Source organism: Lysobacter soli (genome assembly GCF_003382285.1).
GTDB classification, from domain to species: Bacteria; Pseudomonadota; Gammaproteobacteria; order Xanthomonadales; family Xanthomonadaceae; genus Lysobacter_J; species Lysobacter_J soli.
The window spans coordinates 1-56,937 of sequence record NZ_QTJR01000001.1; the positions used below are offsets into that span (position 1 = coordinate 1).

Consider the following 56,937-nt stretch of genomic DNA (forward strand, 5'->3'; position numbering starts at 1 on the left):
CGCACTCTTCGTCATTCCAGCGAAAGCTGGAATCCATTTTGATTTTGAGTGTGCGTTGTGACTTCGAAGTTGAAGCAGCAGCGCAGCGCTGTATCGCAACGGTTGGTCGCCGCTACCGCTTCGTTGCCCCTCACCCCAACCCCTCTCCCGATGGGAGAGGGGCTCAGAGCGACGACGTCACGCTCGATTGAATCCGTCATCCCGGCGAAAGCCGGGATCCAGGCTGTCACGCCATCGCCGCACTCTTCGTCATTCCAGCGAAAGCTGGAATCCATTTTGATTTTGAGTGTGCGTTGTGACTTCGAAGTTGAAGCAACAGCGCAGCGCTGTATCGCAACGGTTGGTCGCCGTGGCCGCTTCGTTGCCCCTCACCCCAACCCCTCTCCCGTTGGGAGAGGGGCTGAAAGCGGCGTCACGCTCACTGAATCCGTCATCCCGGCGAAAGCCGGGATCCAGGCTGTCACGCCATCGCCGCATTCTTCGCCATTCCAGCGAAGCTGGAATCCATTTTGATCTTTGAATTCACGTTCGGAGTTCGCGTTAAAAGCAACACCGCAGCACTGTGCCGCAACGGTTGGTCGCCGATACCGCTTCGTTGCCCCTCACCCCAACCCCTCTCCCGATGGGAGAGGGGCTCCAAGCCCGCGCAGGAATTCAGCGCTTCGCGACCTTCTTCCCTTCCGCGTCGCCGCCGCCGGCGATCGGGAAGTACTGCGTGCTCGCGCACAGCTCCACGCCGTTCGCGCTCGCGGCCGGCAGGTCGGTGCCCTTCAGGCCGATGAGTTTGAGCGTCTCGCCCGTCGCGTCCTCGACCTTCGCCAGCGCGATGAAACCGGTGCGGTTGCCGCCGCACAAGGCGTTGGCCGGCGACTGCGTCGGCGGGGTTTCCTCTAGCACGCGGCGCAGTTCGATCGGCTGCGAGGCATCGACGATCATCGCCTGCGCGTAGGTGGCGCCGGCCGAATACTGGTCGCCGCCGGACACCAGCGCGACGCGTTCGGTGGTGAAGCTCGCGCCGTTCTCGCCCTTGATGAGCGTGTCTTCCAGCGACAGCTTGCCGGTGACGGCGGTCGCCACCGGGTTGCCCGGGTCGAATTCGCCCAGCGCGACCGGCTTGATCATCGGCGGCGCCGCGCGCTCGACCGGCTTGGCGTTGACGTCGGGCTGCGGGTTGGCGGCCGGCGGCGGTGCGGTGATCGCTTCCGGCGGCGCGGTGTTGACCGGCGTCTGCGGCTCGCAGGCCGACAGGCCCGCCACCAGCAATGCGGCCGCCACGCGCGGGGCCATCCACGTCAAACCGGGGTTCGTCATCGCCTTGCTCACTGATTCAAGCTCCTTGCGGGTCGTGGACGCGGCGGGGGAAGTCCGTGCCGGCTAGGCGGCGTCGTCCACGAGCGGTTGCAATTGCGGGTCGAGGGCGACGCGCCCGTCGAACACGAAGCAGCGGCCATCGTAATGTCGGCCGCCGACCTGCTCAAAGTACCCCAGGATGCCGCCGTCGAGCTGCAACACGTTGCGCATTCCGTCGGCCTGCATCCACAAGGCGGCCTTCTCGCAGCGGATGCCGCCGGTGCAGAAGCTCACGACAGTGGCATCGCGCAGTGCGTCGCGATGGGGCTGCAATGCCTGCGGCAGGTCGGTGAAATTGTCGATGGGCAGGGTTAGCGCGCCCGTGAAGGTTCCGTAGCCGAACTCCTCGCGGTTGCGCGTGTCGAGCATCACCACCGGCTTGCCGGCATCGTCGAAACCCTGGTCGAGCCAGCGCGCCAGCGTGTGCGGTTCGACCATCGGTGCGCGGCCGTCGGAGAGCGGCGACGCGTTGTCGCGACGGAAGCTGATGATCTCCGGCTTCACCTTCGTCTTGAGCCGGCCGAACGGCTGGGCCCGGCTGTGGCTGAACTTCACCAGCAGGTCGGCGAAGCGCGCATCCTCGCGCAGGGCGTCGAGGAAGCCGTGGATCGCGTCGTCCTCGCCCGCCAGGAACAGGTTGATGCCCTCGCCCGCGACCAGGATGGTGCCGCGCAGTCCGGCGGCGTCCGCCCGCTCGTGAAGGACCTTCGCGAGGTCGTCGGGCTGGTCGATGGAAACGAAGTGATAGGCGGCAATGTTGAGCATGCGCCTATTGTAAGCCGCAGTAATTACCTGAGCTTCGCGCCGTAACTGATTGATCAGTATTGCCCGGAAGACGGCGTCCGGCGCAGCCAATGCGCCGCGAGCATCAGCCACACCGCGATCGCCGCGATCACCACCTTCTGGCTGAGCCCGCGCGGCAGGTCCCGCCAGAGCGCATGCAGCCACAGCGCGACGAAGCAGAACACCGCCAACCCGAAAGCCAGCGCGAACTGCTGTCGCCAGCGCGGATCGCGCCGGAAGGCCCAGCTCTGCCACAGCATCCCCAGCGTGGTGCCGAGGAACGCGAGCGGCGCGGAGATCGCGTGGATCTTCGCCGCCATCGTCATCGCGGCCGGGCCGCCGCGGTCGGTCTCGGCCCACGCGGTGACGGCCACGCCGATCGCGCCGACCAGGAACAGGCACAGCGCGGCCGCGCTGCGTCGCTCGCGCCCCGCGGCCCCGTAGTAGCCGGCGCCGATCAGCGCCAGACTCATCGCCAGGCCGACATAGGCCAGCTGCAGCCACAACCCGAGCGGACCCAGCAGGTAGAAGCTCAGCGTCGCGCGGACGAAATCCAGGTCCGTGCGCAGGAACTGCATCGCAATGGCGACGAGCGCGAACACCGCCACGCCGCCCAGCGCCCACGTCCCGATCGTCCGCGTACGGGCGGAGGCGATCCGCTGCTGCGCGACGGCCGGGACGTCGGACATCACCGCGCCCCCATGTAATCCAGCTTGCCGACCGGCACGCCGTTGTGGCGCAGCAGCGCGTAGGCGGTGGTCACGTGGAAGAAGAACTGCGGCAGGCCGTACTGGAGCAGGTAGTTGCGGCCGTCGAAGCGGCGCTCCTTCGGCGTGCCCGGGCGCAGGACGATCTCGCGCTCGCCGGCGCCTTCGAACAGCAGCGCGTCGAGGCCCTCGACGAAGGCCAGCGTCTTCGCGATGCGCTGGCGCAGCTCGGCGAAGGTGCGTTCCTCGTCCGGGATGGCCGGCACTTCGACGTCGGCCAGCCGCGCGCTCACGCTCTTGGCGAAATCGCAGGCGATCTGCACCTGGCGCGCGAGCGGGAACATGTCGGGGAACAGGCGCGTGTGCAGCAGCACCTCGGGGTCGTAACCCTGTGCCTTCGCGTGCGCCTCGCCCTTGGCGAGCACGCCGTCGAGCGCGCCGAGCATGTGGCGGAATACGGGCACGCTTGCGTCGTGCAGGGACAGGGTCATGCCGATCTCCAGATGAGGAATGCGGCGATGGTACACGGCGATCCGGAGGTTCCGCGTCGATCCGCATCGACCCGCGTCGATCCGCAGACCTCAGGTGGGCGCCAGATCCGTGCGACCCTGCGCCAGCGCGCCGTACAGCGATTCGACACGGCGCATGAGGGTGTCCGAACTCCAGCGTCGCGCGTCGTCCGGGCCGGCCGCGGACAGCCGCGCGCGCAGCTCCGGCGAACGCAGCACCTGCGCCGCCCGCGCGGCGAAGGCGGCGACGTCCTCCGGCGCGATCATCGCGCTGTGCGTGTCGCGCAGCACCGTCGCCGTCCCCATCACGGCGGTGGAGACGATCGGCACGCCCAGCGCCATCGCCTCGATCAGTACAAGGCCCTGCGTTTCGGTCGGCGAAGCGAACACGAACGCATCCCCGGCCTTGTAGGCGTCCAGCAGCGTCGTGCGGCGGTCGAGATTGCCGAAGAACCGCACGTTCGCCCCGATGCCGAGCTCGCTTGCCAGCCGGCGCAGGCGAGCCTCGTCCGGCCCTTCGCCTGCGATGAGGAACAGCAGTTCGGGGAAGTCGTCCACCAGCCGCTTCACCACGCGCAGCAGGAAGGCGATGTTCTTCTCCAGCGACAAACGGCTGACCGTGACCAGCGTCTGGCGATCCGGCGCGATGCCGTGCTTCTCGCGGAACCTCGCGCCGTCGCCGCCGGTGAATTCGGCCATGTCGATGCCCGTCGGCAGCACGGTGTGCGGCGTGGTGATGCCGTACCGCTGCAGCACGTCGACCATCTGCGCGCTCGGAACGATGAGGTGATCCACGCCATGGCACAGCTTGCGCGACGCCGCGCGCGCGACGAAGCGACCCACCGGCGTCGGCAGCCACGGCAGGTAATGGCCGACGTATTCCTCGAAGTAGGTGTGGTAGGTCTCGACCGTCGGCACGCCGAGTTCGCGCGAGAGCTGCACGCCCATCGCATGCGCGCGGAACGGCGTGTGGATGTGGATGACGTCCCACTCGCGGGCCGCCAGTCTTTCGCGCATCGCGCGCGCGGCATCCGCGCGCATCAGTCTGTCTTCGGGATCGAAGAAGATCACCCGCGAGGGCACGCGCAGCACCTCGAACTCGCCCTGCCCGTCGTGCTGGTCCTGCCCGCTGCCGTCGCCGTAGTCGGGCGCGACGATCGTCACCGCGTGGCCCATCCGCGCCAACGAGCGGGCGAAGGTGCGGATCGAGGTGGACACGCCGTTCACGCGCGGGAAGTACACGTCCGACAGCATCAGCAGGTTCATCGCGTGCATCCGTCCGGCGCCGGCCGCCGGTTTGCACGATTGCAGCGGAGGTTTGTTACAGCCGTGTCACACCGGGCCGTCCCATCGCTGCGGCCCGGCGCCCTGGTCGCCCAGCCAGTCGCCCGGGTTCGCCAGCCGGCACCGGTCCAGCGACAGGCAGCCGCAGCCGATGCAGTCGTCCAGCGTGTCGCGCATGCGGATCAGCTCGGCGATGCGCGTATCGAGCTCTTCCCGCCACGCGCTCGACAGCCGGGTCCAGTCGCGGCGCGTCGGCGTGCGCGCTTCGGGCAGGCTCGCCAGCGCATCCCGGATCGTCGCAAGCGGCATGCCCACGCGCTGTGCGGCGCGGATGATCGCGATCCGACGCAGCGTATCGCGCGAGTACCGCCGCTGGTTGCCTTCGCTGCGCTGGCTGTGGATCAGGCCCTTCGCTTCGTAGAAATGCAGCGCCGACACCGCCACGCCGCTGCGCCGGGCGACTTCGCCGACGCTGAGTTCCTCGCTGCCCATCGGCTTGACCTCAACTTAAGTTGAGGTTCTATCCTCACGCCCGTCACTGTTTCGAGTCAACCCGAGTATGGATACCCGCACCGCGCGCGACGGCTACGTCGCACGCTCCGCGCCTGCGCCGACGATGCAGGCGGTCGTGTTCGACGACTACGGCCCGCCCGATGTCCTGCGGCTCGCCGATCTCCCGCTTCCCGAACCCGCCCGCGGCGAAATCCGCGTGCGCGTACGCGCGGCTGGCGTGCAACCGGCCGACTGCGCGACGCGCAACGGCTGGTTCGCCCAGCGTGGCATCGGAATCGCGCCATTTCCGCGGCAACTGGGCAACGAATTCGCGGGCGTAGTCGACGCAGTCGGCGATGGCGTGACGTCGCTGCTCGTCGGCGACGAAGTGCTCGGCTGGACGACTGCGAACGCCTACGCGGAAGCGGTCGTCGTACCGGTCGGGCAAGTGGTGCTCAAGCCGGTGATGATGTCCTGGGCCGTGGCGGGTGCGTTGTCGGCGTCGGGCCAGACGGCCCACACGGCGGTCGAAGCGTTGTCGATCCGCCGCGGCGACACGGTGCTCGTCCACGGTGCGGCCGGCGGCGTCGGCACGATGGCCGTGCAGCTGGCGCGCCTGCGCGGCGCGCACGTCATCGGCACCGCCAGTCGCGAAAACCACGAGTACCTGCGCGCGCTCGGCGCCGAGCCCGTGCTTTACGGGCCCGGCCTGGCCGAACGCGTGCGCGCCATCGCACCACACGGCGTGCACGCGGCGCTCGATGGCAGCGGGCGCGGCGCCCTGGATGCGTCGATCGAGCTCGGCATCGATCCCACACGAATCGGCACGCTGGTGGATTTCGAGGACGTGCAGCGCCTGGGCGTGCAGGCGATCCGCAGCGAGCGCAACCGCGAACGCCTGCAGGCGCTGGTCGACCTGCACGATGCCGGCCGATTGCGGGTGCACGTGCGCGACATCTATCCCCTCGCCTACGCCGCCGTGGCGCACCGCGACGTGGAGAACGGCCACGGACGTGGCAAGGTTGTGCTCATGGTGTACGAGACGAAAGGATTCGCGCTGTGATGGAAGGACGTCGGGATGGCGAAGTCGATTCGCGTTCGAACGAGATCGGCGATTCGCCCTCGCCCCAACCCCTCTCCCGCCCGCGGGAGAGGGGCTCCTATCCGGGTGCCGAGACGGAAAGCCTGTTCGATCGGAAGTACCGCGCCACCACCATCGGCGCGGTGGTGCTCGTCGCGCTGTACGCCTTCGAGGCGCTTGCCGTCGCCACGGCGATGCCGACGGTCGCGCAGGCGCTGGACGGCTTGCCCCTGTATGCGCTCGCGTTCGGCGGCACGCTCGCCTCGTCGGTGATCGGCATGGTCGCGTGCGGCCCGTGGGCGGACCGCCGCGGGCCTGCGCCGCCCCTGCGGCACGGCATCGTGTGGTTCTCGATCGGACTGCTGATCGCCGGCTTCGCGTCGTCGATGGAAGTCCTGCTGCTGGGCCGCATCGTGCAGGGCTTCGGCGGCGGCCTGATGTCGGTGGCGTTGTACGTCGCGGTGGGTCGCGTGTATCCGCCGGCGATGCACCCGCGCATCTTCTCGTCGTTCGCCGCGGCCTGGGTCGTGCCGGCGGTGATCGGGCCGACCATCGCCGGCGCGCTGGTCGAACACCTCGGATGGCGGTGGGTGTTCCTGTCGGTGCCGTTGCTCGCGATGGCTGCCGCCGCCTGCGTGCTGCCGGCGCTGCGCAACCTGCGGGAAGGCGAACACGCGCACGACGACGGAGGTCTGTCGCCGCACCGCCTCGCCTGGGCGGTCGGCGCGGCGGCGAGCGCGCTCGCGCTGCATTACGCAGGCCAGCGCCACGGCGCCGCGGGCGCCGGGATGCTCGCGATCTCCGCCATCGCGCTGGTCGTATGCGCGTGGCACCTGCTGCCGCGCGGCACGCTGCGCGCCGCGCGCGGTCTGCCGACGGTGGTGATGATGCGCGGCATCGCATCGGGCGCGTTCTTCGGGACGGAAGTGTTCATCCCGTTGTTGCTGTCGCGAGAACGCGGGCTGTCGCCGACGATGGCCGGCGCGGCGCTCACGCTGGGCGCGCTGGGCTGGTCGCTGGGCTCGTGGTGCCGCAGCCGGCCATCGCAGCCGTTCGCGCCGTCGCAGCTGCTGCGTTACGGAATGTCGTTGATCGTGGCCGGCATCGCGGGCGTGGCGTGCGCGGTGTCGCCCTCGGTGCCGGTCAGCATCGGCATCGTCGGCTGGATCGCCGCCGGCTTCGGCATGGGACTGCTGTTTCCCACGCTTTCGGTGCTGATCCTGGAACTGTCGCCGCCCAATCGTCAGGGCGTGAATTCCTCCGCACTGCATCTGTGCGATGCGTTGTTCACCGCGACGGTGCTCGCCGTCGGCGGCTCGGTCTTCGCGGCGTTGCTGACGCGTGCGCCGTCGATGGCGTATCTGGTCGGCTTCGCGATTTCCGCCGCCCTCGCGCTGCTCGGCGCGCTGCTGGCCTCGCGCGTGCGTCCGGTGGCCTAGCCTGCTTCGGCCGAACGCACCCAGCGTAAGCCCACGAAGATGCCCGTGATCGCGGCGCCGATGGCCAGCGCCGTGCCCGTCGCATTCTGCGGGCCGTACGCGAGGATCAACCAGACGACGATGCCCGTCGCCGCCAGCGACACGGCCATGCGCCAGGACGTCACGCTATCGAGCGCAAGTTCCAGCACGAATTCCAGCACTTCACCGACCAGCGACATCCCGGCATCCCTGCCGCGAACGCGGCGTCGACTTCCCCAGCCGGCAGCCTAGCCCGCCGGGCCGCGCATCGCCATTACCTCGCGACGCGGCGGTGCGCCGAACAGGCGGCGGTATTCGCGACTGAACTGCGACGGACTTTCGTAGCCGACGCGATGGCTCGCAGCCGCCGCCTCGATGCCGTCGACCAGCATCAGGCGACGCGCTTCCTGCAGGCGCAGCTGCTTCTGGTACTGCAGCGGCGTCATCGCGGTGGCGGCCTTGAAACGCTCGTGCAGCGACGACGCGCTCATGTGCGCGGCAGCGGCGAGCTGCTCGATGCGCAGCGGCTCGTGGTAACGCTGCTTGATCAGGTCGATGGCGCGCGCGACGCGCTGCGACGGGCCTTCCACGTCGCACAACTCGCGAAGGCGCCCGCCGAGTTCGCCGGTGAGCACGCGGTAATGGATCTCGCGCGTCGCCAGCGGTGCGAGGATCCCCGCTTCTTCGGGCGTATCGATCAGGCGCACCAGGCGCAGCACGGCATCGAGCAGCGTCGGACTCGTTCGACCGACGAACACCGCACGGCCGCCGCGACGCGACGCGCGTTCGGCCGGCAGTTGCTGCAGCAGTTCGTTGACCAGCGCGGTGTCGATGTCGATGCGCAGGCACAGGTAGGGCGAGTTCGGCGTGGCGTCGAGGATCTGCCCGGTGATGGGCAGCGACATCGACACCACGAGGTAATTCAGCGCGTCGTAGTGGAAGACGTCCTCGCCCAGCAGCGCCCGCTTGCTGCCCTGCACGACCACGCACAGGCTCGGGTGGTAGACGCCGGGCAACGGCAGCGAGGGTTCGCTGGCCTGGATCAGCGAAAGGCCCGGCACGATGGAATCATGCAGACCATCGCCGGGGATGTTTCGGGCAATCCGGTCGGCGAGCTCGGCCTGCTGGGCCTCCATGCCGTGCGGCGCTGCGATGACGTTGGAGCCTTGCGTGTTCATGGTCTACGCCTCCAATGGGCACGAAGCGATTATGCGCCGCCCGCCGAGTCCGCCAAGGACGCCGCGCACACCCCCGGAGGATCGGGCAAGGATCGCAGAGCATCGGGCTAACGTCGTCACGGGGGTCGGGCGCAGCATGTGTCCCACGCTTCCCCCACCTCGCAGGAGCCTCGCATGAACGTTCCCTTCCCCCGTCGCACCCTCGGCCGACAGGGCCTGGTCGTCTCCGCCATCGGTCTGGGCTGCATGGGCATGTCGGATTTCTACGGTCCCAGCGACGAGGCCGACAACCTCGCCGTGCTCAACCACGCGCTCGACATCGGCGTGAACTTCCTCGACACCGCCGACATGTACGGCGTCGGCCGCAACGAGGAACTGCTCGCCAAGGTGCTGAGTACGCGTCGCGACGAGGTCGTGCTCGCGACGAAGTTCGGCAACGTGCGCGCGCCCAACGGCGATTTCCTCGGCATCGACGGCTCGCCCGAATACGTGGCCGCCGCGTGCGATGCCAGCCTGAAGCGCCTGGGCGTGGACCACATCGACCTGTACTACCAGCACCGCGTCGATCCGAAGGTGCCGATCGAGGAGACCGTCGGCGCGATGGCGCGACTGGTCGAAGCCGGCAAGGTGCGTCATCTCGGCCTGTCGGAGGCCTCCGGCGCGACCGTGCGCCGCGCCGCCGCCGTGCATCCCATCGCGGCGTTGCAGAGCGAATACTCGCTGTGGACGCGCGATGTCGAACGCGATTCGCTCGCCGCCTGCCGCGAACTGGGCATCGGCTTCGTCGCCTACAGCCCGCTGGGCCGCGGCTTCCTCACCGGCGCGATCCAGAACACCAGCGAGCTGTCCGACACCGACTGGCGTCGCCAGAACCCCCGCTTCCAGGACGGCAACATCGACCAGAACCAGCGCCTGGTGCAGGCCGTGACCGAACTGGCAAGCGAACGCGGTTGCACGCCCGCGCAGCTGGCTCTGGCGTGGCTGCTGCACCGCGGGCCCGACATCGTGCCGATTCCCGGCACGCGCCGCATTTCGCGACTGGACGAGAACGCCGGTGCGGCCCGCATCGACCTGACCATCGCCGAGCAGCAGCGCCTGGATGAAGTGCTCGCGACGCACGAAGTCGCCGGCACGCGCTATCCGGCCGCCGGCATGTCCTCGGTCAACGCCTGATCCTCCGCCGGCGCGCAGGCGTCGGCGTCCTTCGAAACGCCCTGACGCGGCCGGTGCATACGGCCGCGACGGGCCCTTGCATCCCGACATCCGGAGAACACCATGTCCAATCAGACCCCTTCCCTCTCCCTCGACATCGCCGGCAAGGTCGTCGCCATCACCGGCGCGAGCAGCGGCATCGGCGAAGCGACCGCGCTGCGGCTGGCGCAGCACGGCGCGATCCTCGCACTTGGCGCGCGTCGTACCGACCGGCTCGAAGCCATCGCCACGCGCATCCGCAACGAAGGCGGCGACGTGTTCGTGCAGGCGCTCGACGTCACGCGGCGCGACGACGTGGAGGCGTTCGTCAATGCGACGATCGCGCGCTTCGGCCGCGTCGACGTGCTGGTCAACAACGCGGGCGTGATGCCGCTCTCGCGCATGGCCGATCTCAAGGTCGACGAATGGGACCGCATGGTCGACGTCAACGTGAAGGGCGTGCTGTACGGCATCGGCGCCGTGCTGCCGTCGATGAACGAGCGCGGCGCCGGGCAGATCATCAACGTCTCGTCCGTCGCCGGCCGCCAGGTGTTCGCCACGGCCGCCGTCTACTGCGCCACGAAGTTCGCCGTGCACGCGCTGTCGGAGGGTCTGCGCCAGGAATCGCCGTTCCTGCGCGTGACGACCATCGCGCCGGGCGCGGTCGAATCGGAACTCACCAGCACGATTTCCGATCCGGCGATGAAGCGCGAAGTGGACGAGGTGTTCCGCAAGGACATGCTGCCGGCGGATGCAATCGCGCGCGCCATCGCCTTCGCGATCGGCCAGCCGGCCGACGTTGACGTCAACGAACTGGTGGTTCGCCCGACGGCGCAGGCCTACTGATCGCCCTTCTGGTACGTCCCGATGAACTCCGCCTGCCCGAGCACATGGCCTTCCATGGCGTCGAGCAGGCGGAGCTTGTCGACGTCGCCGAGATCCGGCAATTCGATGTCCAGTGCGTAGAGCTTGAAGAAATAGCGATGCCGGCCGATCGGCGGACACGGACCGCCGTAGCCGGCGCGCTGCCAGCCGTTCTGGCCCGCCTTGGTGCCGAACGGCAGGCGGTCGGTCTGGATGTTTTCCGCTAGGCCCGTCGAGTTCGCCGGCAGGTTGTAGAGCACCCAATGCACGAATACGCGCTTGGGCGCCGCGGGATCGGGCGCGTCGGGATCCTCGACGATCAGCGCCAGGCTGCGCGTGCCCTCCGGCGCGCCGGACCAGCGCAGTTCCGGCGAAACGTCGTCACCTTCGCAGGTGAAGCGCGAGGGAATCGCTGCGTTGTGTTCGAAGGCGGGCGAACTGATCTGGAAAGCCATCCGCGACTCCTTGCCCGGTTCACGTCGCCCGGTTCACGACATCGACGCGATTGTTCGGCATCGCGCGCATGCATGCCGTCAAGGACGGCTAACGTTTTGACGTCACCGCACGGCGCAGGTTGTTGCGCGCGGACGCGTCCAGGCGCTGGTGGAAGAACGGCGTGAGGTAGATGCGCTCGCGCCCGAGCAACGATTTCAGGAAGCGCTTGCGGTTGATCTTGAACAACCACCCCGGCACGACGGCGCGGTATTCGGCTGCGATGCCGCGATCGTAGGCATCGAACACCGTCGGCTCCGCGCCGAGGATCGCCATGTCGCAGTCGAGGAACAGCGCGGCCTCCTCGTCCACGTCGTTCGGCTCCAGCACGCCATGCCGCGCGGTGAGTTCGATCAGCTGCGTCACGCGCGGCACGTCGATGTGGCGATCGGGCATGAAGCGCGCGATGTGTTCTTCGGCCAGCTGCGCCGAGCGCGTTTCGTTGTCCTTGCGGCCGGCTTCGTAGATCGCGTCGTGGTAGAGCACGGCGAGCGCGACTTCCGCCGGCTGCGTCCAGCCCGGCCCGTGCGATGCCTCGACGTAATGGCGCAGCACTTCGCGGACGTGCTCGAAGTTGTGGTACGCGCGTGGCGGCGTCGCATACGCGCTTTCGAGCGCGATGCGCTGGGGTTCGGGGAGATCGAAGGGAAGGTTCAGCGACATGGGCGGGCGGCGAGCTGACGTGGGTGCATTGTCGCGCTGTAAGCAGCCTGCGTCTTGCGTCATCAACATTTCGCGGAAGCCCGTCACCTGCACGCGGCCGTCGTGGTGGGAATGCGGGGCATCGCGGTCGTACACACATCGCATGCCCCGACCCTCACCCCAACCCCTCTCCCGGAGGGAGCCGGGCTCAAGCACTCAGGCCCGCGCGCGCCCCGCATCCACATGCAGACGCACCCACTGCGCGTAGCGGTCCATCCAGTCCTGCAGGAACTTGCGGCTGCCTTCGTTGGCGACGTTGCCCGAATCGTCGAAGAAGCCTTCCTTCACGTGGATGTACGCCTCTGGCTGGCCCATCGTCGGCGCGTCCAGGTAGGCCAGGATGTTGCGCAGGTGCTGCTGCGACATCGCGGTGCCCGCCGCGCCGATGGAGCCGCCGATCACGCCCGCCGGCTTGCCCTGCCACGCACTGTCGCCGTACGGGCGCGAGGCGTGGTCGATCGCGTTCTTCAGCACGCCTGGCACCGAGCGGTTGTATTCCGGCGTGACGAAGAGGACGCCGTCGGCCTCGCGGACTTCCTGCTTGAGCCGCTTCACCGGCGCGGCCTGATGGCTGTCGTCGTCCTGGTTGTACAGGGGGAGGTCGTCGATCCGGCACTCGTGGAAGGTGAAGGACGACGGCGCCATCTTCGTCAGCGCGTTGGCGAGCTGGCGGTTGATCGATTCCTGCCGGAGGCTGCCGATCAGCAGCCCGATGCGGTACTGGCTCATGGAACGCTCCCGTGTCGGAAAGCGTCCACTTTCGCGCCGCCCGCGATAACACGCGGTGATGGCGCGTCGCCCTGCGCTCAGGCCTTGCGCAGGAAGATCGTCTTCAGGACGAGGCCCTTGATCTTGTCGGAGTTGCCTTCGATGTGTTCGGCATCGTCCTCGACCAGGCGGATGTTGCGGATCACCGTGCCCTGCTTGAGCGGGATGGAGGCCCCCTTGACCTTCAGGTCCTTGATCACCACCACCGTGTCGCCGTTGGCCAGCGTGTTGCCGTTGCTGTCGCGCACGACCACGCTCGAGGAGGTCTCGCCCTCGCCTTCCACCGGCCATTCGAAGCCGCAATCGGCACAGACGAAGTTCGCACCGTCCACGTAGGTGTTGGTCAGGGTGCACTGCGGACAGGCGGGCGAAACGGGCATGGCACGGCTCCTGCTTGGGGCCGCGCATTCTACGCGACCGTGACGCCGATCCGCGGCGCAGCGCGGGTCAAGGCGCAGGTTTCTCGGGGAGCGATTCGCGCTCGCGCGCGCGTTCGAGTTCGCGGATTTCGGACACGTCGCGCTCGAGGAAATAGTTGAGGAAGGTGCGGATCACCGCGACCGCGGCGAGGCGTCCGATGCCGTCCCAGTCGGGCGTGATGGAGGATTCGATGATGTCCGCCGCCAGCTGGAACGTCAGGCCCGCCACAAGCCAGTGCGAGTAGCGCATCCACAGGTGGCGCCGCTCGTGCCGGTCGATCTCGCCCCGCGCCATCAGCAGCGCGATGCCGTCCTTCACCGCGATGAGCGTGCCCAGCACGATCGTGCCCAGCGCGATGAAGTCGATCGCCAGGATGGTCGGTTCGGATACGGCGATCAGCCAGCGCTCCATACGCCCTCCCCGCCGCGCATCGCGGCCGTGTCAACTCATCGCGTTCGATTCAGCCGCGCACCACCAGCCGGAAACCGACGTGGCAGGTCGAGGTATCCACCGGCTGCGCCATACGCGCCGCCGGGCGATAACGACGGCAATAGTTCGGCGCGCACAGGTGCGATCCGCCCTTCATCACGCGACGCGGGATACGCGCGGGATCGCGCGGGTCCAGGCTCGCGTCACGCTCGGCGCCGCGTGGATTCTCGAGCGTGCAGCACGAATGCTGCTGGATGCGGCCGTGGTCCTGGTACCAGTCGGCGGTCCATTCCCACACGTTGCCGATCATGTCGTACAGGCCATAACCATTGGGCTCGAACGAGCCGACCGGCGCGGTCCACGCGTAGCCATCTTCGGGCTTCAGCTCCCACGGGAACTCGCCCTGCCACGTGTTCGCCATGTGCTTGCCGTCGGGCACCAGTTCGTCGCCCCACGCGTATTCGGTGCCATCGCGCCCGCCTTTTGCGGCGAATTCCCATTCGGCTTCCGTCGGCAGGTCCTTGCCGATCCACTTTGCGTACGCGAGCGCGTCTGCGTAGGCGACATGCACGACGGGGTGGTCCTCCAGTCCATCGAGCGAACTGTCCGGACCGCGCGGATGCCGCCAGTCGGCGCCGGGAATGTACTGCCACCAGTGGTAGTGATTGCGCAGGTCCACGCGCCCCGGCGGCGGCACGAAGACGACCGATGCCGGCACCAGCATCGCCGGATCAGCATCGGGATAATCCGCCGCATCGGCCGGCTTCTCAGCCTGCGTGACATGCCCCGTCGCCGCGACGAAGCGCGCGAAATCGCGATTTGTCACCGCATGACGATCGATCCGGAAGGCATCGACGCGCACCTTGTGCGCCGGCTTTTCTTCCGGGTAGTGATCGTTCGAGCCCATCGTGAACGAGCCGCCTTCGATGCGGACCATGTCATCGTGCCGGCGGTCGGCACGCGTAGGGTTTTCGACCGTCTCGCTCAAGCATTGCCTCCGTTGGGGGTCTCGTCGCCGTCGGCGAACACGCGGTTCCAGTCGCGTTGCATGCTCACCACGCCGATGCCCAGTTCAGCGGCCCGGTCGAGCCCGTCGCGCAGCGCGCTCAGCCTGAAATCGCGATCGTAGGCGAACTCGCGCGTGGCATCGTCGTGGTGCAGGAGCCACGCCATGCGCGGCCCCGTGCCACCGAGCGTATACCGGATCATCGGCAGGTCGCCATCGGAATTTCCGAACGCGAACACGGGCCGGCGACCGATGTGCAACGCGATGTTGACCACCTTCTCATCCCGGTCGTCGAAGCTGCCCAGTTCGGGCAGTTTCCGCAGCACCATGCCGTCGGCGCCGTCTTCGAGTTTCATCCTCGTGCTGGAACCGACGACCTGCTCCGGCGGAATGCCGTACAGCTGCTGCGCGACCACCCGCACGAACTCGATGCCGCCGCCGGTGACGATGTACGTCTTGAATCCATTCGCGCGCAGATGATCGAGCAGCTCGCGCTGCGGCGCGTAGGTGTTGCGCAGGAACGGTCGGCGCAGCTTCGGATGCTCGGCCTGCCGCAGCCAGCGCCACGCGTTGGCGTGGAACTCCTCGACCGTCATGCCCGCATGCGTCGCGAACGCCGGCTCGAACACATCCTTCTTCGGCAGCGACATCAACGTCTTCACGTCGCCGTCGATCATCGCCTTGAACGCGGGCTTTTCCAGCAGCGACGGATCCTGCTGCGCCAGCCGCTTCACCTCGGCCAGCGCGAAGAACACCTGCACCTGCAGCGGATACTCGCACCACAACGTGCCGTCGTTGTCGAACGCGGCAATGCGTTCGGCGGGCGCGACGAAATCCGGGCCACCTTGCGCACACACGCGCGCGACGAAGTCGAGGATCCCCGACTTCGCCGCGCCGTCGTTCCAGGAAGGCAACGGGTCCATGCGTGGCATCCCTGCGTCAGCCGGACTTGCTGCTGATCTCCGTCATCTTCTGCTCGGCCTGCTCCAGGTTGAAGCTGCCGGGCGTCTGCGCGGGCGGGAACTCCTTGAACGTCGCGAGGAACTGGGCCGCCGCGGCCTGGGCGCCGTAGATCCAGAACGCATTGTGGAGCATCCAGTCCCAGTACGTGTTGGACGTGATGTCGGCACGCTCGTAAGGATCCATGCGCAGGTTGAACATCTTGGGCAGGCGAAGCTCGGTGAACGGCTCGGCCCAGATCTGCAGCGTGCCCTGGCAGCGCTGTTCCATGAAGACGATCTTCCAGTTCTGCCAGCGTATGCCGAGCACGTCGCCATCGTCGCTGAAGTAGAAGAACCACTTGCGGGGTGATTTCTCTTCCTCGCCCGTCAGGTAGGGCAGCAGGTTGTAGCCGTCGATGTGATTCTTGTACTTGCGACCGTTGACGGTGGTTCCCTTCTTCAGCCGATCGATGCAATCGGTGTCGCCGGCGGCGGCGAGCAGCGTCGGCAGCCAGTCGTGATGCTGGATGATCTCGTTGCTCACCGCGCCCGCGGGAATGCGGCCCGGCCAGCGGATCAGTTCCGGAATGCGGAACGCGCCTTCCCAGTTGCTGTTCTTCTCGCTGCGGAACGGCGTCATGCCCGCGTCCGGCCAGCTGTTCATGTGCGGGCCGTTGTCGGTCGAATAGATCACGATGGTGTCTTCGGCCAGTCCGAGTTCATCTAGCAGATCGAGCATCTGCCCGACGTTCTTGTCGTGGTCGATCATCGTGTCGTGGTACGGCGACTGGTGCTCGCCGGCCTGCCCCATGCTCTCGGGCTTGGTGTGCGTGATGAAATGCATGTGCGTGGTGTTGAGCCACACGAAGAACGGCTTGCCGGCCTTGTCCTGGCGCTTGATGAAATCGCTGGCCGCCTCGACGAACTCGTCATCGCAGGTTTCCATGCGTTTGCGGTTCAGCGGACCGGTGTCCTGGATCTTCTGCTTGCCGACGCGGCCCCAGCGGGGGTGCGTGGTCGCATCGTCCTTGTCCGTCGCCCAACTGTGGATCACGCCGCGCGGGCCGAACTGCTCGCGATACCGCGGGTCCTTCGGATAGCCGTACATCTCCGGCTCTTCCTCGGCGTTGAGGTGATAGAGGTTCCCGAAGAACTCATCGAAGCCGTGCAAGGTGGGCAGGTGCTTGTTCAGATCGCCCAGATGGTTCTTGCCGAACTGACCCGTCGCGTAGCCGCGATCCTTCAGCAGCGAAGCGATGGTCACCACCGAATCGACCATGCCCTGCGGCGCGCCGGGAATGCCTACCTTCGACAGCCCCGTGCGATGCACGCTCTGCCCCGTGATGAACGAGGAGCGGCCCGCGGTGCAGCTCTGCTCGCCATACGAATCGGTGAAGCGCATGCCTTCGTGCGCGATGCGGTCGATGTTGGGCGTGTGGTAGCCCATCAGGCCGTGCGTGTAGCAGCTCAGGTTCGCAATGCCGATGTCGTCGCCCCAGATCACCAGGATGTTCGGCTGTTTCCCGCCCCCGCCGCCCCCGCCTTTGCGCGCGGACGCCTTCTGCGGTGCGCTCCCGCTGCTTGCGGCGCCCTTGTCGGACCGCTGCGAAGGCGGTGCGGATTTGGCCACCTTGGCCGGACGGGCGGCTTTTTTCGCCTGAGCCATGACGCGTCTCCTTGTGGTGTGGGGGAAGCAGAACGAACAGCGGGATCAGCCGCGCGCCACGTCGAACACCATCGTGACGATGGCGTACAACCCGATCAGCAGCAGCGCGCATGCGGTGAGCAGCGTGTAGGAAACCGGATAGCCGCTTTCGCCATGCACCAGCCCGTGCTGGACCATGGCGTTGCGTTGCGCACGCAAGGTGCGCATGAAGTTGATGTGGTAGACGATGCCGACGATGAGCAGCAACACGCCGAGCATCACCAGCGCCATGCCGAAATTGCTTGGCGCGGCCGTGCTGATGTTCAAGACGCCCGACTCGCGCCCCCTGCTGAATACCTGGAAGATCGTGAAACCGAAGCCGATGAGCGACAGCGCGGTGCGGATCACCGACATCAGCGTGCGCTCGGCGCTGAGGCGCGTGCGCTGGAACGACATGCCGGTGCGGCGCATCGACATCTCGGTGCGATTGGTCGACAGATCGGTGCGGTATTCGGACAGATCCGTCCGGTGTTCCGAAAGACCCGTGCGGTGCGTCGAGAGCTTCGTGCGATGCTGCGAGAGCTCGACCGATGCGACGTCCGCATCGAGCAGCCCCACGTCGGGAATCGCCGGCAGCTGCGTATCCTCGAATCGCTTCGGCCGCGCCGGGGTTTCATCGTGCTGCGAGCTCATCGGCGTCTCCGTTCAGGCCGTGCGATGCGCACGCGCATGCCACCAGCGCACCAGCCGGTTGATCGGCCCGCGCAGCAGCAGGTAAGGAAGGAAGCACAGCACGACGATCACGTTGATCGCTTCCAGCACGTGGAAGGTGCCGAGCACGCGATACTGGTAGATGATCTCCATCACCAGCCCGAGGATCAGGATGCGCGTGGTCGCCTTCACGCCCTCGTGGAGCGACGCACGGCGCGCCGCCGGGTCGTTGACGATCTTCCAGAAATACGGACGCCGGCCCGTCTTCGCATCGCGTGTACCGTCGCGCAGCGCCATCAGCAGCGCCATGCCCGGTTGCAGGAAGAAGCGGAACGACATCGGGCCATGCGTGCGGCCGATCAGGTCGTCGTAGAAACGCACCACGTCGTGCACGAACGCTTCCAAGCCCTGCCCCTCCTGCATGACTGCACGGGAACAACCGGCAAATCGGACAGCTCGACTCGCGATGGCGGCGGGGAAAAACACGCCACCGGCGCGGCGCACCGGAACGCTTTTCTCGCAGTCGCCTCCGTCAGACTCGCCGTGAAGTGCAGCGTCCCCGGCGGCAGGCCATCGGATCATCGTGTCGATGCGGTGAAAGGGTCGTGACGGCGGAATGAACGATGCTGCGTCCTTGTGTGAAGAACGCTCGCGAACGGTTTGCGGCGCCGGGTTTTCGACGCCGCAGGCGTATCACCTGTTGCTGACAGCGGTCGCGTCAGGCAATCACTTCACCACGATGAGCTTGCCGCGCATGAGCGTCGCGTGGCCCGGGAAGCTGCAATAGAAGGCGTAGTCGCCGCCGGCTTTCAGGCGCGAACCGGCAAACGTGGTCTTGGTGCTCTGGCCGCCGCCGATGAGCGCGGTGGCCGCGATCACGCGCGGATCGTTCTTCGGCACGTATCCCGCCGCTGCGCCGGCCTTCAGTCCGTCGCGCGCGATGGCGTCGTACAGCACGGTCTGCGAGACCACCACGTTGTGCCCCATCGCAGCCACCGGCATCTTCCCGGTATGGGTGAGTTCGATGGTGATAGCCGGGCACGACGCCGACACAGTCGCGGTCTTGATGTCGTACTGCATCGCATCGTTGGCCTTGATCTTCACCGTGCAGTTGTCGGCGGCGAAAGCGTGCGACGAAACACCGGCGAGCGCGAGGCCGGCCAGCAGCAGAGCGGTTTTCATGTCATCCCCTTGAGCATGCGCAGGATTGCGTCAGGGGAAAGTCTAGGAAGCAACCTGCCCTGCGCTCTTGATCCGGATCAAGCCGTGCTGCGCGGCCTGCTTGCGACCGTCCTGCGTGCCGGTCGCTTCTGCGGTGCCTTCACGGCCGTCTTCTTCGTCGCCTTCTTCGCCGGTGCCTTCTTCGACGCCTTCGGAGGCTGCTTCGCGAACTCGCGCAGCGCATCCTTTCCGATCCATCGCGCGCTCGCCTCGTCGGAGGCCGCAAGCCGCTTCGCCACGAGGGTCGCTTCCGCGCGCCAGTCGGCCCGCCGGCCGATCGCTCGCAGCGCCCAGTTCACGCCTTTCTTCACGAAGTTGCGATCATCGGAGGCCTCGCGTTTGATCAGTGCCCGGCCATCGGCATACAGCGATTCGTCGCCCAGTCTGCCGTGCAACGCAAGGCTTGCGAGCAGCGCGAAGGCCGCGCGCTTCTGGAATTCGTCGCGGCGCGACGACCACTGCACGACCTTGGCGAAGGCATGCGGCGTCCGGTCGAACAACACGAAGCACAGCGTGTCGCACACGGCCCAGTTGTCGAAATCCCGACACCAGCGATCCATCTGCGCCGCGGTGACCTGTTCGGGCTCCTCGACATATGCCGCGAGCATGCGCGCCTCGTAGACGCCCGTGCTCCACAATGCCGCCGCGAGGTCGTGATCGCGGCCAAGCTGCTTCGCGAGCGCCTGGATGTCCTTCATCGACACACCAAGCGCGTGGTCGGACGGAATCGCGAATCGCGCCATGCCCGCGCGTGCGGCTTCGGACGCATGATCGCGAAGCCAGTCCAGCGCGAATTGCATGCATGCCTTGGGTGTCTCCGTCGTGGACGTGCGTGCGGCCATTCGCGTCACTTCCGCTTCAACTGGTGCAGCAGCAACGCGTTGCCTTCGCTGTCCACGCACACGGCCATGCGGCACACCGGCGTCACGATGATGTCGCTGCGGAAGGTGACGCCTTTCTTCTTCAGGTCTGCGACGGTGGCTTCGAGGTCGTCGACTTCGAAGCCGACCGTGCCGCCGGCGGCTTCGCTGGGCTTGGACGGCGTGGCGTTGGTGAGCGCGAAGCAACCGCCGCCGGGCAGGTCGTATTCGATCCAGTACTGGCCGTCCTGGTGGCCATGCGAGCCGCGCTTGAGGCCCAGCGTGTTCTCGTAGAAATCGCAGGCGCGATCGACGTCGACCACGGGGTACATCGTGAAAGCGAGCTTCTCCAGCATGGCGGCGCTCCGTCCGGTGGATTGCGCTCGTTTATCGGTCGGGCGACCGATGCGTCAAGGGGTGTTTGCGGCCAGCCGACCGGCGGACGCCAGCGGCACTCAACCGCGCCGTAAGGCGCGTCGTGCGAACAGCACGCAGATCACGCCGAACAACATGTGCGCAAGCACGGCATAGGCGATCCAGTCCGGATGCGCGAACGACGGCGAGCGTCCGACGCGCGAGAGCGGCATCACCACGAAGTTCATCACCACGTACAGCACGACGCCGTAGAGCACGCCGAGCACGACGGGCCGCGCCAGCAGCGACGGGAAACGGCGGGCGACCAGCGTGTAGATCGCCACGAAGGCCGTGGCCATCAGGACGTGCAGCACCGCGCCGAGCATGGCCGTCTGCGTGCCGCCGTCGTAGCTGGCCTGTCCCAGCACGCCGACCGCGATGGTCTGGAAGACGCGCCTTAAACCTTCCGCGTCCCACGAGAACCAAAGCGTCGTGGCGAAGATGAAGTCGCCAAGGGCGACGAGCACTCCGCCGATCAAAACGAAAGCCCAGAGGATGCGCGGTGCGAACGGACGGACGGAGGACATCGCGATGCTCCCGGTGGCGCCTGGCGCGGCCGGCCCATCCTAGTGGCGCTGGAAGGCCGGCACCCGTGACTTTCGTCATAGACAAAACGGTCTAGACAAAACGTTCTAGATGGATCAGCATCCTCGCACGCACCTTTCGAAGACCGCCATGACCCGCAGGAATGCCCGACCGCCGAAGCCCACCGCCGCCGAGCTCGACCTGCTGCGGGCGATCTGGCGTCTGGGTCCTTCCACGGTGAAGGACGTCCACCAGGCGCGGCTCGCCGAGCGCCCAGACATCACCTACGCCACGGTGCTGCGCCTGATGCAGGTGATGCACGGCAAGGGCTTGCTCACGCGCGACGAGAGCCAGCGATCCCACGTCTACGCCGCCGCGCATGCCCAGGACGCGTTGCAGACGAACCTGCTCTCCGAGCTCATCCAGAAGGCGTTTTCCGGCTCGGGCAAGGCGCTGGTGATGGCGGCGTTGAACGAACACGTGAGCGACAAGGAACGCGAGGAAATCCGCCGTTTCCTCAAGGACAACGCCGACGACAACGGCACGGAGCACCGCGATGACTGACTTCCTCGCCCAGCTGGTGCCGGCGCTCGGCCGCGCCCTGCTCCACTTCCTCTGGCAAGGCGCACTGATCGGAGTGCTTGCGGCGATCGCCCTGCGGCTGATGCGTGATGCACGTCCGCAGGCGCGCTACGCGGTGGCGTGTTCGGCGTTGCTGCTGTGCGCATTGGTGCCGACGCTGTATGTCGTCGCGCAGATATGGACGCCCGCGTCGACCGGCGGCGTCATTCCCGCGGGCGACGACGTACGCATCACCGCCCTGGCCATCGTCACCGGCGACGTCGCACCGGATTGGGCATCGCGACTGGACGCCGCGCTGCCGACGATCGTGCTGCTCTGGGCCGCCGGCGCCGGAGCGCTGTCGCTGCGCATGGTCGCCGGACTGCTGTGGATCCAGCGCCTTCGCGCAACGCCGCAAGCGGCCGCACACGCGCAATGGCAAACGCGACTGGACGCGCTCGCGCAGCGTTTCGGGCTGCGTCGCGATGTCGCGCTTCGCGTCGTCCAGTCGCTGTCTTCGCCGGTATCCGCCGGCTGGTGGCGCCCGATCGTGCTGCTGCCGGCGGGATTGCTCACGCGCATGCCGGCCGATCTGGTCGAAGCCCTGCTCGCGCACGAGCTGGCGCACATCCGCCGCCACGATTACCTCGTCAACCTGCTGCAGAACCTCGCCGAGGCGCTGCTGTTCTACCACCCGGTCACGTGGTGGCTGTCGCGTCGCATCCGCGACGAACGCGAACACATCGCCGACCGCCTCGCCGCCGACGTGACCGGTCAACCGCGCCGGCTCGCGCTGGCGTTGTCCGAACTGGCGGAGTGGTCTTGCAGCCACACCGTCGACCTGTCCACGCCCAATCTCGCGCAAGCCGCCCATGGAGGCCATCTGATGTCCCGCATCGAACAACTCGTCCGTCCCGGCGCGCGCCCCGTGCGCGGCGGCGTCGCCTTGCCGCTGGTCGGCGTCGCGATCGCCTGCCTGGCGTTCTACGCGCATGCGCAGATCGGCCAGGACGCGAAACCCGCAGCCGCCACGTCCGCGCAGGCGAAAGCCGATGCAGCCAGCCACGGGCAACCGTCCGCGCAACCGAAGGCGAAGCCCGCCGCCACGCCGGCGAAGAGCGCCTCGACGACGCTGCGACTCAAGCACGACGACGAGAACGCCTACGCGCTCATCAGCAAGGATCGCGACGGGTTCCGCATGTCCGGTTCGACCGACGACATCCCCGAGATCGAACGCGCCCGCCGCAGCCTGACCAACCAGGACTTCATCTGGTTCCGCCGCGATGGAAAGGCCTACGTGGTGTCCGACGCCGACACGATGGCGAAGGTGCGCGATGCATGGCGCGACAGTGATCGCATCGGCGAGCAGATGGAAGCGCTTGGCGACCAGATGGAAGTCCACGGCAACAAGATGGAGGCGCTGGGCGCGCAGATGGAACAGCTTTCGGCCAAGGCCGACGACGACCGCGCGATCAACGCATCCTCCCGTCGCATGGAGCGCCTGGCCGACCAGCAGAGCGCGTTGGCCGAACGGCAGTCGGAGATCGCCTCGCAGATGGCGCGAGCGGACGGTGCCGGCCGCGATCGCCTGGAAGCGACGATGGACGACCTGGGCCGCCAGATGGATGAACTCGGGCGCCAGATGGACGAGCAGAGCCGCGTGATCGAGCAGCAGACCGCCGCCTTGGCTGCAAACCAGGGGCCGATGGAAGCGCTGGGCCGCCAGATGGATGAAGCCAGCAAGCCGATGGATGCCCTCGGCCGCCAGATGGACGCGCTCGGCAAGCAGCAGGAAAAGATCATCGAGGAAGCCGAACGCAAGACGCGCGTGCTGCTCGACAGCGCGATGGCGCGCGGCCTCGCGCAGCCGATGCCGCTGGTGGCGCGGTGAGGTGTTGTTGGTTGGTTGGTTAGTTAGTTGGCTGGTTGGTTGATTGGCTGGTGTGCTGATCTCCAGAGCCGTACGACGCTGATGCCGTGACAGCCTGGGTCCCGGCTTTCGCCAGGATGACGGCTTTCAAGCCCCTCTCCCACCGGGAGAGGGGTTGGGGTGTAAGGCGGGACATGCGCCTTGCGCTGGCGCTTGCGATGCGTGGCTGCTGTTATCAGTGACCCGATCCGCGCACGAAGCAAGATCAAGATGGATTCCAGCTTCCGCTGGAATGACAGTGAGGTGGTTCGCCGGTGAGGGATGCCAGAGGGCTGCGGGCCTGGATCCCGGCTTTCGCCGGGATGACGGCTTCAAAGCCCCTCTCCCACGCGGAGAGGGTGGGATGAGGGGCGGCGGCGTAGCAACGCGCCATCACTTGATCGTGTTCTTGTAGATCCGCCCGTTCTTGACGATCACGCGGAAGTTCTCCTGCGGGCGCGTGATGATGCGGATGTCCGACAGCGGATCGCCTTCCACCAGCAGCAGGTCGGCGAAGGCGCCCGCCTCGACGACGCCCAGCCGACCCGGATACGGATTGCGCTTGCCCGACAGCCCAAGCAGCTGCGCGTTCGTGCTGGTCGCCATGATCAGCGCCTCGGCGGGCGTGTACCACTTCGTCAGGCTGGCGAGCAGTTCGCCCTGGCGGCGCGCGAGCGCGGCGGAGAACAGCACGTCGGTGCCGAACGCCGTCTTAAGGTGGTACTTCTTCGCGAGTTGATACGCGCGGTCGGTGCCGGTCAGCACTTCGCGCCCCTTCGCGTATTCCTCCGAATCGGGCGGGAACGCGCGCAACAGTTCCTCCGGCAGCGGCTGGATGCTGAGCCATACGCCGCGATTGGCGAGCAACTGCGCGGTTTCCTCGTCCATCAGGTTGCCGTGCTCGATGCATTGCACGCCCGCCTCTACCGCCTGCTTGATCGCCGCCGGCGTGTACGCGTGCGCGGTGACGTAGGTGCCCCAGTTGTTCGCGCCCTGCACCGCCGCGCGCACTTCTTCCGGCGTGAAGGTGACCACGTCCAGCGGGCTGTGCGGCGAAGACACGCCGCCGCCGGCGGTGAACTTGATCTGCGACGCGCCGCGCATCAGCTGTTCGCGCACGCGCGTGCGGACTTCGTCCGGCGTATCGGCGATGGCGGTGTCGCCCATGGTCTCCATGCGCGAATCGGCGGAGCCGAGCGTGCGCGGCAATTCTTCGGGACTGCGGAAATCGCCATGCCCGCCGGTCACGCTGATGATCGCGCCAGAGGGATAGATGCGTGGGCCGGCCTGCCAGCCTTCGTCGATGGCGCGCTTGAGCCCGAACGATGCGCCGCCCACGTCGCGCACCGTGGTGAAGCCGCGCTGCAGCGTGTCCGATGCCTCGGCGCCCGCCATCAGGTTCAGATAGCCCGTGCTGGCCTGCAGCGCGACGGCGATGCTCGGCCGCACCGCCAGCGTGTGCCAGTGCATGTCGATGAGGCCGGGCATCAGCGTGCGGCCGCCGCCGTCGATGATCGTCATCCCCGGCTCGGCGAAGTTCACGTCGGACTTGCCGATGGTGGCGATGCGGTTGCCGCGCACCAGCACGTCGGTGGCCGCCTGCAGGGTCGGATCCACGCCGTTGAAGATGCGCACGTTGCGGAACAGCACGCTGGTCTGCGCGGGCGGCGCGCTTGCGCCGGCGTCGGCGGGCGCAGGCGGCGCGGCGTCCTTCGCGGTGAGCTGCGGCGTCTTGTCGCCGCTGCACGCCGCCACGCAGAACACGGCGGCCACTACGATCGTCCTGAGCGGGGCCATGCGCGCGATCCCGACGTTGAATTGTTGGGCCTGCTGTACTGGGGCGGGAGTGAAAGAGGTGTGACGGCAGTGTTTCCGCGTGCAGCTGCTCGAAGCATTGCGAGTGCGGGCGCAATCGCACGCCCCGCCCCTCACCCCAACCCCTCTTCCGCTGGGAGAGGGGCCAAGAGCATTCACGCACCAACCGCGCAGCGGGCGATAGCGTGCCCGCCGATGCGAACATCCCCCGACGCACAAGCTCCGCTCGCACCACGCGTCCGTCCGCGAACCTCCTGGCGCCTGATCGCTACCCTCGCCCTGCTCGTCGGCACGCGCGTCGTCGCCGCGGACGCGCCCGACTGCAAGACGCGCCTGCTCGAATCCCTGGGCTGGCGCTTCATCCCGACGCCCACGCAGCAGGTGTCCATTGAAGCCGGGACGCCGTGTGATCGCGCCGACCTCGCGCAGGCGCAGTCCGCGGGCGATCTCGTCGTGCGCTTGCCTCGCAACCTCGACAGCGACGCTCGTTCGCGCCTCGTCGACGAACTGCTCCACCACCCCGCCACGCATTGCGCGTACGGATTCAAGCTCGGCGATGCGACGCGGCGCGCCGTCGACAAGCTCGCGGGCAATCCCGGTTACAAGTTCTCCGGCCTGCAGATGGGATGGATCGGGTTCGGCCCCACCGGCGCACGGCGCGACGGCTGGGAACCCGTCGCCTCGTTCGGCCGCGGCTACCGTCCACTGGCGTCGAACTCGCGCGCGATCGACGCCTTCTACCAGGGCCACGTGCGCGCCGAATGCGGCGTCGGGCGGCAGGTCGCGCAATACGCGACGCAGGCCGAACTCTACGGCCGCGACGGCTTCGACGCTGAATTCGACGCCGACGAGATCGTGATCGGAACCTTCAATCGCCTGCACGACACACGCAGCATCCTGCTGGGCACCTCCGCGGGCGAGTTCACGCGGGATGGGCTCGCCGCCGAGGCCTCCCGCGCGGGACGACAGGCCTTCATGGGCCTGCCCGGCTTCATCTTCCATGTGTTCGACCGCAGCAAGCTCGACGACTTGAACAACCAGGCCGAGAACTTCGTCGTCTACGACGTGGACGCCGATGCCGCCGCGGCCTTGCGCGAACACGGCGGCTTCGAGCACTACAACGAGCGCAACCAAGCCATCTGGGCGCTGGCGAAATCCATGCCCGTGTACCGGCCGAAGCGGTACTTCGAGCGGCTCCTGTTCGAACGCGACGCCGAACTTCGCGCCAGCCTGCCGCCGGCCGCGCAGGCGACGCTCGCGCAGCTGGACGCGGAGCTGGCCGATCCGTTCTATCGGGGCTTCCGTGTCTACGTGCACCGCCAGGGCGTGAAGCCCGTCGGCTTCCACATCGCCCGCCTGCTCGACCGCAATCCGCGCACGCCATTCCGCATCGAGCTGGCGCTGCACAACCTGCATACCACCCTGTTCGACCGGTACATGGCGCACGCCCTGCGCGGGTGCACGGCCGCCGCTCCCTGACCTGCACGATCCCGCCATCGCGTTTATGCTCTGGACATACCCGGGGACGAGGGTGGGCCCGCATGACGTGGGTGCAGATCGCATGGCCGATGCTCGCTGCCGCCAGCCTGACGCTGGGGCTGATCCACGTGTTGATCTGGATCCGGCAGCGTTCGATGCCGCAGCACCTGGCATTCGCGGTCGCCGCGGCTTCGCTGTCGGTGCTGGCGGTGCTGGAGATGGTCGCGCTGCACGCGCGTACCCCGGCGGAACTGGGCACGCTGATCCGCTGGATGCACGTTCCCGTCGCGCTGCTGGTCGCCTCGCTGGTGGCCTTCGCCCGCCTCTCCTTCGGCCCGAAGTACTTCGCGCTCGGCGCGGTCGCGCTGGCACTGCGGCTGGTCGCGCTGGTGGCGAACTTCACCAGCGGCGCGAACCTGAATTTCGCGGCGATCCACGAAGTCGGCCGCGTGCGCTGGCCAGGCGATGTCTGGGTCGCGTACCCGATCGGCGCGCCGAACCCGTGGGTGATCGTGGCGCAACTGAGCAACCTACTGCTCGCCGCGTACATGGTGGTGCTGCTGTTCTCGACCGCGCGCGCGGCCGATCCGCAGGTGCGCCGGCATGCCGCGATCATCTGCGGCGGCTGGTTGCTGTTCATCGGCCTGATGGTGGTCTCGGCACTGGTGATGACGCTCAACATCGGCAAGGCGCCCTTCGTCGGCACCCCGAGCTTCGTCTTCGTCATCGCGGCGATGAGCTACCAGCTGGGTTCGAACCTGATCGAATCCAACCGCCTGGCCGCGAAACTGCGCGAAAGCGAACTCGCGCGCCTGCAGGGCGAGCGCGACCTGCAGCATGCGGCCGAAGGCGCGCGCGTCGGCCTGTGGTCGTGGAGCATTCCGGACGATCGCGTCGTCGGCTCGTCCAAGTCGCGCGAGTGGTTCGGCGGGCACGAAGGCGAGTGCGACCTGGCGTCGGTGATGCGCCGCATCCATCCGAACGATCGCCCGCAACTGCGCAGTGCGATCGAAGACGCCTGGGAATCGGGAACCTTCACCACGACCTTCCGCCTGGCGCACGCGGAGCCGGAGCGCTGGCTGACGGTGAGCGGCGAGATGGAGTTCGACCAGGAAGGCCGCGCGCTCGCGATGCGCGGCGTGGCGCGCGACGACACCGACAGCCGGCTGTCCGGCGAACGCTTCCGCGCCCTGCTCGAAGCCGCGCCGAGCGCGCTGCTGCTGGTCGACGAGGCCGGCCGCATCTGCCTGCTCAACGCCGAGACCGAACGCATGTTCGGCTATGCGCGCGAAGAACTGCTGGGCCGCGACCTCGAACGCCTGCTGCCCGAATCGATGCGCGCCACCCACGTGCGCCATCGGCAGATGTACAGCCTCGGCCCGACCAAGCGCGTGATGGGCAACGGCCACGAACTGCATGGCCTGCGCCAGGACGGCACGGAATTCCCGATCGAGGTCGGCCTCAATCCCGTGCGTTTCGGCGACCAGACGCTGACGCTTGCGGCGGTGAGCGACATTTCCGAACGTCGCCGCAAGGACGCCGAACTCTCGCTGCGTCGCGACGAAGTGGCGCACCTGTCGCGCGTGACGATGCTGGGCGAGCTTTCCGGTTCGCTCGCGCACGAACTCAACCAGCCGCTGGCGGCGATCCTCAGCAACGCACAGGCCGCGCAGCGCATGCTGGTGCGCAATCCGGAGGATCTGTCGGAAATCGGCGAGATCCTGTCGGACATCGTCGAGAACGATCGCCGCGCCGGCGATGTCATCCGCCGCCTGCGCACCCTGCTGCGCAAAGGGTCGCAGGACCTCGCGCGGATCGACCTCAACGACACCGTGCGCGAATGCCTGCGCCTGCTGCGCAGCGACCTGCGAAATCGGGACGTCGTGGTCGTGACGGACCTCGCGCCCGGCCTGCCGCCGATCGAAGGCGACCCCGTGCAGCTCCAGCAGGTGCTGGTGAACCTGATCTTCAATGCGTGCGACGCGATGCGCGAGCAGGACGGCCGTCACCTGACATTGCGTTCGGTGGGGCGCCGCGACCACGTGCACCTGACCGTCGCAGACGACGGACCGGGCATCGACACGGGCATGCACGAGCGCATCTTCGAGCCATTCCAGACCAGCAAGCCCAACGGCCTGGGCCTGGGTCTGGCGATCTGCCGCACGATCGTGGAATCGCATCGCGGCCGGCTGTGGGCGGAGAACGCAAGCGGCGGCGGCGCGCAGCTGCACATCGAGCTGCCGGTGGCGCGGGTGGAGTGAGGTCGGGTGCGATGGAGCTGCGCGCGATGGCATTGCCCTCGCCGTCGCCCTCACCGTCGGCACCGTACCCGTCACCGTCATCCCGGCGAAAGCCGGGACCCAGTCTGATCACGATGGGGTACGCCCTCAACGGCGAACCCTCCCCCGTCATCCCGGCGAAGGCTAGGACCCAGGCCGATCACGATGGGGTACGCCCTCAACGGCGAACCAACTCACCGTATTCCAGCGAAAGCTGCAATGCGGGCATCGCAAGTGCCAACGTGATCGCACGCCCCGACCCTCACCCCAACCCCTCTCCCGGCGGGAGAGGGGCTCAACGGCGAAGGCTGATCAGCGCACCGCTCCGACTATTACCCCAGCGCCTCTCCTTGGGAGAGTGGCTCAACAGCGGAAGCTGATCAGCGCGCCACCGCGCGGCTCGCCCTCACCCCAACCCCCTCTCCCGCAAGCGGGAGAGGGCTAGAACGCACGCACCGTCATTGCCCCGAGAGTGGAATTCGTTCTCTTGCTGTTGCTGTTGCTGTTGCTGTCGAACAGCCGATCAGTTCACTAGCCCCGAAGGGCGCCGCACAGGATGTGCGGCGGTGAGCGCTGAGCCATGGAGTGAGGGCGATGCGTGCTTGCGAGCCACTGGCTCGCGCATCGCCCGAACGCCCGCGCCGCAAGCGCGGGCCAAACGAATCGCGAACGCGCCCTTGTGCTGCCCGGTCGTGGGATTGATTTGTCGGGGAACTGCCCTTTCTTTTGGTTACTTTTCTTCGGGCAAGCAAAGAAAAGTGACCCGAGCGCCGCAGGCGATCGGAAGCCTGGCTAGTGATTCCTTTGCTCTTCGACGCCACGAGTCAAGCGTGGAGAGTCCATGGATCCCGCCTTCGCGGGAATGACGAGCAAGGGCAACAGCGACAGCTACAGCGACATCAAGATGGATTCCAGCTTCCGCCGGAATGACGGTGAGGTGGATCGCCGCGACGTGAGTGCCCACACGCTGCGGGCCTGGCTCCCGGCCTTCGCCGGGATGACGGCTTCAGTACGCATGACGCCACCTGCGACGGCGGGTCGTAAACCTCACGCCACGTGCGCCCGCTCCGCCAGCCGCACCAGTTCCGCTACCGATCGCACGCCGAGCTTGTGCATCACGTGCGAGCGATGGACCTTGATCGTCTTCTCGACGATGCCCAGGTCCGCCGCGATCTGCTTGTTGAGCCGTCCCGCGAGCACGTGCACCAGCACCTCGCGCTCGCGTGGCGTGAGCACCGCGAAGCGCATCTCGACGCGGCATTGTTCCTCCGCCTGCGCGCGTGCCCGACGGTCGTGTTCCAGTCCGCGCGACACCGCATCGATCAGCGCGTCGGCCTCCACCGGCTTGGTGAGGAAATCGATCGCGCCGCCCTTCATCGCGCACACGGAACTGTGCACGTCGCCGCAACCGGTGAGGAAGATGACCGGGCACGCGATGCCGCGGCTTTCCAGCAGCGCCTGCGTCTGCAGGCCGTCCATCTCGGGCATCGACAGGTCCAGCACGATGCAGCCGGGAACGTCCGGATCGTAGCGATCCAGGAATTCGCGCGTGGAGCGGCTCGCAGCGACCTCGAAACCTTCGCTGCGAAGGATGCGTCCGAGTGCGACAAGCACGTCGGAGTCATCGTCGACGGTGTGAACGACTGCGGACATCGGACCACTCCTTGTGGGCTACTCGATGCAGACGCCGTACACCCGATTATTCGGACATCCAACCGGCCCCGTCCAGTGCCGCGTGCGACCGCTGATCGCCCGCCTCGCCTCTTCGCAAGAAGCATACCGCCCCGCGAACGCTGCCCGACTAGGGCCAAGGGCCAATTGAACGCCTTTCCGACGTGGCCTCTAGTGGCCGCATGCCCCGGCGCCCCCTCACGATTGCCGTCGTGGACGATGAAGAAGACGTCCGCCACGCGCTGCATCGCCTGCTTCGGTCCGCGGGGTTCGAGGTGCTCGTCTACGCCACGGGCTCGGAATTCCTGCGCCACGCACGCGAAAGCGCGCCGCACTGCGTGGTGCTCGACCTCCACATGGCGGGGATGACCGGCTTCGATGTGCAGAGCCAGTTGCGGGAGTGGGCGCTGCCGTTGCCCGTGGTCGTGCTGACCGGCAACGACACGGCCGAGGGCCGCCGTCGCGCACTCGACGGCGGCGCGAAGGCGTTCCTGAGCAAGCCGGTGGACGACGAAACCCTGATCGGCGCGATCCTGGATGCGGTCGGGCCGCACGGGAACGCGGCATGAGCGCGAGGACCGAACGGCGGACGACCATGAGCACTTCCATCCCCCCTTCCCGCGAAAGGCGCGCCCTCGCCCGCTTCGGCCTGGCGCTGGCGCTGCTGCAACCGTGCCTGGCGCACGCCTCGCTGCTGAGCGGCGACGCACTGGACACGATGGCCAACGTCGTGGCGTGGATCGCGCTGATCATCGTGCCGGTCGTGCTGATCGCCGTGTTCTGGATCGTGCACATCCTTCCCGAGCGCATCGCCGAGAACCGCAGGCATCCGCAGCTGGATGCCATCAAGACGCTTTGCCTGTTGTCGCTCGTCTTCGGCGGCCTGCTCTGGCCGCTGGCGTGGCTGTGGGCCTACACCAAGCCCGTGCTGCACAAGATGGCCTACGGCACCGACACCGCCGACCATCACGGCCATGCGGGCGACGCGCTCTCGCCGCTGCACGACGCGCGCGCCGCGCCTGAGGAGGAACCCGTCGCGGTGGCGGCCGCCGACACGCAGCCGCGCGCCGCGGAAACGCAGGCCGAGGTCGATGAACTGCGCCGTCGCATCCGTTCGCTGGAAATGGCGCTGGCGATGGGCGAACGCGGCGGCGCACGACCCGCACGCACGCCCGGCGGCGACGAGGAGTAAGCCATGGAAATCATCCTGCTGCTCATCTATTCCTTCTTCGTCTGGCTGATCTTCTTCAAGTTCAAATGGCTGCCGTGGAATTTCGTCAGCCAGATCATCGTCGTCTCGCTGCCGATCTTCGCGCTGACGGCGATGATCCTGGTGCTCAACGTCGTGGCACCCTCTTCTTCCGACGTGCGCGTGATCAACTACGTCGTGCAGGTGGTGCCGCGCGTGAGCGGACGCGTGATCGCCGTGCCGGTGGAACCGAACCGGCCCGTGCGCAAGGGCGACGTGCTGTTCCGCATCGACCCGGTGCCGTTCCAGCAGGAACTGCTCGCCCTTGAGGCCAAACTGCCTGAGCTGTCGGCCAAGCTCGACAGCGCGCAGGCGTACCAGCGCGAACTCAACGAAGAGCTGCGATCGGCGCGCTCCACGCGCGATGCACTGAACTCCCGGCTGGACCTCGCGATCCGTCGCGAACGCCAGACCGCCGAACTCGCCGGCACAGGCGCGGGATCGAAGTTCGACCATGAGCAGGCACAGACGGAAGCGGCGAGCCTGCGGTCGGAACTGACGTCCACCTCGGCGCAGATGGCGCAGGTGCAGCAGAAGATGTCGGCCAAGACGCGCGACGGGCAGCTGTCGGAAGTCGCGCAGGCGCATGCGGCGGTCGAACAGCTCAAGGCGCAGATCATCCAGGCGCGCTGGCAGCTGGAGCAGACAACCGTCTACGCGCCCGCGGACGGCGTCGTGATCAACCTGCAGCTGCGCGAAGGCTCTTACGCGGCGTCGATCCCGCTGACGCCGGTGATGAGTTTCGTGGAGAAGGAACAGATCGTGCTGGCGATGTTCGCGCAGAACGAGCTGGCCAACGTCGCACCCGGCAATGAAGCCGAAATCGCGCTGAAGACGCACCCGAACCGCATCATCAAGTGCGCGGTCGACTCGGTGGTGTGGGCCTCGTCGACCGGTCAGCTGCCGATCAGCGGCATGGTGCCGACCAGCGGCACGACGCCGCTGCCGCTCGGTCGCATCGCCGTGCGCCTGCGTCCCGCCGGTCGCGACGTGGACACCTTCATCGCCATGGGCGCGCAGGGCCAGGGCGCCATCTACACCGAGCGCGGCAAGCTGCTGCACATCATCCGCAAGGTGATCCTGCGGGTGGGCACCAAGCTCGACTGGCTCGTGTTGAAACTGCACTGAGGCCACGATGCGCGACGTCGCCGCGAGCCGATCCGCGATGAAGGCGCTCACCGGCGCCTTCCTGCTCGTCCTCGCGACGGGCTGCGCCGTGCTGCCCGAGCCCACGGGCGATGAAGTGCGCGGACAGGCGTTGGGCTACACGACCATCCCGCCCAACTGGTCGGCGCAGGCAAGCGCCGCGCAGGTCGACGAAGGCTGGCTGGCGAGCTTCAACGATCCGGTGCTCACGCGCCTGGTGCACGAAGCGCTCGAACACAATCCGGACCTGCTGATGGCCGCCGCGCGTGTCGAGCAGGCCAACGCGCAGGTCGATCTGGCCGAGTCCAAGCTGAAGCCCGCGATCGGCCTGCTCGGGCGCGCCGGTTCCAAGCCGATCGCCGACCTCATCCCGCTGCTCAGCGGCGTGATGCTGCGGCTGAGCTGGGAGATCGACCTGTGGGGTCGCATGCGCTACGCGCGCAATGCCGCACGGGCGGCGCGCGATGCGTCCAGCGCCGATTACCGCTTCGCGCAGCAATCGCTTGCCGCCAGCGTCGCCCGCGCGTGGTTCGTCGCCAACGAAACGCGCCTGCAGATGGCGCTCGCGGCGCAGATGACCGAGGCCGGCACGCGACTGGTCGACCTGTCCGGCGACCGCCTTCGCGTCGGCGCCGGCACGCAGACCGACGTGATGGTCGCGCAGGCGAACCTGGCAACCTACGCCGACGCGCAGCAGCAGATAGAACTCGCGCACCGGCAGGCGCTGCGTGCGCTGGAACTGCTGCTGGGGCGCTATCCGGCCGCGACGCTCGACGTCGCCGGCGCGCTCACGCCCTTCCCCGCGCCGGTGCCGGCAGGCATTCCGATCGACGTGCTCAACCGCCGTCCCGACATGATCGCCGCCGAACGCCGCGTCGCCGCCGCGTTCGACCTGGTGGGCGAAGCAAAGGCCGCGATGCTGCCGACGCTGTCGATCTCCGGCGGCTATGCGCGCATCAGCAACGCGGCCGTCGAAACGCGCGAGGACCTGGAGCAGACGACCAACACCATCAACGCCACGGCAGTGGTGCCGATCTACACCGGCGGCGCGCTCACCGGGCAGGTGCGCCTGCGCACGGCCGAGCAGAAGGAAGCCGTCGCCGATTACGCGCGCCGCGCGCTCAACGCGCTGGACGAAGTCGAGGACGCGCTCACCGCCGAGCGCGTGCTCGCCGATCGCGAACGCATCCTGCGCGAAGCCGTCGACGCCAACCGCGACATCGTGCGCATGGAGGAATCGGCCTACCGCATCGGCCGCGCCGACCTGCGCACCGTGAGCCAGCGCCAGCTCGCCGCATGGGCTGCCGAAACCGCGCTGCTGAGCGTGCAGCGCGAACGCCTCTCCCGCCGCGTCGACCTCCACCTCGCCCTCGGCGGCAATTTCGGCACGCCGTCGGAGGTGGCGCCGGACGCCGGCGCCGCACCCGCGGCCCACTGAGGACGCCCCGATGCGATGGCTCCTCCTGCTCATGCCGCTGGCGATCGCACTGGAGCACTTCGCGCCGCAACGGGCGCTGCTGATCTTCATCGTCGCTGGGCTCGGCATCGTGCCGCTGGCCTCGCTCATGGCGCAGGCGACCGGCTCGCTCGCCGTGCGCCTGGGCCCCGGCGTCGGCGGCCTGCTCAACGCGACCTTCGGCAACGCCGCCGAACTCATCATCGCGCTGGCCGCGTTGCGCGAAGGCCTGCACGGCATGGTGAAGGCCTCCATCGCCGGCACCATCATCGGCAACATCCTGTTCGTGCTCGGCGTCGCCATGGTGCTGGGCGGCGTGCGGCACGGCGAACAGCGCTACGACGGCCGCGCCGCACGCGTGCAGGCGACGATGCTGACGCTGGCGGTGATCGCGCTGATCATGCCCGCCGCGTACGGCGCGATCGTGCCGGACGCGCAGCCGCAGCTGGATCCGATCAGCGCGTGGATCGCCGTCGCGCTGCTGCTGGTGTACGTGGCGAACGTCGCCTACACGCTGATGGCCAGCCGCGCGATCCGCGCGCGCAAGCCGGGCGTAACCGACGAAACCGCCGCCGACCTGCACCACGCGCACCAGGCACCGCAATGGAGCCCGCGCAAGGCGGTGATCGTCCTCGCCGCAGTGAGCCTGGGCATCATCTGGCTCAGCGAGATCCTCGTCGGCGCGGTGGAACCGGCGAGCGAGGAACTCGGCCTGTCGGACGCCTTCACCGGCGTGTTCGTGCTCGCGGTGATCGGTGGCGCGGCCGAACAGGCGACCGCGATTGTTGCCGCCCGCCAGAACCGCATGGATCTGGCGATGTCGATCGCGCTCGGCGCCAGCGTGCAGCTCGCGCTGCTCGTCGCGCCGTTGCTCGTGCTGCTCAGCTACGTCATCGGGCCGCACCCGATGGGGCTCGTCTTCGGGCCGGGGCTGGTGCTCACGATCCTGTTCTCGGTGCTCATCACCGGCCAGATCGCCAGCGACGGCCGCACCGACTGGCTGCGCGGCGTGCAGCTGCTCGCGGTGTACCTGATCCTGGCGGCGGTGTTCTTCTACGTGCCCGACGTATCGGGGGCGAAATGAACGCCGCCGCTTCCCGCGCAGTGCACGATCCGCGCCGCTTCGTCGACCGGCACCGCTACGCGCTGCTGTTCTTCTCGCTGCTGCTCACCGTCGCCATCGGTCCGCTGCTGGAAACGATGCACTTCGGCCGCAACGCGATGGAAGCGTTCCTCGCGGTGAACCTCATCGCCGCGGTGTTCCCCATCGTGCTGAAGGCCGAACGCCGCACGCTGTTCTCGCTGATCGGTCTCGCGCTGGTGCTGCGCTGGTTCGCTGCCCGTGGCCCGCAGGCGCCGGCGCTGTCGATCCTCGGCGCCGTGATCTGGGGCGTCATCGCACTGGTCGCCGCGTACAACGCCGTGCGCTTCTCGCTGTCGAGCGTGCGCATCGACGCCGAGCGCGTGTACGCCGCGCTCAGCGCCTACCTGCTGATCGGCGTGTGCTGGGGCGTGGTGTACGCGGCGATGACGCGCGTGCTGCCCGGCTCGCTCCTGTCCGGCGGCGTCGTCCCGCCGGCCGGCATCGGCATGGGCGATGCCATCTATTTCAGCTTCGTCACGCTCGCCACGCTCGGTTACGGCGACCTCGTGCCTGCGACGCCCGCGATGCGCGGGCTGGCGGTGTTCGAAGCCGTGATCGGCCAGTTGTACCTCGCGCTCCTGGTGGCCCGACTGGTCGGGCTGCAGACCGCCGCGCACTCACGATGACCGCCGCATTCGAAGCGAAGGAGATTTCCATGAACACCCGCATCGCCATGCCTTTGACCGCGTCGGTCGCCGCGATCCTCGCGCTCGCGTCCATGGAGTGCCGCGCGATCGAACCGCTGGACACCTTCAGCGCCCGCATCGGCGGCTACGTCACCGACTTCGACACGCAGGTGCGTGCCGACGGCGAGACGCAGTCGGGCACCGAAGTGGACCTGCAGCGCGACTTCGGCCTGGACAAGAAGAACACGGTTGCGGTCGTTGGCGTGACCTGGCGGCCCTGGGACAACCACGAGTTCGGCCTGTCCTACTACCAGGACGATGCCGACGCGACGCGACGCATCTCGCGCGACATCGAGTTCGACGGGACGCTGTACGAAGCCGACAGCACCGTGCGCGCCTCCGTCGACCTGGATGCGTACGACCTCTATTACGTCTGGTGGGCCGCCAACAACGAGCGCTGGGCGCTGGGTCCGCGCTTCGGCCTGGTCTGGTACCGCATGCGCCTCGGGCTGGACGTCGAGATCGATTCGGCCGGCAACCGCATCGACGGCGCGATCAGCGAGACCGTCGACGCCGACCTGCCCGCGCCGAGTATCGGTGGCAGCTGGCGCTGGGCGCCGGCCGAACAGTGGCGGTTCTCGGCGGACGTCGGGTATTTCTCGGCGAACGTCAACGACATCGACGCCGACATCACCTTCGGGCGTATCGGCGTGGAATGGTTCCCGTGGGAACGCACCGGCATCTCGCTGGACTACACGCGGCGCCGGATCACCGCCGACGCCGAGAAGTCGGACTTCATCGGCAACCTGGAGTTCGTCGACAGCGGCCTGCGGCTCGGCGTGACGTACCGGTTCTGACGACCATGCACGCGAGCGGCCCTTCGACGATACGGACGATGCGGCACGCGGCCGCGTCGTGGCTGTCCGCGTCACTGTTCGCGCTGCTGTCCATCGTCGCGCTGTGCACGCCCGCCATAGGTCGTACCCAAACCACCGCACCGGCCGCAGCCCCCGCACACGTCGCGAACGCGCCCGCCACGCTGCGCTACTTCAATCGCGACATCGTGGTGTTGCGCGTGCCGTTCTTCGGCAACTCGCCGGAACGTCGCGCACGCGTGGCCGAAGCGAACATCGCCCGCATCATCGACGAACCCGGCGGCGCGACCGTCACCTACCAGAACGTGCCGCAGGGCGTGGCGATCCTGATGGCCGGCCAGCTCGTCACCGTGCTGGTCCCCGGCGATCGCGACACGCTGCGCGGCCAGACGATGGACCAGCTGCGTGCGCAGACCGTGTCGCGCCTGTCGGTGGCCGTGGATGCCGCCGAACAGGCGCGCATGCCGCAGCGCGTGCTGCAGGGCCTGATGTGGGTGGCGATCGCCACGGCGGTGGCCGTCGGCGCGCTGTGGCTGCTGCGCAAGCTCGTGCTGCGCGTGCGGCATCGTGTGGATGCCTGGGTCGTGCGGCGACTGGCGCAGCTGAAGAGCGAATCGGCGCGGCAGATGCTGTCGGGCCTGATCGCCAGCGCACGCGGCCTCGCGCGCCTTGCAATGTGGCTGATCGTGCTGCTGACTTTCGAGGAGTGGCTGCGCTTCGCGCTCGGCCGCTTCCCGTACACGCAGCCGTATGCGGCCGCGATGACGGAGTGGATCGGCGCGCGCACCGCCGGATTCGGCAGCGCGATCCTTTCCGCCCTGCCCGGCCTGTTCAGCGCGCTGCTGATCTTCCTGCTCGCGCGGCTCGTGACGCAGGCGGTGCGCATCACCTTCCACGGGGTGGAATCCGGGCGTTTCCAGATCCTCGGCGTCGACCAGCAACTGGCCGAACCCACGCGCAAGATCATCACCGTGCTGATCTGGCTGTTCGCCCTGGCGATGGCCTACCCGTATCTGCCCGGCGCGGAAACCGAGGCCTTCAAGGGATTAAGCGTGTTCGTCGGCCTGATGGTGTCGCTGGGCGCGTCGAGCATCGTCGGCCAGGCGGCCGGCGGATTCACGCTGCTGTATTCGCGCACGATGGCGCCCGGCGACGTGGTGCGCATCGGCGAAACCGAAGGCACCGTGCAGCAGATCGGCCTGTTCACCACGCGCCTGCGCACGCCGCTCGGCGTGGAAGTGAGTTTCCCGAACAACGTCGTGCTCGGCGGGATGCTGCACAACTACTCGCGCCATCCCGACGGCCCCGGCATGTGGATCGAGTCGAAGGTCACCATCGGCTACGACGCGCCTTGGCGACAGGTTCATCGCCTCCTGCTCGATGCCGCGCGGCGCACGCCGGGCGTGATGGAGACGCCCGCGCCCTTCGTCGCGCAGGCCGCGCTGTCGGACTTCTACGTCGAATACGTGCTGCGGGCACGCATCGCCGACGTGCAGCAGCGACTGATCGCGCGCAGCACCTTGCACGCCAACATCCAGGACGCCTTCAACGAAGCCGGCGTGCAGATCATGTCGCCCAACTACGAAGCCGACCCGGAAGCGCCAAAGATCGTGCCGAAGACGCACTGGGAAGGGCTCGCGGAGTCTTCCGTTCCGACCAGCGGTCGCGAGGATGCGCGGGCCTGAATGCGCGGCGTAGCAGCCGGGCCCGACCGACATTCCGAAGCAACAGGAACTAGGGCCAAGGGCCAATTTTCACGCCTTGTTTGCGCGCCTAACGTTCGGGCGTTGGGCCACCGGCCCGCGGCGTCGCTTGTGCGGCGATTCCCCTCGACACCACGCCCCCGGGGTGTTCCATGAACCAGGATGTCAAGTCCGAAAACCGCCCGCAGTTGTCCAACGTCCTCGTCGCCGCCTCCCTGCGCGCGGACCAGTGGCGGCACCTCAACGCCAGCGCACGCGCGTGGGCATCCGCCAGCCCGTCGAACGCGTCGAAGCAGCGCGAGCACTGCCAGGAGCGCCTGGACGACGTGCTGCGCCTGGAGCACTGCTGGGCGTATCCCGGGGAACGCCTGCTCACCGCCCTGCGCAACGCGCTGGGCGAAGGCGATGCCGCGACGTTCGCGCGGCTTGCCCAGAAAGTGTCTGCCGCGATCCTCTCCGGCGACTACCGCCGCGACGAACACGCGTGGGAGCTCGACGACGACGTCGACCGCACGGTGCTCGACGCATTGCCGCCGGACATCCTCGGCGTGCAGGACAAGCCCTACTTCGAAGTGATGGTCGTGACGCCGGCCGATCCCGGCCAATGGCTGCGCTCGAAGGACGAGATGCGCCGCATGCGTCGCCCCGAGGATCCGTTCCACTACACCGCCGTGCATGTGGCCAGCTTCGAGGACGCCGCACTGGCGATGATGGTCAACCACGACCTGCAGGCGGTGGTGCTGGTCGACGGCTTCGGCTTCAACTCGAAGCATGACATTCCCGACCTCAAGGATTTCGTCTCGCGGCACGTCGAACTCGATGAGGACGATTCGCGCGCCGGAACGCTGTCGCTGCGCCTTGCGCGCGCGATCAAGGGCTCGCGCCCGGAACTGGACCTCTACCTGCTCACCGACCGCTCGCCGGAGGAACTCGCCGGCAGCGACGAAGCCGCGCCGCTGCGCCGCGTGTTCCATCACGTCGAAGAACCGATGGAAATCCACCTGTCGATCATCGACGGCGTGAAGGATCGCTACGAGACGCCGTACTTCGACAACCTCAAGAAGTACGCGATGCGGCCCATCGGCACGTTCCATGCGCTGCCGATCGCGCGCGGCAAGTCGATCTTCGGATCGAACTGGATCCGCGACATGGGCCACTTCTACGGCACCAACATCCTGTTCGCCGAATCTTCGGCAACCACCGGCGGCCTCGACAGCCTCCTGGAGCCGACCGGCAACATCAAGAAGGCGCAGGAAGCCGTCGCGCGCGCGTTCGGCGCCAAGCGCGCGTACCTGGGCACTAATGGCACGTCCACGTCGAACAAGATCGTCGTGCAGGCGGTGTGCAAGCCGGGCGACATCGTCATCGTGGATCGGAACTGCCACAAGTCGCACCACTACGGCTTCGTGCTCAGCGGCGCGCAGCCGTACTACGTCGAAGCTTTCCCGCTCACGCAGTATTCGATGTACGGCGCGGTGCCGCTGCGCACGATCAAGCAGGCGCTGCTCGACTGCGCCGCCGGCGGCAAGCTCGATCGCGTCAAGGTCATCGACATGACCAACTGCACCTTCGACGGCCACATGTACAACCCGCGCCGCGTGATGCAGGAATGCCTGGCGATCAAGCCCGACCTGATCTTCCTGTGGGACGAGGCGTGGTTCGGCTTCGCGCGCTTCAATCCGATGCACCGCCGCCGAACCGCGATGGGCGCGGCCGCCGCGCTCACCGCGCGCTACCGCAGCAAGGCCTATCGCGCCGAATACGATGCGTGGAAGGAGAAGCACGGCGACATCGACCCGAGCAATCCGGCGATGCTCGACGAACACTGGCTGCCCGATCCCGACAAGGTCCGCATCCGCGTCTACCAGACCAACTCGACGCACAAGTCGATGTCGGCGTTCCGTCAGGGATCGATGATGCTGGTGTGGGACGAGGACTTCCACCACGTCGAGGGCCCGTTCGAGGAAGCGTTCTTCGCGCATACCTCGACCTCGCCGAACCTGCAGCTCATCGCCTCGCTCGACCTCGCGCGCCGGCAGATGGAGCTGGAAGGCTACGGGCTGACGCTGCGCATGACCGACCTCGCGTTGAAGATCCGTCGCGCGGTCAACACGCATCCGCTGATCTCGAAGTATTTCCGCGTGGCAACCCCGGAAGACATGATTCCCGCCGAATTCCGCGAGTCCGGCCTGCGCGACTACGGTCCGCCGGATTCGAGCTGGTCGGCGGCGATCGATGCACTGGACGAGGACGAGTTCGCGCTCGATCCCACGCGCCTGACGCTGATCTGCGGCGCCGCGGGCTTCGACGGCACGCAGTTCAAGGGCCTGCTCGCCGAACGCTTCGATATCCAGATCAACAAGACCTCGCGCAACAGCGTGCTGGTGCAGACCAACATCAACAACACGCATTCCGATGCGGCGCTGCTGATCAAGGCGCTGGCCGACCTGTCGCGCGAAATCGAATCGCGGCTGTCGCAGGAAGGGACGGTCGGTGCGCAGGTGTTCGCCGATCGCGTGAAGTCGCTGATGACCGACGTGCCGGACCTGCCGAACTTCAGCCGTTTCCACGACGCCTTCCGCGAGCATCCCGACGGCGCGAGCAACGAGGGCCACATGCGGCCCGCGTTCTTCATGGCGTACGAGGAAGACAACTGCGAGTTCGTGAAGTTGAACAGCGACGAGGTCGACAAGCGCCTGCGCGACGGCCCGGAGATGGTCTCGGCGAACTTCGTCATCCCCTACCCGCCGGGCTTCCCGATCATGGTGCCGGGCCAGGTCATCACCGCCGACACCATCGCCTTCATGCGCAAGCTCGACGTGAAGGAAATCCACGGCTACCACGCCGCGCAGGGCATCAAGCTGCTCAAGCCCTCGGCGCTGGGCAATCGTCGCGCGTCATCCATGTAGCGAACGGAACGCACCTCCGGCAGCACCACTCGGAACCACCCATCGGGAGCACGCCGTCATGCAAGGTTTCTTCCAGTTCCTTTCCGAAAACCCGTACATCCTGCTGTTCTTCACCGTGGGCATGGCGGTCCTGGTCGGCAAGTTCGCGGTGAAGGGCTACGGGCTGGGCATGGTCGCGGCCGCGGTGGTCGTCGGCGCGGCGCTCGCGACCTGGGCCTCGACCTACGGCGTGAAGCTGCAACTCGACAACTTCGCCAAGTCGCTCTTCTACTACCTGTTCATGTATGGCGTCGGCCTGCGCGTCGGGCCCGCGTTCTTCAACAGCCTGAAGAAGGACGGCATTACCTTCACCATCCTCGCCGTGATCTGCTCGTTCCTCGGCCTCGGGCTGGTGGTGCTGATGACGAAGTGGTTCGCGCTGCCCCCGGGCTCCGCGGGCGGCATCCTGGCTGGTTCGCAGACGATGTCCGCCGCCATCGGCACCGCCGAGATGGCGATGGAGCAAGGCGCGTACAAGGTGCCCGCGGGCACGACGGCCGAACAGGTGTCGGGCATGATCGCGCTCGGCTACGGCGTGACCTACATCTGGGGCACGGTCGGCATCATCCTGATCTGCAAGTACCTGCCGCGCTGGTGGGGCGTGGACGCGCGCAAGGCCGCGCAGGACTATGAGCGCGAGCATGGCGTGCGCAACGTCGACGACGCGGCGCTGACCGGCTATCGCGGCGGCGGCCTGCGCGCGTACCGGCTGGAGAACGTGGCCACCGCCGGCCAGACCATCGCGCAGTTCCGCGCGAAGTTCCCGCAGTACCGCATCGTCAACGTGCGGCGCGGGGAGGACTCGCTCGGCGCCGGGCCCGATGTCGTGCTGCTGCACGGCGATGTGGTCGCGCTGGGCGGAAAGCTGGGCGATCTGACGGAGAACCTCGGCCTGCTCGGCGCCGAAGTGGACGACCCCAAGGCGCTGAACGTGCCATTGGACCAGGCCGAAATCCTGGTGACGGAAAAGGACTTCGTCGGCAAGCCGCTGAAGGCGCTCGCGACGGAGGACTTCGCCGGCCAGGTGCAGGTCACGCGCCTCGAGCGTTCCGGCGAGCCGATTCCCGTCGGCGCGGAAACCGAACTCAAGCGCCTGGACGTGCTGTTCGTGACGGGCCTGAAGAGCGCGGTTGACAAGGCCGCCGGGATGCTGGGCAAGATCGCGCGCCCGAGCACTTCGACCGACCTGCTGACGCTGTCGGCGGGCATGGTGATCGGCCTGCTGATCGGCAAGATCAACGTGCCGGTGGGCGATTTCTCCGTCGGCCTGGGCAACGCGGGCGGCCTGCTGCTGTCGGGCATCTTCGTCTCCTCGATCGTCTCGCGCCTGCGCTACTTCGGCAGCACGCCGAACGCGGCGCGCAACATCCTGGAAGACCTCGGCCTGGTCACCTTCATCGCCATCGTCGGCATCAACGCCGGCGCGACGCTGCTGGAACAGCTGACCGGTTCGATCGCGCTGAAGATCTTCCTCGCCGGCTTCGTGGCGAGCACGATCCCGCCGTTCATCACCTGGGCGGTGGGCTACCACTTCTTCAAGATCAACCCGGCGGTGCTGATGGGCGGTGTCGCGGGATCGCGCTCGCACTCAGGCCCGGCGCGCGAAGCGGCGAAGGAGATCAACAGCACCGTGCCGTGGGTCGGCTTCCCGGTGGGCTACGCGATTTCCGGCGTGCTGTACACGGTGTTCGGTTACTTCGCGATGGTGTTGTCGCAGTAACGCGCAGGGAGAGCCGCCATGAACGTGAAGCGCCCCCGTGCCGGATGCGTGGCGGTCGCCGCCGCCTCGCTCGGCTGCCTGCTGGCGATGCCCGCGTGGGCGCAGACCGCTGCGCCCGCGCAGGCCACCGCGCCTGCGCAAGGCGAGGAGCCGAAGGAAACCGAGGACGACGTCTACATCGAAACCGCGCCGACCTCGACCGAACAGGGCCAGACGCGCATGAACGAAGCCTTCGCGCCGCGCGATCGCCAGCAATGGATCCGCGACACGCGGCGCAAGGCGTTCCAGGATACGAAGTGGGACCTGCAGGTGCGCTCGTTCTATCTCGATCGCGAGAAGTACGACGACAGCGGCAGCGAAGCGTGGGCGCTGGGCGGCTCGCTCGGATTCAAGACGGGCTATTTCCGCGACCGCTTCGCGTTCGGCGCGACAGGTTACACCTCGCAGAAACTCTACGGCCCCGACGACCGCGACGGCACGCTGCTGCTCGCGCCCGGACAGGAAGGCTACAGCGTACTTGGTGAGGTCTACGGCGAGTTCCTGATCAACGAGGACTCGCGCCTCACGCTCGGCCGTCGCGGTTTCGATACGCCGTACATCAACCGCAACGACGCGCGCATGACGCCGAACACCTTCCAGACCGTGTTGTTCCAGGGCCTGTACGGCGGCGACGAAGGCCGGCCCGAATGGCGCGTGGGCGGCGGCTACGTCGACAAGATCAAGGAGCGCAATTCCGAGGATTTCGTGTCGATGTCGCAGGATGCCGGCGCACCCGACGGCACCGATCGCGGCGTCTACGCGATCGGCGCGAACTACAAGTCCGGCGACCTCTCGCTGGGCGCGATCAATTACTACAGCGACGACATCATCAACATCTTCTACGCCGAAGGTAAGTACGGCATCCCGCTCGCGGAGAAGACCAAGCTGAGTTTCGCGGTGCAGTATTCCGACCAGACCAGCGTCGGCGACGACCTGCTGCGCGGCACGGATTTCTCGTCTGACCAGTGGGGCGCGAAGGCCGAGCTGGCACACGGCGGCGCGCTGTTCACCGCCGCTTACACCCGCGCCGGCGGCGACACCAACATGCAGAACCCGTGGAGCGGTTATCCCGGTTTCACCAGCGTGCAGGTGGAGGACTTCAACCGCGACGGCGAATCGGCGTGGATGCTGCGCGCCGGCTACACCTTCCCCTTCATCAAGGGGGCGAGCGTGTACGCGCTGTACGTCGACGGCTCCGATCCGCAATCGCCCACCGAGTACGCCAAGGACGAGTACGACGTCAATTTCCAGTGGGCGGTGGCCGATGGTTTCCTGAAAGGCCTGCTGTTCCGCATGCGCTACGCGCACGTGCGGCAGGAAGGCCCGGTGGAAACCGACCTGGACGACTTCCGCCTGATGATCTACTACGACCCGCCGAGTCTCTGACGCCACGCCGCGGAGGCAACGCATGCAGTGGTTCGCCTCGACGTTGTCGCGGTATCCGGAGCTCGCGGTCTATCTGGCGCTTGGCATCGGTTACTGGATCGGCGCGATCCGCGTGCGCGGCTTCACGCTCGGCGGCGTCACCGGCTCGCTGCTCGCCGGCATGCTGCTGGGCTGGCTGTTCGCGGTGCCGGTGGCGGCCACCGCGAAGTCGCTGGTGTTTTTGCTGTTCCTGTTCGGCATCGGCTACGAGGTCGGCCCGCGTTTCCTCGGTGCGATGAAGGGCGACGGCTGGCGCTTCGCCGCGCTGGGCGTGTTCATGCCGGTGGTCGGATTGATCGTCGCGATCGTCGTGGCGAAGACGCTGCGGCTCGATCCGGGCCTGGCCGCCGGCATGATGTCCGGCGCGCTCACCGAATCGCCCGCGATGGGCACGGCCAGCGAGGCGATCCAGGCGTTGCCGCTCGATGCCGCCACGCGCGAGCGCTATCTCGCGCACATCGGCGTCGGCGATGCGCTGTGCTACGTCTCCGGCGCGCTGGGCGTGATCCTCACCTGCACCGTGTTCGGGCCGAAGCTGCTGCGCGTGGACCTGGCCGCGCACGCGTTGCAGGTCGAACAACGCTACGGCATCAAGCGCCAGCGGCACGGTGTGGTGCCGGCGTGGCAGCCGTTCGAAACGCGTGCGTATCGCATCGCAGCGGCCGCGCCCATCGCCGGCCTCAGCGTCGCGGCCGCCGAACGCGTGATCGTCGGTGCACGTTTGTTCGTGCATCGCATTCGTCGCGACGGCGCGCTGCTGGAAATCGACGGCGACAGCGTGATCCACGCGGGCGACGTCGTGGCCGTCGGCGGCCGGCGCGATGTTCTCGTGGACGTGATCGGCGAACGCGGCGAGGAAGTCGACGACGCGGCGCTGCTCGACATTCCGATGGCCTCGCACGAGGTCTTCGTCGGCAAATCGCACTGGGCCGGCCGAACGCTCGAGGACATCGCGGCCCGCGACGAAGTGCGCGCGGTCTTCCTGCGCCGCATCCGCCGTGGCGGCCAGGACATCCCGATCGGCACGCGCACCACGATCGAGCGCGGCGACGTGCTCACCCTCGTCGGCCCGGAACCGGCGGTGCTGCGCGCGGCCGGCGTGCTGGGCGAGATCGTGCACGCGAGCGATGCCACCGACTTCGTGGTCGTGGGCTTCGCCATCTTCCTCGGCGCGCTGTTCGGCATCGTGGCCTCCGTGCCCATCGGCGGCATCACGGTGACGATCGGCACCAGCATCGGCGCGCTGCTGGCGGGCCTGGTCGTCGGCCACATCCGCGGGCGGCGGCCACTGTTCGGGCGCGTTCCGGATGCGGCGGTGAAGCTGATGCAGTCCTTCGGACTGGCGGCGTTCGTGGCGATGGTCGGCCTCGGCGCGGGGCCGCATTTCATGGATGCGCTGCGGCAATCCGGCGTCGGCCTGTTCTTCGGCGGCCTGCTGGTGACGATGACCCCGCTGCTGCTGGGCCTCTGGTTCGGCCGGAAAGTGCTGAAGATCGACCCGCTGCTGCTGCTCGGCGCGATCTCCGGCGCGCAGACCTTCACCGCCGCGCTCGCCGCGGTGCAGGAGAAATCCGGCAGCCCCGTGGCGGTGATCGGCTACACCGGCGCGGTCGCGGTGGCGCACCTGTTCCTCACCACCTGGGGCACGGTGATGGTGATGGTCATGGCGTGAATGCGCGGCGGGTTGGCGCGAATCCTGCCGGGTTGCGCTGCGCTGCAGCTTGGGCCAAGGGCCAATTGAGCCGGTTGCGGATCGGCGTAGAACTCGGCGGTGGACGGGACGCTCCTGCATGGGCCCGACTCCCGCCGCCCCACACGAGGATCCATCGATGAACAAGCGCACGCTCATGAAGTCGCTGTCGCTCACCGCCGCGATGGCGGCCGTGCTGGCGGTGTCGTCCGCCTCCGCCGCCGACGGCGACAAGAGCAAGATCAAGGGACTGATCACCTCCGTCCAGGGCAACACCATTGTGGTCAAGGACGCGGCCAACGTGGAGCAGACCATCACGTTGTCGCCCAGCACCAAGTACAAGCGCACCAAGGGCCTCACCGGCGTGGTGCACGAGAAGGCCGAACAGACGGCGCTGATGCCCGGCCTGCCGGTCACCATCGACGCGGTCGCCAGCGGCAGCGGTTTCGATGCCACCGAAGTTTCGTTCAAGTCGGAGGACTTCCGCACCGCGCAGCAGGTGCAGGCCGGCCTGGCGCCGACCACCGCGCGCATGAACGACTTCGGCAAGTACGAAGCCCTGGCCACGGCCGAAGTGCTGTTCGATTCGGGCAGCGCGACGATCAACTCCGCCGGCAAGTCCAGCCTCGACCAGTTCGCCGCGAAGGCGAAGGAAACGCAGGACTACCAGGTCGTGCTGCAGGGCTTCACCGATTCCACCGGCAACGCCGAAGCCAACCAGCGCCTGAGCATGCGTCGCGCCAACGCGGTGGCCAACTACTTGCAGCAGCAGGCCGGCCTGCAACCGGGCCGCGTGCGCGCGGGCGACGGCATGGGCGTGGCGACCGATGCGGGCGCGGGCAGCAACGCCGGCGCGCGCAAGGTCGTGGTGAAGCTCATCGTCGACAAGGGCGTGCAGGCGGGCAAGTAACGCAGCGTCGCGACGGCGGGTCACCTCCCCCGCCCGCCGTCGCGCCAGTGGAGGTTCCATGCGCATCCTGATGCTACAGGCGGCGATCGCCGCCCTCCTGCTGGCGACGCTGGACGTCGCGGCCGCGCCGGTACAGGCGCCGTCCGCGCCATCGGCCACGACGAACACGGCCTCGTCCGGCACGTTCACGCGCGAAGAACTCGACCAGATGATGGCGCCCATCGCGCTGTATCCGGACGCGCTGCTCGCGCAGGTGCTGATGGCGTCCACGTATCCGGGCGATGTCAGCGACGCGGTCGCGTGGTCCAAGGCGCACAAGGACGCCAAGGGCGAGGACGCGGTGAAGCAGGTCGCGAACGAATCGTGGGATCCGAGCGTGCAGTCGCTGGTGGCGTTCCCGCAATTGCTCGCGGTGCTCGGCCAGGATCCCAAGTGGGTGCAGCGCATGGGCGACGCGTTCCTCGCGCAGCCCGACGCGGTGATGGAATCGGTGCAGCGCCTGCGCCGCCAGGCCGATGCCGCCGGCAACCTCAAGTCGAACGAACAGCAGAAGGTCACCAAGCAGGCCGCCGCGCCCGCGACCGGCACGACGACGACGGTTCCCGCGGGCACGCAGACGATCGTGATCGAGTCGTCCGAACCCGACGTCGTCTACGTGCCCAGCTACAACCCGAGCGTGGTCTACGGCACGTGGATGTATCCGTCGTATCCGCCCTACTACTACCCGCCGCCGGCGTACTACTACCCGGGCGGCGCGCTTTTCAGCTTCGGCATCGGCGTGGCCGTCGGCGGTGCGTTGTGGGGCGACCTCGACTGGGGCCACAGCGATATCGACATCGACGTGGACCGCTACAACGAGTTCAACCGCAACACCAACCGCAATACCGAACGCAACGTCAACCGCGACCAGATCAGCCGCGACGGCAAGTGGCAGCACAACGCGGCCAACCGCGACGGCGTGCCCTATCGCGACAGCAAGAGTCGCGAGCAGTACGGACGCCAGCTCGACGGCGCCGGTCAGCGCGATGCGGCGCGTGGACGCGATCCGTCGCGTGACGCCGCACGCACCGCCGATCGTGACCGCGCGCGCCAGACGATGGAACAGCGCGGCTTCGAAGCGCCGGCGGCGAGCAATCGCGAAGCGCAGCAGCGCGCCGGGCAGGCGTCGCGCGATTTCGACCGCTCCGGTGGCGCCGCAGGCGCCAATCGCGGCGACTTCCAGCGCAGCGGCCAGGGCAACGCGCAGGCGCGCCAGGGTGCGCGCGACAGCGCCGGCATGAACCGCCCCGGCAACAGCAGCGCCTTCCAGGGCGCGAGCAACCCGGCGATGTCGCGCGGCGATGCCGGCCGCGGGCAGCGCAGCATGCAGCAGTCGCAGCGTCCGGCCGCTTCGCGCGGCGGTGGACAGCAGATGAGCCGTCCCTCGCGGCCGCCGATGCGCGGCGGCGGCGGGCGTCGTCGTTGAGCAGGAGAACCCCATGAGCGCATCCGTCCGCTGGCTCCCGCTCGCCTTCGCGCTGCTGCTGGCGTTGCCTGCACACGCACAACAATCCTTCGCCACGCCCGACGCGGCCGCCGACGCGCTTGTCGCCGCGCTCGGCACGAAGACCGCCGACGAAGCCAAACTCACCGCGCTCCTCGGCCCGAGCTGGGAGCAGGTGATCCCGCGCGGCAGCGTGGATCGCGAGGACGTCGATGCGTTCCTCGCGCGCTATCGCGAGAAGCGTTCGTTCGTGCAGAAAGATGCGACGCACCAGATGCTCGCCGTCGGCAAGGACGCGTGGACGCTGCCGGTTCCGCTGGTGAAAGGCAGCGGCGGCTGGGCCTTCGACGTGAAGGCCGGCGAGGCGGAAATCCGCGCACGCCGAATCGGCCGCAACGAACGCGAGGCCGAACAGGCCGTGCTCGCCTACCACGACGCGCAGATCGACTACGCCGCCGAGGATCGCAACGGCAACGGCGTGCTCGAGTACGCGCAGAAATTCGTCAGCACCGACGGTCAGCATGACGGCCTGTACTGGGCCGACGACGGCGGCGAGGAAAGCCCGCTCGGTCCGCTGTTCGGCGACGACACGCCCAACGGCGAATGGCACGGCTACCGCTATCGCATCCTCACCGCGCAGGGGCCGTCGGCGCCGGGCGGTGCGTACGACTACAAGCTCGGCGACGCGATGAGCCGCGGCTTCGCGCTGGTCGCGTGGCCGGCGCGCTATGGCGACAGCGGCGTGATGAGCTTCATGGTCAGCCACGAAGGCGAGGTGTTCGAGAAGGATCTCGGCCCGGACGGCGACCAGCTTGCGCGCGCGATGACGAAATTCGATCCGGACAGCAGCTGGGTCGAAGTGAAGGCCGCGCAGACCGCAGCCACTTCGAAGTGACCGACAGGGAACTCGCGATGAAGATGCCCGCCCTCGCCTTCGCGCTCGCCGTGGGGTTGATCCCTCTGTCGCCCGCACATGCGCAACAGGCCGGGGCGGTGGATCCCAAGGCGATCAAGGCGCTGTCGCAGATCGGCGAGAAGCTCCGCAGCCTGCGCGAATACACGGTGGATGCCACGGTGAAGACGCGTGCGCCGCTGGCGTCGGGCGAGTACCGCGATTTCGACGGCACCGCGAAGTACCAGGTGCGCGCGCCGGACCACCTGCACGCGTCCACGCGCGGCGTGGGGCTCGATCGCGACGTCGTCTACGACGGCCGCACCATTACCGTGTTCTCCCCGACGCAGAAGCAGTACGCGCGCATCGAGGCGCCCGGCACGCTGTCGACGCTCGTGTCCACAGTCGAGTCGCGCGTCGGCTTCCGCATGGCGCTGGCGCAGCTGTTCACCTGGGACGACCAGACCCGTTTGCTCGAGAACGCCGAACGCGCGAGTTTCTCCGGCGAAGCGCTGGTGGGCGGACGCAAGTGCGCGCACTACTCGTACAAGAAAGCCGGCATCGCGTGGGAAGTCTTCGCCGATGCAAAGCACCTGCCGTGCAAGCTCGCGTTCGTCGATACGCGCGATGCGGGGCTGCCCGGGTATACCGCCGAACTGACGTGGGTCGAAAGCGCCAAGCTGCCCGACTCCACCTTCGTGTTCACCCCGCCGGCCGGCGCGAGCGAGGTGGGCTGGGACAAGTTCCGCGCGCAGGCGCAGTAGCGCGAGGCGCGAGCTTCCTGAAACGTCATCCGCCTTTGGAGACGTCATCTCACCTGAAGACGTCATCCTGCCCTTGAAGACGTCATGCTCCCTTCAAGCCGTTACCCCGCTTTAAGCCGTTCTCCCCGCGAAGGCGGGGATCCATCTGCCAGCCGCATCATGCTCGACGAGGGCGTGATGCATTCACGCGTGGATTCCCGCCTGCGCGGGAATGACAGCAAAAGCGCTGCGATACCCGCGCGCCCTTTAAGCCATCATCCTCCTGCCCTTCAAGCCGTCATCCCCGCGAAGGCGGGGATCCATCTGCCAGACGCATCACGCTCGATGGAAAGCGTGACCTAGTCAAATGTGGATTCCCGCCTGCGCGGGAATGACAGCAAAAAGCGCTGCGATACCCGCGCGCCCTTTAAGCCATCATCCTGCCTGCCCTTAAAGCCGTCATCCCCGCGAAGGCGGGGAGCCATCTACCCGACGCATCACGCTCGACGGAGGACGTGATGCATTCGAGCGTGGATTCCCGCCTGCGCGGGAATGACAGCGAAAAGCGCCCTCACCCGCCGGTTCAAGCCGTCATCCGCCCCTTCAAGCCGTCATCCCCGCGAAGGTGGGGATCCATCTGCCAGACGCATCATGCTCGACGGAAGAGGTGGCACACGCGCGAGCAGCCCACGCCACGTGCACGAAGGATTTACCCCGCTCCGCCGACCATCGACGCAACCCGTGACGATTCGAAGGGAGCAGTTCGATGGCCGGATCCGGCCGCATGGTCGTGGTCGCTGCGCTGATGGGCAATGCGGCGGTGGCGGCGACGAAGTTCGTCGCGGCCGCCTTCACCGGCTCGTCGGCGATGCTCAGCGAGGGCGTGCACTCGCTGGTCGACACCGCCAACCAGGTGCTGATGCTCTACGGCATCCGGCGCGCCGCGCGACCGCCGGATCCATCGCATCCCTTCGGCTACGGGCGCGAACTGTACTTCTGGGCCTTCATCGTCGCGCTGATGGTGTTCGCGCTCGGTGCGGGCATCTCGTTCTATGAAGGCCTCGCGCACCTGCGCCATCCGCGCGAGATGGCCAATCCGCTGGTGAACTACCTGGTGCTCGGCGCGTCGCTGATGTTCGAAGGCGTGACGTGGTTCATCGCACTGCGCTCGTTCCGTGCAGCCAAGGGCAAGCGCGGCTGGATCCGGGCGTTCCGCGACAGCAAGGACGCCAGCACGTTCACCGTGCTGTTCGAGGACACCGCGGCGATGGCCGGCCTGCTGATCGCGCTGGCGGGCATTGTGGCGACGCAGGTCACCGGCGATCCGCGCTACGACGGCTACGCCTCGCTCGGCATCGGCGTGGTGCTGGCGATCACGGCGATCCTGCTCGCGCGCGAAACCAAGGGCCTGCTGCTGGGCGAACTCGCGCAGCGGCAGGTCGTGCAGGACATCCTTCGCATCGCCGGCGACGACCCGGACGTGCGCTGCGCCAACGGCGTGCTCACGCAGCAACTGGGGCCGGAGAGCATCATCGCCGCGCTCAGCGCCGACTTCCACGACGCGCTGACCACGCCACAGATCGAAGCCTGCGTGATGCGCATCGAACGCGCCGTGCAGGACGAGCATCCCGACGTCACGGCGTTGTTCGTCAAGCCGCAGACCGCCGAGACCTGGGCGAAGCGGCGCCTGCGGTGGGATCCGGACCGCGTGACGCCCGACGGGATCGACGCCGGCTAGCGTCCGTACAAACCGTTACAAATCCCCGCACCCGCGAACACAAGCGGGATACGGGCGTCCGCGAACCTGTGCTCCGTCGGCGAATCGTCGCCGCCCACCCACACCGGAGCCCGGACATGGACACGCTCGCCCCCGACCGCATCGACCCGTTTCGCCGCAGCTTCCTCGGCATCGCCGCCGCCGGCCTGGCCGCCGCATCGTTCGGATTCGCCCCGCGTGCGCAGGCCGCCACGCCGCGCGCGTCCGGCGCGACGACGCCCGCTCGCGGCGCGAACGTCGCCTTCGGGCCGGTGAAGCAGATCCGCGCCGGCGTGCTCGACATCGGCTATGTCGATGCCGGCCCCGCCGACGGCGCGCCCGTATTGCTGCTGCACGGCTGGCCGTACGACATCCACAGCTATGCCGACGTCGTGCCGTTGCTCGCCTCGGCGGGCTATCGCGTGATCGTCCCGCACCTGCGCGGTTACGGCACCACGCGATTCCTCTCCGCCGACACGCCGCGCAACGGCCAGCCGGCCGCGCTGGCCGACGACGTCATCCAGCTGATGGATGCGCTGAAGATCCCGCGCGCCGTGGTCGCCGGTTACGACTGGGGCGGCCGCTCGGCCGACATCGTCGCCGCGCTGCATCCCGAACGCGTCAAGGCGCTGGTCGCGGTGAGCGGATACCTCATCGGCAGCCAGCAGGCCGCGCAGGCGCCGCTCGCGCCGGAAGCCGAGCTGCAGTGGTGGTACCAGTTCTACTTCGCCACCGAGCGCGGCCGCGCCGGCTACGAGCGAAACCGCCACGATTTCGCGAAGCTGATCTGGAAACTCGCCTCGCCGAAGTGGGCCTTCGACGACGCCACCTTCGACCGCAGCGCCGCCGCGCTGCAGAACGAGGACCACGTCGACATCGTCATCCACAACTACCGCTGGCGCCTGGGCCTCGCGCAGGGCGAGTCGAGGTACGACGCGATCGAGCGCAGGCTCGCGACCTTCCCGTCCATTTCGGTGCCGACGATCACGATCGAAGGCGATGCCAACGGCGCACCGCATCCGTCGCCGGAGAGCTACGCGAAGCGGTTCACTGGCAAGTACCAGCATCGCCTGCTCACCGGCGGCATCGGCCACAACCCGCCGCAGGAAGCGCCGGCCGCGTTCGCGCAGGCGGTGATGGATGCGGATCGGATGTGAGGCAGAAGAACGCGGTGACGCAGGTACTTCCGCTGCGATGAGTAGCCCCTCTCCCGCTTGCGGGAGAGGGGTTGGGGTGAGGGCTGCTGGAGCGACGCTAGCACGGCCGCTGCCCTCATCCGCCTGCCGGCACCTTCTCCCGCACGCGAGAGAAGGGCTCCATCTGATGGTCTCTCGCCGTTGAGCGAAATCTGGATCACACCATCGGCGGATCCGTCTCGCGTACCCAGTGGCGATGCTGCGCGATGGCCTCGATGAACGACGCGATGGCCTGCTCGTCGTCCTCCTCGCCGGCGATGACGCCCGGATCCTTGCTGCCATCGGGCAACATCTTCGACGCGCCCGCGCCTTCCAGCAGCGAGCTGGAAGCACCCAGCGCCAGGATCGGCTTGCAGTGGCGGTACTGCTCCTTCACGAACTCCGCGGCGCGACCGTCCACCGCCAGCGCCTTCACCGCGCGTTCGCCGTCGGGCAGCACGAGCGCGTCGAACAGCGGCGCCGGTTCGTTCTCCATAGACGCATCGGCCTGCAGCGTTTCGCCTTCGGCCGTGACGAACGGACCGATGCGCTGGCCGACCAGGCGCGGCACCGCGCCGGCTTCGAACAGCGCCTGCTGCGCGGCGGCGAGCGATTCGCCGGCCACGCCGTCGCAAACCAGCAGCGCGATCTTGCGCGAACGGATGCTGCCGTCGCCCGGACGCGCGAGCAGCGACAGCGCCGGCGATTGCCGGACTTCCGGACGCGGCACCCGCTCGATCGCACGCGGCGATGCTTCGACCGGCCCCATGCCCAGGCCTGCGGCCACGGAGGTCGAAAGCTCGCGCGATACATTCATCAGGTTCGCCACCATGCGTTCGCGGATCGCCGGCACGGTGACCTTGCTCAGCTCGAAGCGGAACGCGCCGATGATGTGCGCCTTTTCCGCATCGCTCTGGCTGTCGTAGAACAGCGTCGCCTGGTTGTAGTGCTCGGCGAACTTCTCCGGACGCCCACGCAGTTCGTCGGCGCGAATCGGTTCGGGGAACGACACGAACCCGGCCGAACCGGCCTGGAACGGGCACCCACCGCCGAGGCTGTTGGGCTCGTACGAAACACGCCCGCGATGGATCGCCTGACGATGCATGCCGTCGCGCTGGTTGTTGTGCACCGGAGCGACCGGTGCGTTGATCGGGATCTCGTGGAAGTTCGGCCCGCCCAGTCGCGAGATCTGCGTGTCGACATAGGAATGGATGCGCCCGGCGAGCAGCGGATCGTTGGTGAAGTCGATGCCCGGCACGACGTGCGCGGTGCAGAACGCCACCTGTTCGGTCTCGGCGAAGAAGTTGTCGGGATTGCGGTTGAGCACGAGGCGGCCGATCGGCTCCACCGGCACCAGTTCCTCCGGCACGATCTTCGTCGCGTCGAGCACGTCGAAGCTGAACTTGTTCGCCTGCTCCTCGGTGAAGACCTGCACGCCGAGTTCGTACTCGGGGAATTCGCCGGCTTCGATCGCTTCCCACAGATCGCGGCGGTGGTAGTCCGGATCGGCGCCGGAGATCTTCACCGCTTCGTCCCACGCCAGCGAATGGGTGCCCAGCCGCGGCGTCCAGTGGAACTTCACCAGGCGCGATTCGCCGGCCTCGTTGACGAAACGGAACGTGTGCACGCCGAAGCCCTGCATCATGCGGTAGCTGCGCGGGATGGCGCGATCGCTCATCGCCCACAGCAGCATGTGCGTGGATTCGGGCATGAGCGATACGAAATCCCAGAACGTGTCGTGCGCCGATGCGGCCTGCGGCATCGCGTGGTGCGGCTCGGGCTTGAGCGCGTGGACGAGGTCGGGGAACTTCATCGCGTCCTGGATGAAGAACACCGGGATGTTGTTGCCGACCAGGTCCCAGTTGCCTTCGTCGGTATAGAACTTCACGGCGAAACCGCGCACGTCGCGCGCGGTGTCCTTCGAGCCGCGCTCGCCGGCCACGGTGGAAAAGCGCACGAACACCGGCGTGATCTTGCCGTCTTCCTGGAACGGCGCTGCGCGCGTGATGCGGCGGAGCGAGCGGTAGCACTCGAAGAAGCCGTGCGCGGCGGAACCGCGCGCGTGGACGATGCGCTCGGGAATGCGCTCGTGGTCGAAGTGCGTGATCTTCTCGCGGAGGATGAAGTCCTTCAGCAGCGCCGGCCCGCGCAGGCCGGCTTTCAGCGAATCCTGGTTCTGCGCGACCGGCACGCCCTGGTTGGTCGTGAGCACCTGCCCGCCCGAATCCACGCGCACGCGATCGAGCGGACCGACGGTCGGGTTCGTGCCGGGCGCGGCCTGCGTGCCGGCCTTGGGCGACGTCTGCGTTTCGGTAAGCGTGCTCGCGCCCGCCAGCGGCGTCGGCGTCGCATGCGCGCCTTCGGGCGGCGCAAGCGCGTTGTCGCGGCCGTATTCGGCGGCCTTGGTCGGGTTGTGATCGAACGCCGCGGCGAGCGCCTGCGTCTCCAGTCCCTGTCGTACGGCGGGATCTTCAGCGCCTTCGCCCGACATGCGCGCCGGCCCGCTGTCGGTGGGAGCGCGACGTGCGGAGCGTGCAGCGGTGCTCTTCTTCGTGGCGGACGTGCGTGCGGGCGCCTTCTTCTTCGGCGCTGGCGTCTTTCGGCTGGCCATGTAACGAACTCCTGTGGATGTGCAGACGTGTATGCAGGCAGGAAGACGCACGACGCGCCCTGACCTGCATGCAGCTTGGCGTCATGGAAGTCGACATTGCGTAACGCGCGGACCGTCGTCGTTCACGTTGGCGATGACGGTGTCATCGCGGTCGAGCCTGCTGGCCGCGCGCATGGGCCCGCCATTTCTTTCACGGTGTCTCGAACTTTCTTCAGTGCGAAGTGCTTGCCCCGTGCGCGCCGCGCACGTGGACGCCGCGTGGCGCGTCTGAACGCCCTCCGTCACGGGACTGGCATGCCGTTTGCGTGATGCTTCGCGAGAGACGCACACCGAACAGGGGAAAACACATGCAGGAAGGGGATCTGCCGAAAGGCTGGCGTATCTACGCCGAGCCGCCGGCGGCCGACGGCCGTTGCCGGCTCCGCCTGATCGCGCCCAACGGAATCAGCAGCACCTGGTGGCTGCGATCGAACATGACGTCGGGACAAGTCGTGTGCGCCCTCGCCCACGACCAGAGCCGGGCCGGCATGCGCCACCGGACGCACGGCGTGATCGACCGGCGCGCGCACGAAATCGACGACTCCGCCTGCTCGCCACGCTGA

53 protein-coding genes are annotated in these 56,937 nt (G+C 67.8%); 28 read left to right on the forward strand and 25 right to left on the reverse strand.

From position 1 onward, the window contains the following. The coding region (locus DX912_RS18480) for a hypothetical protein (RefSeq protein ID WP_220340739.1) at positions 1-191 on the forward strand (191 nt) is incomplete at its 5' end. 463 nt (positions 192-654) lie between these two features. On the opposite strand, the gene DX912_RS00005 is transcribed toward DX912_RS18480, so the two are convergent. The 6 genes from DX912_RS00005 to soxR all read right to left on the reverse strand — a co-directional run bounded on the left by DX912_RS00005 (position 655) and on the right by soxR (position 5,125). Further along, a complete protein-coding gene (locus DX912_RS00005; RefSeq protein WP_147298527.1) occupies positions 655-1,323 on the reverse strand; it encodes a hypothetical protein in 669 nt (222 codons plus the stop codon). 51 nt (positions 1,324-1,374) lie between these two features. Next, positions 1,375-2,115 (reverse strand): sulfurtransferase, encoded by a 741-nt coding sequence (locus DX912_RS00010; protein ID WP_115840425.1) that lies wholly within the window; start codon positions 2,113-2,115, stop codon positions 1,375-1,377. Between the two features lie 53 nt (positions 2,116-2,168). Next, positions 2,169-2,822: a DUF998 domain-containing protein gene (locus DX912_RS00015; protein WP_115840426.1), complete on the reverse strand. Its 654-nt coding sequence runs from the start codon at positions 2,820-2,822 to the stop codon at positions 2,169-2,171. Further along, positions 2,822-3,331, reverse strand: coding sequence for a DUF1993 domain-containing protein (locus DX912_RS00020; RefSeq protein ID WP_115840427.1), 510 nt, complete (start codon positions 3,329-3,331; stop codon positions 2,822-2,824). The genes DX912_RS00015 and DX912_RS00020 overlap by 1 nt, the downstream gene beginning before the upstream one ends. A 90-nt stretch (positions 3,332-3,421) precedes the next feature. Continuing rightward, complete coding sequence (locus DX912_RS00025; protein WP_115840982.1) at positions 3,422-4,615, reverse strand: glycosyltransferase; 1,194 nt, start codon at positions 4,613-4,615, stop codon at positions 3,422-3,424. A gap of 66 nt (positions 4,616-4,681) precedes the next feature. Next, positions 4,682-5,125: a redox-sensitive transcriptional activator SoxR gene (soxR, locus tag DX912_RS00030; RefSeq protein ID WP_115840428.1), complete on the reverse strand. Its 444-nt coding sequence runs from the start codon at positions 5,123-5,125 to the stop codon at positions 4,682-4,684. Between the two features lie 67 nt (positions 5,126-5,192). Between soxR and DX912_RS00035 the strand changes: the two genes are divergently transcribed. Together DX912_RS00035 and DX912_RS00040 are read left to right on the forward strand one after the other, a co-directional pair. After that, the gene (locus tag DX912_RS00035; RefSeq protein ID WP_220340740.1) at positions 5,193-6,188 is read left to right on the forward strand and encodes an NADP-dependent oxidoreductase; all 996 of its coding nucleotides are present in this window, start codon (positions 5,193-5,195) and stop codon (positions 6,186-6,188) included. Continuing rightward, positions 6,188-7,645 carry an MFS transporter gene (locus DX912_RS00040; protein WP_115840429.1) on the forward strand — a complete coding sequence of 486 codons (1,458 nt, stop codon included), beginning with the start codon at positions 6,188-6,190 and terminating at the stop codon, positions 7,643-7,645. The genes DX912_RS00035 and DX912_RS00040 overlap by 1 nt, the downstream gene beginning before the upstream one ends. Here DX912_RS00040 and DX912_RS00045 read toward each other — a convergent pair. Together DX912_RS00045 and DX912_RS00050 are read right to left on the reverse strand one after the other, a co-directional pair. Then, the gene (locus tag DX912_RS00045) at positions 7,642-7,863 is read right to left on the reverse strand and encodes a hypothetical protein (protein ID WP_115840430.1); all 222 of its coding nucleotides are present in this window, start codon (positions 7,861-7,863) and stop codon (positions 7,642-7,644) included. The genes DX912_RS00040 and DX912_RS00045 overlap by 4 nt on opposite strands. Positions 7,864-7,911: 48 nt before the next feature. Continuing rightward, the gene (locus DX912_RS00050) at positions 7,912-8,841 is read right to left on the reverse strand and encodes an AraC family transcriptional regulator (RefSeq protein WP_115840431.1); all 930 of its coding nucleotides are present in this window, start codon (positions 8,839-8,841) and stop codon (positions 7,912-7,914) included. Positions 8,842-9,015: 174 nt separating this feature from the next. Here DX912_RS00050 and DX912_RS00055 point away from each other — a divergent pair, with 174 nt between their 5' ends. Beyond that, positions 9,016-10,014, forward strand: a complete 999-nt coding sequence (locus tag DX912_RS00055) for an aldo/keto reductase (RefSeq protein ID WP_115840432.1) — start codon at positions 9,016-9,018, stop codon at positions 10,012-10,014. A 102-nt stretch (positions 10,015-10,116) separates the two neighbouring features. Next, entirely contained in the window at positions 10,117-10,878 is a 762-nt protein-coding gene (locus DX912_RS00060) for an SDR family oxidoreductase (protein ID WP_115840433.1), read from the forward strand. Here DX912_RS00060 and DX912_RS00065 read toward each other — a convergent pair. The 14 genes from DX912_RS00065 to DX912_RS00130 all read right to left on the reverse strand — a co-directional run bounded on the left by DX912_RS00065 (position 10,872) and on the right by DX912_RS00130 (position 21,032). Beyond that, positions 10,872-11,351 carry a YbhB/YbcL family Raf kinase inhibitor-like protein gene (locus DX912_RS00065; RefSeq protein WP_115840434.1) on the reverse strand — a complete coding sequence of 160 codons (480 nt, stop codon included), beginning with the start codon at positions 11,349-11,351 and terminating at the stop codon, positions 10,872-10,874. The genes DX912_RS00060 and DX912_RS00065 overlap by 7 nt on opposite strands. An 88-nt stretch (positions 11,352-11,439) precedes the next feature. Next, a complete protein-coding gene (locus DX912_RS00070) occupies positions 11,440-12,051 on the reverse strand; it encodes an HD domain-containing protein (RefSeq protein ID WP_115840435.1) in 612 nt (203 codons plus the stop codon). Positions 12,052-12,246: 195 nt separating this feature from the next. Beyond that, positions 12,247-12,819: an NADPH-dependent FMN reductase gene (locus DX912_RS00075; RefSeq protein ID WP_115840436.1), complete on the reverse strand. Its 573-nt coding sequence runs from the start codon at positions 12,817-12,819 to the stop codon at positions 12,247-12,249. A 77-nt stretch (positions 12,820-12,896) separates the two neighbouring features. After that, positions 12,897-13,238, reverse strand: a complete 342-nt coding sequence (locus DX912_RS00080; RefSeq protein WP_115840437.1) for a zinc ribbon domain-containing protein YjdM — start codon at positions 13,236-13,238, stop codon at positions 12,897-12,899. Between the two features lie 67 nt (positions 13,239-13,305). Continuing rightward, on the reverse strand, positions 13,306-13,689 hold the full coding sequence (locus DX912_RS00085; protein ID WP_115840438.1) for a DUF1622 domain-containing protein: 384 nt from the start codon (positions 13,687-13,689) through the stop codon (positions 13,306-13,308). A gap of 49 nt (positions 13,690-13,738) precedes the next feature. Beyond that, complete coding sequence (locus DX912_RS00090) at positions 13,739-14,695, reverse strand: formylglycine-generating enzyme family protein (RefSeq protein WP_233433421.1); 957 nt, start codon at positions 14,693-14,695, stop codon at positions 13,739-13,741. After that, entirely contained in the window at positions 14,692-15,636 is a 945-nt protein-coding gene (locus tag DX912_RS00095; protein WP_115840439.1) for an HAD family hydrolase, read from the reverse strand. Before DX912_RS00095 ends, DX912_RS00090 begins: the two co-directional genes overlap by 4 nt. Positions 15,637-15,652: 16 nt before the next feature. Continuing rightward, positions 15,653-17,320 carry an arylsulfatase gene (locus DX912_RS00100; RefSeq protein WP_115840440.1) on the reverse strand — a complete coding sequence of 556 codons (1,668 nt, stop codon included), beginning with the start codon at positions 17,318-17,320 and terminating at the stop codon, positions 15,653-15,655. A 45-nt stretch (positions 17,321-17,365) separates the two neighbouring features. Next, positions 17,366-17,992 carry a YidH family protein gene (locus DX912_RS18255; protein ID WP_181902642.1) on the reverse strand — a complete coding sequence of 209 codons (627 nt, stop codon included), beginning with the start codon at positions 17,990-17,992 and terminating at the stop codon, positions 17,366-17,368. 12 nt (positions 17,993-18,004) lie between these two features. Next, positions 18,005-18,415: a hypothetical protein gene (locus DX912_RS00110; protein ID WP_233433422.1), complete on the reverse strand. Its 411-nt coding sequence runs from the start codon at positions 18,413-18,415 to the stop codon at positions 18,005-18,007. Positions 18,416-18,736: 321 nt separating this feature from the next. Next, positions 18,737-19,192 carry an azurin gene (gene azu / locus DX912_RS00115; protein WP_115840442.1) on the reverse strand — a complete coding sequence of 152 codons (456 nt, stop codon included), beginning with the start codon at positions 19,190-19,192 and terminating at the stop codon, positions 18,737-18,739. Positions 19,193-19,269: 77 nt separating this feature from the next. Further along, the gene (locus DX912_RS00120; RefSeq protein WP_220340741.1) at positions 19,270-20,031 is read right to left on the reverse strand and encodes a DNA alkylation repair protein; all 762 of its coding nucleotides are present in this window, start codon (positions 20,029-20,031) and stop codon (positions 19,270-19,272) included. 47 nt (positions 20,032-20,078) lie between these two features. Then, positions 20,079-20,447 (reverse strand): VOC family protein, encoded by a 369-nt coding sequence (locus DX912_RS00125; protein WP_115840444.1) that lies wholly within the window; start codon positions 20,445-20,447, stop codon positions 20,079-20,081. Between the two features lie 99 nt (positions 20,448-20,546). Then, positions 20,547-21,032 (reverse strand): hypothetical protein, encoded by a 486-nt coding sequence (locus tag DX912_RS00130; protein WP_115840445.1) that lies wholly within the window; start codon positions 21,030-21,032, stop codon positions 20,547-20,549. Between the two features lie 148 nt (positions 21,033-21,180). Here DX912_RS00130 and DX912_RS00135 point away from each other — a divergent pair, with 148 nt between their 5' ends. Further along, positions 21,181-21,594: a BlaI/MecI/CopY family transcriptional regulator gene (locus tag DX912_RS00135; protein ID WP_115840986.1), complete on the forward strand. Its 414-nt coding sequence runs from the start codon at positions 21,181-21,183 to the stop codon at positions 21,592-21,594. Beyond that, positions 21,587-23,482, forward strand: a complete 1,896-nt coding sequence (locus DX912_RS00140; protein WP_115840446.1) for a M56 family metallopeptidase — start codon at positions 21,587-21,589, stop codon at positions 23,480-23,482. Before DX912_RS00135 ends, DX912_RS00140 begins: the two co-directional genes overlap by 8 nt. 411 nt (positions 23,483-23,893) lie before the next feature. Here the strand turns inward: DX912_RS00140 and DX912_RS00145 are convergent, their stop codons facing one another. Further along, positions 23,894-25,297 (reverse strand): metal-dependent hydrolase family protein, encoded by a 1,404-nt coding sequence (locus DX912_RS00145; protein WP_115840447.1) that lies wholly within the window; start codon positions 25,295-25,297, stop codon positions 23,894-23,896. 213 nt (positions 25,298-25,510) lie between these two features. Between DX912_RS00145 and DX912_RS00150 the strand changes: the two genes are divergently transcribed. After that, a complete protein-coding gene (locus tag DX912_RS00150) occupies positions 25,511-26,794 on the forward strand; it encodes a hypothetical protein (protein WP_115840448.1) in 1,284 nt (427 codons plus the stop codon). Positions 26,795-26,856: 62 nt separating this feature from the next. After that, entirely contained in the window at positions 26,857-29,055 is a 2,199-nt protein-coding gene (locus DX912_RS00155; protein ID WP_115840449.1) for a sensor histidine kinase, read from the forward strand. 1,065 nt (positions 29,056-30,120) lie between these two features. Here DX912_RS00155 and DX912_RS00160 read toward each other — a convergent pair. After that, the gene (locus DX912_RS00160; RefSeq protein ID WP_115840450.1) at positions 30,121-30,726 is read right to left on the reverse strand and encodes a response regulator transcription factor; all 606 of its coding nucleotides are present in this window, start codon (positions 30,724-30,726) and stop codon (positions 30,121-30,123) included. 200 nt (positions 30,727-30,926) lie between these two features. Between DX912_RS00160 and DX912_RS00165 the strand changes: the two genes are divergently transcribed. From DX912_RS00165 to DX912_RS00250, 18 genes are all read left to right on the forward strand, one after another. Further along, complete coding sequence (locus tag DX912_RS00165) at positions 30,927-31,313, forward strand: response regulator transcription factor (RefSeq protein ID WP_115840451.1); 387 nt, start codon at positions 30,927-30,929, stop codon at positions 31,311-31,313. A gap of 26 nt (positions 31,314-31,339) precedes the next feature. Then, complete coding sequence (locus DX912_RS00170; RefSeq protein WP_115840452.1) at positions 31,340-31,936, forward strand: DUF3302 domain-containing protein; 597 nt, start codon at positions 31,340-31,342, stop codon at positions 31,934-31,936. A 3-nt stretch (positions 31,937-31,939) separates the two neighbouring features. After that, positions 31,940-33,121 carry an HlyD family secretion protein gene (locus DX912_RS00175; RefSeq protein ID WP_115840453.1) on the forward strand — a complete coding sequence of 394 codons (1,182 nt, stop codon included), beginning with the start codon at positions 31,940-31,942 and terminating at the stop codon, positions 33,119-33,121. Between the two features lie 7 nt (positions 33,122-33,128). Further along, a complete protein-coding gene (locus DX912_RS00180; RefSeq protein WP_115840454.1) occupies positions 33,129-34,577 on the forward strand; it encodes an efflux transporter outer membrane subunit in 1,449 nt (482 codons plus the stop codon). Between the two features lie 10 nt (positions 34,578-34,587). Then, the gene (cax, locus tag DX912_RS00185; RefSeq protein WP_115840455.1) at positions 34,588-35,679 is read left to right on the forward strand and encodes a calcium/proton exchanger; all 1,092 of its coding nucleotides are present in this window, start codon (positions 34,588-34,590) and stop codon (positions 35,677-35,679) included. Then, a complete protein-coding gene (locus DX912_RS00190; protein ID WP_115840456.1) occupies positions 35,676-36,365 on the forward strand; it encodes a potassium channel family protein in 690 nt (229 codons plus the stop codon). Before cax ends, DX912_RS00190 begins: the two co-directional genes overlap by 4 nt. Positions 36,366-36,394: 29 nt before the next feature. Then, the gene (locus tag DX912_RS18260; RefSeq protein WP_181902643.1) at positions 36,395-37,222 is read left to right on the forward strand and encodes a hypothetical protein; all 828 of its coding nucleotides are present in this window, start codon (positions 36,395-36,397) and stop codon (positions 37,220-37,222) included. 38 nt (positions 37,223-37,260) lie between these two features. Then, positions 37,261-38,925, forward strand: coding sequence for a mechanosensitive ion channel family protein (locus DX912_RS00200; RefSeq protein ID WP_181902644.1), 1,665 nt, complete (start codon positions 37,261-37,263; stop codon positions 38,923-38,925). A gap of 170 nt (positions 38,926-39,095) precedes the next feature. Then, positions 39,096-41,852, forward strand: a complete 2,757-nt coding sequence (locus tag DX912_RS00205) for an aminotransferase class I/II-fold pyridoxal phosphate-dependent enzyme (RefSeq protein WP_115840459.1) — start codon at positions 39,096-39,098, stop codon at positions 41,850-41,852. A 58-nt stretch (positions 41,853-41,910) separates the two neighbouring features. Further along, complete coding sequence (locus tag DX912_RS00210) at positions 41,911-43,611, forward strand: aspartate:alanine exchanger family transporter (protein WP_115840460.1); 1,701 nt, start codon at positions 41,911-41,913, stop codon at positions 43,609-43,611. Between the two features lie 18 nt (positions 43,612-43,629). Next, a complete protein-coding gene (locus DX912_RS00215; protein WP_115840461.1) occupies positions 43,630-45,036 on the forward strand; it encodes an OprD family outer membrane porin in 1,407 nt (468 codons plus the stop codon). A gap of 22 nt (positions 45,037-45,058) precedes the next feature. Beyond that, positions 45,059-46,747 carry an aspartate-alanine antiporter-like transporter gene (locus DX912_RS00220; RefSeq protein ID WP_115840462.1) on the forward strand — a complete coding sequence of 563 codons (1,689 nt, stop codon included), beginning with the start codon at positions 45,059-45,061 and terminating at the stop codon, positions 46,745-46,747. A 157-nt stretch (positions 46,748-46,904) separates the two neighbouring features. Continuing rightward, the gene (locus DX912_RS00225) at positions 46,905-47,675 is read left to right on the forward strand and encodes an OmpA family protein (RefSeq protein WP_181902645.1); all 771 of its coding nucleotides are present in this window, start codon (positions 46,905-46,907) and stop codon (positions 47,673-47,675) included. A 58-nt stretch (positions 47,676-47,733) separates the two neighbouring features. Continuing rightward, positions 47,734-49,140: a DUF3300 domain-containing protein gene (locus DX912_RS00230; RefSeq protein ID WP_115840464.1), complete on the forward strand. Its 1,407-nt coding sequence runs from the start codon at positions 47,734-47,736 to the stop codon at positions 49,138-49,140. Between the two features lie 13 nt (positions 49,141-49,153). Next, positions 49,154-50,053, forward strand: a complete 900-nt coding sequence (locus DX912_RS00235) for a DUF2950 domain-containing protein (RefSeq protein ID WP_115840465.1) — start codon at positions 49,154-49,156, stop codon at positions 50,051-50,053. Between the two features lie 17 nt (positions 50,054-50,070). After that, a complete protein-coding gene (locus tag DX912_RS00240; protein ID WP_147298528.1) occupies positions 50,071-50,814 on the forward strand; it encodes a DUF2092 domain-containing protein in 744 nt (247 codons plus the stop codon). Positions 50,815-51,559: 745 nt separating this feature from the next. Continuing rightward, on the forward strand, positions 51,560-52,531 hold the full coding sequence (locus DX912_RS00245; protein ID WP_233433423.1) for a cation diffusion facilitator family transporter: 972 nt from the start codon (positions 51,560-51,562) through the stop codon (positions 52,529-52,531). A gap of 116 nt (positions 52,532-52,647) precedes the next feature. Next, the gene (locus DX912_RS00250) at positions 52,648-53,706 is read left to right on the forward strand and encodes an alpha/beta fold hydrolase (RefSeq protein ID WP_115840467.1); all 1,059 of its coding nucleotides are present in this window, start codon (positions 52,648-52,650) and stop codon (positions 53,704-53,706) included. A 196-nt stretch (positions 53,707-53,902) separates the two neighbouring features. Here DX912_RS00250 and DX912_RS00255 read toward each other — a convergent pair whose 3' ends face one another. Then, a complete protein-coding gene (locus DX912_RS00255; RefSeq protein ID WP_115840468.1) occupies positions 53,903-56,335 on the reverse strand; it encodes a catalase in 2,433 nt (810 codons plus the stop codon). Between the two features lie 347 nt (positions 56,336-56,682). On the opposite strand from DX912_RS00255, the gene DX912_RS00260 reads away from it, so the two are divergent. Beyond that, the gene (locus DX912_RS00260; RefSeq protein WP_115840469.1) at positions 56,683-56,937 is read left to right on the forward strand and encodes a hypothetical protein; all 255 of its coding nucleotides are present in this window, start codon (positions 56,683-56,685) and stop codon (positions 56,935-56,937) included.

Excerpts from the sequence above, each read along its gene's own strand:
- DX912_RS00015 (WP_115840426.1), bottom strand. The coding sequence starts at position 2,822 with ATGTCCGACGTCCCGGCCGTCGCGCAGCAGCGGATCGCCTCCGCCCGT.
- DX912_RS00230 (WP_115840464.1), top strand. The coding sequence starts at position 47,734 with ATGCGCATCCTGATGCTACAGGCGGCGATCGCCGCCCTCCTGCTGGCG.
- DX912_RS00020 (WP_115840427.1), bottom strand. The coding sequence starts at position 3,331 with ATGACCCTGTCCCTGCACGACGCAAGCGTGCCCGTATTCCGCCACATG.
- DX912_RS00050 (WP_115840431.1), bottom strand. The coding sequence starts at position 8,841 with ATGAACACGCAAGGCTCCAACGTCATCGCAGCGCCGCACGGCATGGAG.
- DX912_RS00070 (WP_115840435.1), bottom strand. The coding sequence starts at position 12,051 with ATGTCGCTGAACCTTCCCTTCGATCTCCCCGAACCCCAGCGCATCGCG.
- DX912_RS00210 (WP_115840460.1), top strand. The coding sequence starts at position 41,911 with ATGCAAGGTTTCTTCCAGTTCCTTTCCGAAAACCCGTACATCCTGCTG.
- DX912_RS00155 (WP_115840449.1), top strand. The coding sequence starts at position 26,857 with ATGACGTGGGTGCAGATCGCATGGCCGATGCTCGCTGCCGCCAGCCTG.
- DX912_RS00260 (WP_115840469.1), top strand. The coding sequence starts at position 56,683 with ATGCAGGAAGGGGATCTGCCGAAAGGCTGGCGTATCTACGCCGAGCCG.
- DX912_RS00095 (WP_115840439.1), bottom strand. The coding sequence starts at position 15,636 with ATGGACCCGTTGCCTTCCTGGAACGACGGCGCGGCGAAGTCGGGGATC.
- DX912_RS00250 (WP_115840467.1), top strand. The coding sequence starts at position 52,648 with ATGGACACGCTCGCCCCCGACCGCATCGACCCGTTTCGCCGCAGCTTC.
- DX912_RS00130 (WP_115840445.1), bottom strand. The coding sequence starts at position 21,032 with ATGTCCTCCGTCCGTCCGTTCGCACCGCGCATCCTCTGGGCTTTCGTT.
- DX912_RS00100 (WP_115840440.1), bottom strand. The coding sequence starts at position 17,320 with ATGGCTCAGGCGAAAAAAGCCGCCCGTCCGGCCAAGGTGGCCAAATCC.
- DX912_RS00085 (WP_115840438.1), bottom strand. The coding sequence starts at position 13,689 with ATGGAGCGCTGGCTGATCGCCGTATCCGAACCGACCATCCTGGCGATC.
- DX912_RS00255 (WP_115840468.1), bottom strand. The coding sequence starts at position 56,335 with ATGGCCAGCCGAAAGACGCCAGCGCCGAAGAAGAAGGCGCCCGCACGC.
- DX912_RS00225 (WP_181902645.1), top strand. The coding sequence starts at position 46,905 with ATGAACAAGCGCACGCTCATGAAGTCGCTGTCGCTCACCGCCGCGATG.
- DX912_RS00190 (WP_115840456.1), top strand. The coding sequence starts at position 35,676 with ATGAACGCCGCCGCTTCCCGCGCAGTGCACGATCCGCGCCGCTTCGTC.
- DX912_RS00040 (WP_115840429.1), top strand. The coding sequence starts at position 6,188 with ATGGAAGGACGTCGGGATGGCGAAGTCGATTCGCGTTCGAACGAGATC.
- soxR (WP_115840428.1), bottom strand. The coding sequence starts at position 5,125 with ATGGGCAGCGAGGAACTCAGCGTCGGCGAAGTCGCCCGGCGCAGCGGC.
- DX912_RS00240 (WP_147298528.1), top strand. The coding sequence starts at position 50,071 with ATGAAGATGCCCGCCCTCGCCTTCGCGCTCGCCGTGGGGTTGATCCCT.
- DX912_RS00080 (WP_115840437.1), bottom strand. The coding sequence starts at position 13,238 with ATGCCCGTTTCGCCCGCCTGTCCGCAGTGCACCCTGACCAACACCTAC.
- DX912_RS00180 (WP_115840454.1), top strand. The coding sequence starts at position 33,129 with ATGCGCGACGTCGCCGCGAGCCGATCCGCGATGAAGGCGCTCACCGGC.
- DX912_RS00045 (WP_115840430.1), bottom strand. The coding sequence starts at position 7,863 with ATGTCGCTGGTCGGTGAAGTGCTGGAATTCGTGCTGGAACTTGCGCTC.
- DX912_RS00035 (WP_220340740.1), top strand. The coding sequence starts at position 5,193 with ATGGATACCCGCACCGCGCGCGACGGCTACGTCGCACGCTCCGCGCCT.
- DX912_RS00125 (WP_115840444.1), bottom strand. The coding sequence starts at position 20,447 with ATGCTGGAGAAGCTCGCTTTCACGATGTACCCCGTGGTCGACGTCGAT.
- DX912_RS00075 (WP_115840436.1), bottom strand. The coding sequence starts at position 12,819 with ATGAGCCAGTACCGCATCGGGCTGCTGATCGGCAGCCTCCGGCAGGAA.
- DX912_RS00205 (WP_115840459.1), top strand. The coding sequence starts at position 39,096 with ATGAACCAGGATGTCAAGTCCGAAAACCGCCCGCAGTTGTCCAACGTC.
- azu (WP_115840442.1), bottom strand. The coding sequence starts at position 19,192 with ATGAAAACCGCTCTGCTGCTGGCCGGCCTCGCGCTCGCCGGTGTTTCG.
- DX912_RS00065 (WP_115840434.1), bottom strand. The coding sequence starts at position 11,351 with ATGGCTTTCCAGATCAGTTCGCCCGCCTTCGAACACAACGCAGCGATT.
- DX912_RS18255 (WP_181902642.1), bottom strand. The coding sequence starts at position 17,992 with ATGAGCTCGCAGCACGATGAAACCCCGGCGCGGCCGAAGCGATTCGAG.
- DX912_RS00170 (WP_115840452.1), top strand. The coding sequence starts at position 31,340 with ATGAGCACTTCCATCCCCCCTTCCCGCGAAAGGCGCGCCCTCGCCCGC.
- DX912_RS00145 (WP_115840447.1), bottom strand. The coding sequence starts at position 25,297 with ATGGCCCCGCTCAGGACGATCGTAGTGGCCGCCGTGTTCTGCGTGGCG.
- DX912_RS18260 (WP_181902643.1), top strand. The coding sequence starts at position 36,395 with ATGAACACCCGCATCGCCATGCCTTTGACCGCGTCGGTCGCCGCGATC.
- DX912_RS00220 (WP_115840462.1), top strand. The coding sequence starts at position 45,059 with ATGCAGTGGTTCGCCTCGACGTTGTCGCGGTATCCGGAGCTCGCGGTC.
- cax (WP_115840455.1), top strand. The coding sequence starts at position 34,588 with ATGCGATGGCTCCTCCTGCTCATGCCGCTGGCGATCGCACTGGAGCAC.
- DX912_RS00200 (WP_181902644.1), top strand. The coding sequence starts at position 37,261 with ATGCGGCACGCGGCCGCGTCGTGGCTGTCCGCGTCACTGTTCGCGCTG.
- DX912_RS00150 (WP_115840448.1), top strand. The coding sequence starts at position 25,511 with ATGCGAACATCCCCCGACGCACAAGCTCCGCTCGCACCACGCGTCCGT.
- DX912_RS00245 (WP_233433423.1), top strand. The coding sequence starts at position 51,560 with ATGGCCGGATCCGGCCGCATGGTCGTGGTCGCTGCGCTGATGGGCAAT.
- DX912_RS00025 (WP_115840982.1), bottom strand. The coding sequence starts at position 4,615 with ATGAACCTGCTGATGCTGTCGGACGTGTACTTCCCGCGCGTGAACGGC.
- DX912_RS00215 (WP_115840461.1), top strand. The coding sequence starts at position 43,630 with ATGAACGTGAAGCGCCCCCGTGCCGGATGCGTGGCGGTCGCCGCCGCC.
- DX912_RS00165 (WP_115840451.1), top strand. The coding sequence starts at position 30,927 with ATGCCCCGGCGCCCCCTCACGATTGCCGTCGTGGACGATGAAGAAGAC.
- DX912_RS00140 (WP_115840446.1), top strand. The coding sequence starts at position 21,587 with ATGACTGACTTCCTCGCCCAGCTGGTGCCGGCGCTCGGCCGCGCCCTG.
- DX912_RS00135 (WP_115840986.1), top strand. The coding sequence starts at position 21,181 with ATGACCCGCAGGAATGCCCGACCGCCGAAGCCCACCGCCGCCGAGCTC.
- DX912_RS00235 (WP_115840465.1), top strand. The coding sequence starts at position 49,154 with ATGAGCGCATCCGTCCGCTGGCTCCCGCTCGCCTTCGCGCTGCTGCTG.
- DX912_RS00010 (WP_115840425.1), bottom strand. The coding sequence starts at position 2,115 with ATGCTCAACATTGCCGCCTATCACTTCGTTTCCATCGACCAGCCCGAC.
- DX912_RS00055 (WP_115840432.1), top strand. The coding sequence starts at position 9,016 with ATGAACGTTCCCTTCCCCCGTCGCACCCTCGGCCGACAGGGCCTGGTC.
- DX912_RS00060 (WP_115840433.1), top strand. The coding sequence starts at position 10,117 with ATGTCCAATCAGACCCCTTCCCTCTCCCTCGACATCGCCGGCAAGGTC.
- DX912_RS00160 (WP_115840450.1), bottom strand. The coding sequence starts at position 30,726 with ATGTCCGCAGTCGTTCACACCGTCGACGATGACTCCGACGTGCTTGTC.
- DX912_RS00120 (WP_220340741.1), bottom strand. The coding sequence starts at position 20,031 with ATGCAATTCGCGCTGGACTGGCTTCGCGATCATGCGTCCGAAGCCGCA.
- DX912_RS00175 (WP_115840453.1), top strand. The coding sequence starts at position 31,940 with ATGGAAATCATCCTGCTGCTCATCTATTCCTTCTTCGTCTGGCTGATC.